We start from the raw sequence: 49,599 nt of genomic DNA, 5'->3' as shown, positions 1-49,599 counted from the left end.
TGGCACGCGTGGAACTGCAGGTCGCGCTGCCCAGCCTGCTGCGCAGGCTGCCGGGCCTGCGCCTGGCCGTACCGCTGGAAGAAGTCAAGTTCCGGCACGACATGTCCGCCTACGGCGTCCACGAACTACCGGTCGCCTGGTGACCAGCCGCTACCCGTAGGGAGTCAGAACCGATGGATGCACTGAACGGCAAGGCCGTCGTCGTCTCGGATGCCGGCACAGCCCTGGGGCGAGCCATCGCCATCCAGGCAGCGCAAGCAGGGGCCGGAGTCGTCGCGAACAGGCTCGCACCCGACGTCGCCGCCCAGATCGAAGAGGCAGGCGGGACCCTCATCTGCGCTGAGGAGGATGTCGCCACGACAGCCGGCGCGGAACGGCTCATTCAGGCGGCCGTGGATCGCCTGGGCGGCGTGGATCTCCTGGTGAACACGCCCCGCCCCCTTCACGATGCGCCCTTCGCCGGCATGTCGGAGGAGACCTGGGACGCCGTCGTCAACGGCCACCTTCGCGCGCTCTTCACCTGCACCAAGGCGGCGACCACGCGCATGTGCGACAAGAGGTCAGGCCGCATCGTCAACCTCGCCTCCGAGGAGGGCCTGCAGGGGGCCGTCGGCCAGGCCAATTTCGTGGCGGCGCAGGCCGGGATCGCCGGATTCACCCGCGTGGTCTGCCGAGACGTCGGCAGGTACGGGGTCACGGTCAACATGATCGTCACGCCGCGGCACCCGCAACCCGCGGACGAGGAAACGGCCGCGGCACTGGCCGTATACCTCGGTGGCGACACGGCGGCCACCGTCAACGGCCAGCACTTCCTGGTCCAGGGCCGGACCATCTCGATCCTGACCCACCCTGTCCCAGGGGATGCACTGTTCCATCCGGGGATGTGGCCGTTGCCGGAGTTGTCACCCCTGATGCCGACACTGGCGAGGGCGTAATGGGCGACCTACTCAACGGAAAAGTAGCCGCGATCACCGGCGCCGGACGTGGTATCGGCCGATCGATCGCGCTAGGGCTGGCCGGCCAAGGCGCGCGTGTCGTCGTGAACGACCTAGGCGTCGACCCCGAGGGTGCGGGCATGGACGCCGGCCCCGCCAGCCAGGTCGTCCAGGAAATCCTGGAGCGGGGCGGGTCCGCGGTCCCGGACACCGGCGACATCGCCACCATGGACGGCGGACAGGCCCTCATCACGACGGCCGTGGACACCTTCGGCCGCCTCGACATCCTCGTCAACGTCGCCGGCATCTTCCGCCACAACATGATTTTCGACATGCCTGAACAGGATTGGGACGCCGTCCTCGACGTGCACCTGAAGGGCCATTTCGGCTGCATCCAAGCAGCACTTCCCCATATGCGCGAGCAGGGATCCGGCAGGATCATCAATTTCTCATCCGGGGTGGCGACGCACGGGCGTGCCACAGCTGCCAACTACGGCACGGCCAAAGCCGCCGTCATCGGCCTCACCCGAGCACTCGCCCGGGAACTGGCGGGCGACGGCATCACGTCAAACGCCATTGCTCCTGCCGCCGAGACGCGGGTGACTCTCGGCTACGGTCGCCGCGTCAACGAAATGCGCGACAAATTCGGGGCCGAGCAGACCGGCGGCAAAGCCCACGCCCTACCCGACCCGGAACTCATCGTGCCGGCCATCATCTACCTGTGCACAGACGAAGCCGCGCAGATCAACGGTGAGGTGTTTCACCTGATGGGGGGCCTGGTGCAACGGGCCTTCCCGGAACGGCCCTACCGTTCCATCACCAAGGGCGGCGCATGGACCGTGGCCGATCTCGAAAGGGCGCTCCAGCCCGGCCTGCTCTCTGACATCCAGAACCCAGCACCAGCCACGTAGACACGGCCCGTCCAGCGCAGAATCTCGATGGAGGAAAGATGTCCCTTCTTGGTACGCCACGGGTCGCCGCCACCGTGGCGCTGGCGATGCAGGGGCTGGCCACGGTCGCCTCCGGCCTGTCCACCCGGCGCAAGGCAGTCATGTTCCCGGAGATCCCTGGAAACACCAGGAACATCACGATTCCGACGTCCATCGCGCCCGCGTGTGCGGTCGTCTACCGTCCGCCTGGCCAGGATCCGTGCCCGCCCGTCTACGTCAACTTCCACGGCGGCGGGTTCGTCATGCGTGGAGTGCAACTCGACGACGCGCTGTGCCGATACCTGGCCGCCGAGGCCGGTGTCGTCGTCGTGAACGTCGACTACGCCGTCGCGCCGCAGAACCGCTTTCCGGCACCGCCCCGCCAGGCCTTCGAGGCCGTCCGCTGGGTGGCCGCACACGGAACGGAGCATGGGTGGGACGGCACCCGACTGACGGTCGGCGGCCAGAGCGCCGGCGGCGCACTGGCCGCGGCGGTGGCCCGCCAGGCATTGGAGCAGGGCGGGCCGAAGATCGCCCTGCAGGTCCTGCACTATCCGCCGCTGGACCTGGTCACGCCAGGCAAGGACAAGCGCTCGGTCATCGCCAAGCCGATGCTGCGTCCGTGGATGGGTGAAGTCTTCGACAACGCCTACGCACCGGACCCGGACCTGCGTGCCCACCACCTGGCCTCGCCCGCCCACCCGGGCGACATCGCGGACCTGACCGGGATCGCCCCCGCGCTCGTCATCACCCCCGAATTCGACCTCCTCCACGCCGAAGGCGAGCGATACGCACAGCGGCTCCGCAAAGCCGGCGCGCTCGCCGAGCACTTCGACGTCCCACAAGCCGATCACGCATACGACATGAAAGACGCCGACAAGGCCCGCCAGAGCTACGCCCTGATCGTCCGTCACCTCAGGCAGGCCACACAATCCTGCGTTCCTGGGAAGGAGTAACCCAGCCCCGCAGACACGCTCTCCCTCGGTCTCATGTGGGTGTGTCCAGTTAACGGCTCTCGTAGCACTGATGAGACCGCAATCCGTGACGTACGACCGCGAAGGAGCGGAGCATGAGCAACAGTGGCCTGAAAGACAGCAGCGTCATCGTGACCGGCGCCGGATCGGGTATCGGGCGGGCCACCGCTCTGCGCTTCCGGGTGTGAGATCGCGCCGGCCAGCCGGGACAGCAGCCCTCGTTTGAGGGCGCCGATCAGGCCCGCGCAAGTGCGCTTTGTTGTCGTCGACGTCGCCGGAGTAGGTGCCGGCGCTCCAGGGTGCGCAGCAGGATCAGGCCCCAGACGGTCAACAGTTCCAGGTGGTTGGCCAAGAGGATGCAGGCGCCGGCACGCCGGGAGCCGTCACCCAGCGAGGGTGTCCCGGAGGAACTCGGCGATCTCCGCTCGGGCGGCCTTCGCCTGCGGCACCACGCCCGGCATGCTGAGGAACGCGTGCGTCGCTCCGGGATATTCGGTGAGCCGCGCGGGCGTCCCGGCCGCTCGCAGTCGTTCGGCGTAACAGCGGCCGTGATCGGCCACCGGGTCAATGGTGGGCACCACCACGAGCGCTGGGGCCAGTCCGCTCAGGTCGTCGGCGTACAGCGGCGACATGGCACGCGGATCCGTTCCAGGCGGCACGGCGAACCGGAGGAGCAGCCGCATCTGCGTCACGGTGAGGGTCGGGCTGTGGGCATGCTGGCTGATCGAGACGTGGTCGAACCCCGTCGAGGTCAGGTCGACAGCGGGGTTGACCAGCACCTGCGCCCGGAGGATGAGGCCGGAGCTTCTGGCCCGGATCGCGGCCAGGGCGGTGACCATCGAGCCGGTGCTCTCACCGAACACGGCGATACGCGCCGGGTCGATTCCCCACTGTGCGGCGTGCTGCACCACGTGCCGCAGTACGTCCCAGCCGTCGTCGACAGCTGCGGACAGCGGAGTCTTCGGGCCGAGGAGGCGGTGCTCGACCGAGACGACGACTGCGGGCAGCTGCGCGGCGAGGTGGCTGTTCACCCAGTCGCTCTGCACCGCCGTGCCCACGAATCCGCCTCCGTGTACGTGGAGCACGAGCGGCAGGTTGTCGTGTCCGGGTGACGGCCGGTACATCCGGACCTGGAGCGTGCGGTCGGGCAGCGCCACCTCCTGCCACCGGATTGCGGCGCCGCGGTCCGGAAACCCGGTGATCAGCCGCGCCAGACGGGATGCCCGCTTGCGGTTCTCTGCGTCTTGGAAGGCGATCAGTTCCTCCTCCGTCATCGCCGACCAGTCCGGCTCCTTTCCCAGGGCGCGCAGCAACCTGATGCCCAGCGGTGGCCGCTCCGTATTGGTGACCTCGCTCATGTGTCCTCCTCAGCCCAGCAGTTTCGCTACCCAAAGTATCGATACCAACAGTAGCGTAACGGGTTGTCGTGTGGGCATGACCGGGGTCTTGGGACTATCCGGCCGGAATTGAACGATAAGCCTCCGCCGCAGGTCAGGCAGGGTTGCGAAGGGGTGTGTGGATGGGGCGCCCACGGGTCTGTCCTATCTGTAGGTCGTCGGCTGGATACGACCGGTACGATCAGGAAAAGATCACAAGCTGGCGCACTGGTTGAGCGACAGCGTGGCCGCCGATGGTGAGGATGAGACCGGTGGGGCGGCTGCGCCGCCTCCGTTCGAGCCGGTGCGGGTGGTGCCGACTCGGCCGGATGGCTGGCCGGACTGGCTCGGCCGCAGGCCGATCAGTTCGGTCGACCAGGACAGGATCTTGAAGGATCTGAGTGCCGATCAGGAAGAGTTGGACGCTGTCAAGCGACGGGACGGCCTGCGCCTCGCACCGCTGTTCTCGTCGGTGACGATCGAAGGGTTCGGCGGGCAGGGTGATCCACGGAAAGTGGCCCGGCTGCGAGCCGCCATCAACGCGGCGTGCCGGGTCGCGGCGGGGGATCGGCGGACCAGTTGTCACGCGACCGGTGAGCGCATCACGATTGGGATCGCGGGGCCGGACGCGCGTGAGCGGATCGCGGTGCTGCGCCGGCAGCTTGCCAAGATCGGCGGTAGCCGCGGCTGGACGATCAACGAAGATCTGAACTGACCCAGTTCTCACGGTGAGTGAGGGTGGTGACTGTGTGTGGATCGCGGAAATGATCGTTATCGAGACGCGAGCAGTCGATCTTGCCGCTTCCGCGATGCCCCAGGTCGGTCCTCAAAAGCTACGCGTGTCCGAGGCCGGTGGTGCGGCCGTCGGCCGTCATCACCTTGATCAGATCGTAGGCGCGGACCTTGTTGGTAACCAACGATCCGGCGACCTGGAGCATTTGCGGCCACCGCTGCTTGATCAAAGCGATGTTGACCCGGCGCAGGTTCAGCTCGGTCAACCGTCCGTACCCGGCGGCCGCCGGGGTGGTGCGCTTGTCGGCCGCTCCGACGTCGGCGGGGTCGACCCACCACTGCTGAGCGTCGCCGATGTCGGCGATCCGGGGCGCGAACTGGTAGCCGCAGATCGCGAACAAACCGAACACAATGTCGGAATACGACGCCGTATCCGTCGTCAGGACCTCCGGCTGCTCCTTGGCGTCCAGCCGGTGCAGAGCGTCCAGGATGAACAGCGAGTGCACTTTCGCTGGCCGAATGCGCACAGGGCCGACAGGGGAAAGCAGAGATCCGGATCACCAAAAACACCAGCGTGAGGGCTCCCACCCGGGTCTGCGGCGATGGCGGTGCCCTGCCGGCGGGTAACGCTACGGTGCAGGCAAGCTGTGCCGTTTCATATATTTTGTCGGAATTCAGAGGGCGTCGAGGAAGCGGAGTGCCTCGTCCTCGGTCATGCCGGTTTCGCCGCGCACCAGGTGAACGGCCTGTTCGCTGCGTCCGGCCTCCTTGAGCTGCCGAACCCGGGCAGCCAGGTCGGCCTGGGGTGCAGCTGCAGGTGCGGTCGGCGGGCGGTGCAATGCCGGATGGTTGATGGGACGTCCCACGGCCAGGCCGTCCACCGCGTCTTTGGCCTCTTTGAGACCCATACCGGTGTGCTGGCGCAGCAGCTTGATCGCGTAAATGCGTTTGCCCTGGGCGACCAGGCTGCGTAGCTGGTGGTCCAGCTCATCCGGCGGCAGGAAGACAGGTGGCCGGCTGCCTCGGGCGCTCGCCCTGACGATCGCCACCACGATGACGGCGATGACGGTGAGGCCGATGAGCATCTCCGGGAAACCGATCACGACTCGATCCTAGACCGGCACGTCGTCCGCCGCAGCAGGTCAAGCCGCTTATCCCACCCCTCTCTGCGAGCCCACCGTCATCCAGCCGCGGGTGGGATTGGCGGCCGCGGACGCGGCGGCGACCGTGCTGGGCATCTCGCGGCGTCAGGTGTACGTGCTGTTGTGCCGGTGGCGCGCGAGCGAGGGCGTCTGAGCGTTTTGACCAACCTGGTCATCGCGTGGACGACCGTACGGCCGGCCGGGACGTTCCCGGCGAGTTGCCGGCCCACATCTCCCCGGCCCACAGCGAGAACATCAGCTTCTTCGGCGTGATCACCGTGGACGTCGAAGCCGACTCGCCAAGCTGGACGGCGGCGGCTGGCGGCCGCTGCGCCCGGCCGTCACGGACACGGCTGTGTTGTGATCGGGAGGGGTGTCCTCCCGATCACAACGGCTGGGCCTTACGCACGTGAATCTCGAGGTCAGCGGTCGTCTTCGTGGTCACGTACCTCGCCATCACGGGCATCCTTGTCGCAGCCTCGGTCCTTGTCCCCGGCCGACGGGGCCCGGCGGTCGAAGTCATCTTCAGCGGTGTCACTGCCCGGGTTCCTTGTCAGGAATGGCCCCACAAACTCGCCGGGCGCGGGGTGGCTTGCTGCTGACGCCAATTGGTAGTCAGTGAGATGATCTCAACCCGTCGACAAGAGATGCCCGTTGCCGTGAGGGGTGGGTGTCGCCCTTGGAACCGCTGAGGCAGGAGGGTTCGCGCCAGATGGCGGACGGACGGGTGGTGGCGGGCCGGTACCGGTTGACCGATCTGCTGGGCAGGGGCGGGATGGGAGCGGTCTGGCGCGCCCATGACGAGCAGCTCAAGCGCGAGGTGGCGGCCAAGGAACTGGATCTGCCCGAGCAGTTGGACGGCGCCCAGCGGCAGGAGTGGATCGCCCGGCTGGATCGCGAGGCACGCGCCGCCGCCCGGCTCAAGCACCCGGGCATCGTCACCGTGCACGACCGCGTCACCGGTGATGACGGACGCCCCTGGATCATCATGGAACTGGTGCGCGGGCGCTCCCTGCAGGACCTGCTGACGGCCCAGGGATCGCTGCCGCCCCGCCAGGTCGCGCAGATCGGGCTACAGGTGCTGGACGCCCTGAGCGCGGCTCATCAGGCGGGCGGCACTCCCGTCTACATGTCGCCCGAGCAGGTGCTCGGGCAGAAGGTCACGGCCGTCTCCGACCTGTGGTCGCTCGGTGCGACGCTGTACACCGCGGTGGAAGGACACCCCCCGTTCCAGGGGGCGAGCACCGGGGCGATCTTTGTCGCCATCGTCACCGGAGACCCCGCTCCACCCGCGCACGCCGGCCCCCTGGAACCGGTGCTCAAGGCGCTCCTGCACCGTGACCCGTCGCAACGCCCAACAGCCCAGCATCTGCACGCCCAGTTCGCCCGGCTCGTCCAGGACCGAACGCCCACGGGATCGAGCACCCTCTCGCTAACGTCCGCGCCGCCACCGGCAGAGCCGCTCATTGCGCAGCCGCCTGCGCCGCCCGCACAGCAGCCCGGTCCGTCCCGGCGCCCGGCCCGCTCACGCAAGAAAGTCGTCCGCCTCGTTCTCACCGCGGCGGCCGCCGCCCTGGCACTCATCCTCACGGCGACCGTGGCGGTGCCCGCGATCGAGGAAATGCAGGAGAACGCGCGCTATGAGGAGAACATGAACACGATTGCGGAGATGGGGAGGCTCCCGGGCGAGTCAACCGACATGTACAACGCGGGGAGCGGCAAAGTGAATGTGACGTCCGTCCTGTGCGAGAAAACCTTCACCTCCCTGGCCGACAGATGCGACCTGGACGGCCAGGTCACCGCGGCCGTCAATTGGTTCCAGGCGCAGCCCGGCGTACGGTCCGTGATCTTGAACGACTCCAGGGAGAAGTGCATCCTGACGGGCTTCGATGGTGGCTGCGAGCTCTCAGTCCTCACGCAGAGCCCACTGAGGATCACCAATGTCAAGATCCGTAACGAGGGCGGCAGCACCGAGAGCGTGAAGAGAGACCAGCTCACTCTCATGTTCACCGTCGGCTGACGGGGTCCAGGTACTCCCACCGATGACGGCGAAGGCCCCGGGCCAGCGGCTCAGGCCTGGCCCGCGGGTCGACCCCGCGGCCGGGTGGCGGCCGGCAGGCCTGGCGGCGCTCACGCTCGCGCTGCAGCCCGGGCATCGGACGGGTGGGGTCGTCGGCCCGGGCGGCCGCCGCACGCTGGCTTCGGGCGTGCTCGACGCGATCGCCGCGCAGGGTGGCGGCGTAGGCGGCAAGAGCACGCTGCAGCAACGGGATGGCGGCCAGGCGCGACAGGGGGGTGCGCGGCCTTCTTCGGATCGACCAGCCGCTCGCCGGTGCCCGGGTGGCAGCCGTCCAGCAGCGCCCGGGCGGCCTTGTGATGCTCGGTGGTCAACGGCAGGCCCGCCGCGATCCCTTCCTCCGCCAATCCCAGCTCGGCAAGGCCGTCCCCGATCCACGTCAGGCCGCGCCCCTTGTCCTGCTCGGCCATCGCCGGCGCGGCGTCGCCGTCGGCCAGCCGGTAGTTCACCCGATCGCAGCCCGCACCCTCGCTCAGCCGGTAGTCGATCTGCGTCTGGTCCGGATCGAGCACCGTCGTCCACGCCACCCAGACCGCCCCCGACCACTGTCCGTTCCGGCCGAACCCAGCCAGCGGGCAGCACGTCGAGCTGCGAGTTGAAGGGTAAGTCCGAACAACGGCTACCGATCTTGTTCATCCTTGCATGGCACTTTCGGGGCGGGTTCTCACTGCTGGGAGGTTTCCGACGGGGGAGGAGGAACCGGCTCGCCTGCCGGCGTGTAGCTCAGAGTACGGACCTGCTGAGCTTGGTCGAAGAGTCGCTTCAGATCCGCATGGAGAGCTGAAACATCACCGGAGCGGCTGCTGATGCGGGCCAGCTTCACCTCATAGATCAGGCCCCGCCAGGCGTTGCGGCGACGGGCTGCGTGCGCTCCTCGCCCAGCACAGTCCAGGAAGCGAGTCGCAGCAGCTAACGCGGCCGATGCGATGGCCAGGAACGCGGCAGGAACCCTGCCGTCTGCGGAGGTCAGGCCAACTGCACCGGAGACTGCGGCCAGAACCACGGCGGGCAGCCCGAGCACGAGGTCGGCGTAATACCAGACCTTCGCGTAGCGAGCCTGCTGTCTGAGTTGGCGTTCCGCGTGCGCCTGGAGCTCGTCAAGCTCGCTCCGCATAATGCGTAACTGGCCGCCCGTCTCTCCCGTGGTCTCTGACATGTTAGTCATGGTGGGGCATCTAGATCAGGCCGTACAGGGACCCCGCCACGGCTCACCACGCATCCACCAGATGCAGGGTTACTCCGAACGTTTCGCGAGCGGTGGCAAGGTGGGTCCGGACGATGCAAGGTTCACCCGGACCAGACAACCACGCCCCTTGACCTGCGGCTGTCTTGCTCCTCGTATGGCGTCAGCCATACCTGGGTTCTTTTGATCTTGACCTTGAGAAACATCGTGACACTGCTGGGTTATGGGTGGCTGCCGGTTGCAGGTGAAGCTGTCGGATTCCGCCTTCGATGCCGTCGGACGACACTCGCAGCCACTCGGCGCCGACTGTGCAATCGACTTCAGCGTGCTCGGTCCACCGTCTGATGTCAGGCTGAGTACGTTCGATTCGATCCTTTGTCCCTTGGAGGTTTTGATGCGTGCAGGCGTCGTGGTCACCGCAAGCCCCGGTGTTGAGGATCTCGCCGTACAGGCCGAGGAGTTGGGCCTGGATAGTTTCTGGGTCTACGACACCCCGATGGTCCACGGCGACCCCTTTGTCGCCCTGGGACTGTGTGCGAAGGTCACCAGCCGCATCAGGCTCGGCATCGGCGTGACCTCACCGGCGCTGCGCTCGGCCCCGGCCGCCGCCAGCGGGTTCGCCAGCCTCAACGCCCTGGCGCCGGGCCGGATCATCTGCGGGGTCGGCACCGGGAACACCGCCCGGCGCACGCTGGGCATGCGGCCGACCACGGCGGCCGCGTTGGAGAGCTTCACCGCCGCACTGCAGGACCTGTGCGCCGGACGCACCATCGAGTACCGCGAGGGTGACCGGGTCAGCGACGTCCGGTTCCTGCACACCGAGGGGCACGTGAACACGGCCAACCCGATCGAGTTCGTCGTGGCCGCGCTAGGATCGAAGGCCGCCGCTGTCGCCGGCCGCCGCGGCACCGGCCTGATCTCCTTCGGCCTGCTGGACCCCACCGCCTGGCAGGCACTGCACGACGCCCGCCGCCACGCCGCTCATGGCACACCGCGCGACCCCGACTCCCGCACGGACTCCTACCTGGTCACCGCGCTGCATATCCTCGACGAGGACGAGGATCCCCACGGCGACGCGGCCCGGGACGCGACCGGCCACCTCGTCCTGTCGCTGCTGGCCTTCGCCGCCGATACCGCCGCCGAGGCACGTGCCTTCGCCGAGCAACTCGGCCCCGAGGAACGCGAGGCGGTGCGGCGGCTTCTCGACCGGCGCGGCACCACCGCCACCGCACCCGACCGACACACCAAGCTCTACCCCAACTACCTCGGACGCATCGCGCCGGAGGATCGGGACCTGATCCTGCCCTCGCTGATGAACACCCTGGCCCTGGTCGGTACCCGCGACGACCTCCGCGCCCGCATCACCACCCTGGAACAGGCCGGTATCGACGAACTGCTCATCCAGCCGGTGATCGACCCACCCACCGAGATGGCCCAGTTCGCGAAACTCCTCACCTGAGCGGACCCGTCGGCCGGGCGCACGCGGTTCACCGGCAACAAGACCTGAACAACTTCAGCCGAAACCGTTCGGCTCAATATGACGGGCCGCAGGCCAGCACGTGTTCCTCCCGCCAACCTCATTCGGAAGGGGCAGCCGGTGTCTGGTCCGCGCGAACCTTGCCACGTTCGGACCTACTCGGTGGCCGTCGAGTTCGCTCGGTTCCTGGGCCTGCCGGTCACCCGTTCGGCCAACCTCACCGACGTGGTCAACGCGGTCTGCGTCACCGCCGTCCGCCTTCACGTTGAGCTGGTCCCGGTCGATGAAATCCACCACATCTCCCTGGCCACCCGCGCCGGCGCCGAGGTGTCCGACCAGCTGAAGTACTTCGCTGAGCGCCTGCCCGCCACGTTTGTCTACGCCGGCGTCGACGTCGAACGCACAGGCCTGTTCGCCGGACCCCGCGGCCGGGACGTTGACCGCACTGCCCGACTACCTGCACCGGCGCACCAGCGGCATGATCGGCAGCCTGTCACACCTCATCCGCGGCGCGGCGATCGACGCCATCCTCGACGGCAGCGAAAAGATGACCAGAGCCCATCTGGACGCCATCCGCCTCGACCACGCAGCCGAAGCCCGCCCCGCCGACGCGCACCGCGAAACGGGCACGCTAGAGGGAGGCCAGGGCATGAGGCCGCTCTTGCGGCGGGTTGAAGCTGTCGGCGTTCGCGTGTTGTTGTCGGTGTTCGGGTTGAGTTGTCGGATTCCGCCCTCGGCTCCGATCCTGGTGTTCCGCTGGCGCACATTTCGGCGACCACGCGGGCAGCCTGATGGGCGCGTGCTGTGATCAGGCGGCCGATGCAGGCAGTTCGGTCTTGGGCCAGGCCGCCAGCACTATCAGGGTGAAAGGTGATCGGGCGGCCCCAGCCGGGGACGTCTTCAGCTGAATGCCGCCGGCGGGGTGCTCGCCGTGCCTCCCGGCACGCGGGTGCCGGAGCTGGACCGGGCATCTGACGAAAAGTTCGCGTACGGTCTGTCGAATCCGCGTCGCCCGTCCGACGTAGAGGCGTACCGACCAGACACACAGCCAAGGAGTCCATCATGGCCCAGTACGCGATCCTCATCTTCGACAACGCCGAGGCCGGCGACTACACGCCAGAGCAGCAGGCGGCGAGCAAGCGGCACGCCGACGACCTCATCGAGTCCGGCGCCATGATCACGGCGTATGCGCTGCAGTCCGCCGACACCGCCACCTCGCTGCGCGGCGACGTGGTCACCGACGGCCCCTTCATCGACTCCAAGGAAGTCATCGCCGGCGTTTGCATCATCGAGGCCCCCGACCTGGACGCCGCCCTGGAACTGGCGCGTCGTAACCCCGCCGTCCAGTGGGGGCGCGGCGGTGTCGAGGTGCGGCCTGTCGCGGGCAGTGTCGCGCCCATCGCCCGATGACGGCTGCGACGGACGCAGGACAGGCGGTCGCTGATGCGCACCGGCGCGAGTGGGCCTTCGTGCTCGCGGCGACGGTGCGCGTCGCGCAGGACCTGGACCTGGCCGAGGAGTGCGTACAGGAGGCGTACGCCGCGGCGCTGTCGGCCTGGGAACGCGGCGGGATCCCGGGCAACCCCGCGGCGTGGCTCACCACCGCGGCCAAGCGTCGGGCGATGGACGCCATTCGCCGCGAGCGGACGTTCCGCGCGAAGCTGCCGCTGCTGGTGGAACCCGAAGAGGCCGTTGACGAGCGTGCCTTGGACGAGCTGGACAAACCGGATGAGGGGCAGGCCATGGACCCGGAGGATGTCATCCCCGATGAGTGGCTGCGGCTCATCTTCACCTGCTGCCATCCCGCGCTCGCGCAGGAGGCGCAACTCGCGCTGACGCTTCGGCTGGTGTGCGGGCTGCCGACACCGGACGTTGCCCGGGCGCTGCTGGTGTCGGAACAGACGATGGCCGCCCGCATCACCCGAGCGAAGAAAAAGATCTCCGCCGCCCGCATCCCCTACCGGGTGCCGCGCCCGGCGGAACTGCCGGATCGGCTCACGGCCGTGCTCGGCGTGCTCCACCTGCTGTTCGCCGCCGGGCACACGGCCCCATCCGGCCCCACGCTCATGCGCACCGACCTGGCCGACCGCGCGCTGCACCTGGCCCGCACGCTGCGGGACCTCATGCCCGACGAGCCCGAGGTCCGCGGGCTGCTGGCGCTGCTCCTGGTCACCGACGCCCGGCGCGCCACCCGGACCGGCGCCGGCGGTCGGCTGCTGCGGCTTGAGGAGCAGGACCGCTCGCTGTGGGACCGCGGCGCGCTGGCCGAGGCGCACGAGTTGATCATGGCCGGGCTGCGCGGTGGCCGCGCGGGGCGTTACCTGCTACAGGCGTCGATCGCCTCGCTGTATGCCGAGGCGCCGACGTATGAGGAGACGGACTGGCCGCAGATCGTGGCACTCTACGACAGGCTGCTGTCGCTCTGGCCCTCGCCGGTGGTCGCGCTGAACCGGACCGTGCCGGTGTCCATGGCCCAAGGACCGGCGGTCGCGCTGGCGCAGGTCGAGGCGCTGGAGCAGGACGGCCGGCTCTCCCGGTACCAGTACCTGCCGGCGATCAAGGCGGAGCTGCTGCAGCGACTCGGGCGTACGGACGAGGCAGCGGCCGCGTACCGACAGGCGCTGGAGCTGACCGGCAACGAGGCTGAGCGGGAATACCTGGCCGGGCGCCTCACCGGCCAGGAGGCCGGCCCTGCGTAAGGGATCATGTACTGCGCAGGCGCCCCGGCCCGGCCCCGCCCACTCTGCTGAGCACCGCCGAGTACGCCCGGCTGCCCGCCATCGAGCGCGACGCCTACGACGAAGCCCGGCTCGACCATCATGCGCGGCTGCTGGTGGTGGCCACCTCCGTCGTTCGCCACACGGTGACCTGCAAGCGACGCCTGGTGCTGCTCAACCGGCACGGGATCAGCGCCCGCCGCCACGGCCCGCCGCTTCACCGCAGCGATCGGCTGGCGGCTTGGCGACCCCTTCTACCAGCCGCGCGGTGAGCGCGACCCGATCGCCCACTGGATTGAGCAGGACTGCTGGAGGCCGCCCAGCCCGCCCCTGACCACGTTCGCCGACGCTCCAGGGCATCGCCGGCCTGGCCACCTGGACACGACTGTCACCCGGGCCAACCGCGAGCGCCACGTTTTGTGGTTCTTCCGCAAACGGCGTCCCGGTCAGGTGATCCTGCACCATCGCACGGTCCCCCCTGTCGTCGTTCGCGAGTGGAGCATCCGGATGGAACAGTTCGCCGGCGCTGTCTGGCAGAGCCAGCGCACGGCAAGACCGATTCAGAGCGGCGACCTGGTTTGCGACGGAATCGGGCGACTCTGAGCGTCCCTGCAGTGCGGGATGTACGTATGCGTGGTACCTACGGCCCGGCGGCTCGGGATCGCATCAAGGACGACGACGCCCATGCCGATGACTATTCTGATCACCGTCATTCAGGGCAAGAGGGCGGATGATCATGACATCGGCGCAGCCTGGTTACATGGTCGGCGGACGTTACCGGCTGATCGCCGTACTGGGATCCGGCGGGTTCGGGCGGGTCTGGCGCGCCCACGACCAGGTCCTGGACGTCGACGTGGCCATCAAGGAACTGCAGCTGCTGCCCGGCATGTCGCAGGCGGAGCAGGACAAGCGCCTGGAGCGCACCGCACGTGAAGCCCGCAACGCCGTCCAGTTGCGGGCACACGTGAACATCGTGGCCATCCACGACATCGTCACCGACGGCCTGCCCTGGATCGTGATGGAGCTGATCGACGGCCAATCACTGCACGAGCACCTCGACACGCAGGGACCGCTGCCGGTGGAGCGCGCCGTGCAGCTCGCCGCGGGGCTGCTGGCAGCGCTGGGGCGCGGCGCACCAGGCCGGCATCGTGCACCGCGACATCAAGCCGGCCAACGTCATGCTCTCCACGGATGGCAGGGTGCTGCTCACCGACTTCGGGATCGCGGTCCACACCACCGGCCCATTTGGCGAAGGAGGCGACGGCGGCGCGCTTGCGCTTGCGGGTGGCCGGCGACAGGTCGACGAGCTCGGCCAGGTAGGTGCGGATCGGCGCGGCGGTCAGCTCGGCGATCTCCCTCTCCGTGGTGGGCGGCGAAGGCGATCAGGTCGCCGCGGTAGGCGCGCCGGGTGTGGATGGAGGCGCCGGCGTTGGCCAGATCGGTGAGGAAGTCGTCGAGGTGCCGGGCGAGCGGGTGGCCGCGTCCGAGTTGCTCGGCGATGACCGGATCCACCGTGTCGACCTCCCTGATCCGCAAGGTTGCCAGATAACCGGGAAACGAAGCGTGCGTGCCGGGCGGCGGCCGTCCAGCTCCTGCCCGGTGCGTGATCGCTATCTTGCCAGATAACAACAGTTATCCCGCGACTCCTCAGAGGGAGGCGTACCTGACCAACGATCCCGCGCTTGAACTACTCGCGTTTGACTAGTCGAAGCTACTCGTGTTTGAGTAGCCGGGTGAGTGACGCACGCATGTTCGTGCTCGGCGCCCTGCTGCGCGGTCCGATGCACGGCCATCAGATCCGCCGGCAGGCGCAACTGGACCGCACCGAGCTGTGGACCGACATCAAGGTGGGCTCGCTGTACGGGGCCTTGCACCGGCTGGTCGCCGAGGGCGCGATCGAGGTGGTCCGCACCGAGCGGGCGGCGGGTCCGGCGCGGACGGTGTACGCGCTCACGTCGGCCGGGCGTGAGGAGTTCATCGCGCTGCGCGACCGGACGCTGCGCGAGGTCCGGCTGCGGCCTGACCCGGTGGATCTCGCGCTGCACTACGCCGACGATCTCGCCGAAGAGGACCTGCGGGCACTGATCGGCGACCGGCGCGATGCGCTGATCGCCCGGCTGACGGCCTGGCGGCACCAGCGCGAGCAGGCCGAGCCGTACCTGCGGGGGCTGGAGCCGATGACCTTCGATCACACCACGGCGCGCCTACGGGCCGAGATCGCCTGGCACGAGAGCCTGCTGGAGCAGCTACCAAAACTGCTTGCCGCGAGCGACCGCGGCCAAGCGCCGACAGCGGAAGGACGGCAAGAATGATTCTGGTGACCGGAGCGACCGGTCTGGTGGGGCGGCACCTCGTCACCACGCTGCGGAGGGACGGCGCGGAGGTGCGCACCCTCAGCCGCCGTCCCGAGACCGCGGACCTGCCGCATGGCGTGCAGGTGGTCGGCGGCGAGCTGGGCGAGCCGGCGTCGCTGGCGCCGGCGTTGACCGGCGTGGAAGCGGTGTACCTGTTCTCCGCCGGGCGGGCGGCCGGCGGGTTCGCCGCGTCCGCCGTACGCGCCGGGGTCAAGCGGGTCGTGGTGGTCTCCGGGCTCGACGACGACCCCGCCGACGTGGAGCGGCCGCTCACCGACACTGGGCTGGAATGGACCCATCTGCGGCCCAACGCGTACGCCTCCAACGCACTGCGGCACTGGGGCGACATGATCCGATACCAGGGCGCGGTCCGTGCCCCGTACCCGGACGCGGCGACCGCTCCCGTCCACGAGGCAGACCTCGCCGCCGTCGCCGCGATTGTGCTCAGGGGCGGACACGCGGGTCGGCGATATTCGCTCACCGGGCCGCAGTCGCTGACCTTCCGCGAGCAGGTCGACATCCTCGCCCGTGCGCTGGGTCGTGAACTCGCCTTCGTCGAGGAGACGCCGGACCAGGCCCGCGAGCGGATGGCCCGCAACGGCATGCCCGGCTCCATCATCGACGAACTCCTGGCCATGTGGGCTGCCACCGCCGGAGTGCCCGCCACCGTGTCGCCCACCGTCGAGCAGCTCACTGGGCTCCCCGCCCGGGGTTTCGCGCAGTGGGCCGACGAGCACGCCCACGACTTCCGCTGAGCACCGTCATGCTGCGCAACCGCATCTTCGCCTGGCACCGGGAGTTGCAGAACGTCCACCACCGCCTGGAAAAGGCGCTGGAGGACGCCCGCAGGGCCATCCGCTCCGGCGAACGCGCCCAGAGCCTCAAACCCGAACTCCGCGACTTCTGCTACACCTTCTGCTCCGCCCTGGGCAGCCATCACCGCAGCGAGGACAGCGACTTCTTCCCTGCCCTGCTGCAGCACATGCCCGAGCTCGAGCCCACGATCGCCCGCCTGGGGCGCGAGCACGAGGTCCTCGCGCGCCTCCTTGCCGACTTCCAGCTGAGCCTCGACGATCCGCAATCATCACCGCAGCAGCTCTTCCGGCAGATCAACGACATCAAGGCCGCGATGAAGGCTCACTTCGGCTTCGAGGAAGGCTCCCTGAACCAGGCACTTCATGCTCTTGATGTTCCAGAGAGCGACAGGAACCGTATGTTCGGCGACGTCTGACTGATGGCCTCTTTATGCCAGCCCAGGGCTCCGCGGCCGCTGTCTCATCACGGCGTGTTCGCCAGAGCATCTGGCCGAACTGCAGGCGCAGTACGGCCGGCAGGCCGACGGGCACGAGTTACCGTACCCGGGCGACCTGGCCATGGCCCCCTGCCACGGCCAGGTCAGGGGCATATTCGCTGGAAATTTCGCCATTGCTATCGCCGGAGCGGCGCGCTTTACGCCTCTGGTGGCGAAGGCGGCCCGCTCAGGTCTAGGCGGCGCTCGGGGCTCAGCTGCACCGTCCCGTACGGGGTCATGTTCGTGGTGAACAGCGGGGTCAGGCCGCGCCGGTCGACGTCGGTGAGCACGTCGGCCCATTCCGGCTCGGCAATGGTGTCTTGAATCATCAAGGTGTTGATGTACCCGAGGCAGCTCTGCAAGATCATTAAGCAGAGCATGGCCAGTTCCTGCTCCTCGCGCCTATTCGAGGCAAGCTCCCCGCGCTTGCCGAAGCGGATGTAGTCGTTGACCCCGTTGTAGTTCTCCACCACATTCAGCCCGGACTCGGTCTCGTGCTGCAGATCCCTGTCACGGAGCCAGCGAGATAGAAAGATCGTTCGTTGGGCGCAGCCAACCTTCAGCATGGCCGAGTAGGCCGGGTGGGTGGTCTCGCCCTGGAAGCGCCGCAGCAGCGCTTCGGTGGAGGCGGTGCCCTGCCGGATCGCGGTGGCATACTTGATCATCAGGTCGTAGTTGTTCTCGATGATCTCGGGTCGGATCGGCCGGGTCAGCGCCGGGCGCAGCAGCGGGTAGGCGTAGCGGTCGCCCTTGCCCGGCAGGTACAGCTTCATCACGTTGATCTGCTTGAAGCGGGCGACCAGGTCGAAGTTCAGCAAGCGGGTGATGCCGAACCCGATGAGGCTGGCTCCGTGGGAGTCCACATAGTTGGTCTCCACGTTCATGTTCGTCGCGTGGCGCATCGCGCCCTCGACCATGGCGTGCACCTCCGAAGCCGAGCAGGTCAGGTGCTGGCTGTAGATGGCCATCGCTCCCGCGGTCTCGACCGTCCAGTAGATCAGCACGCCCCGTTTGGCGCGCTTGTACCGCGAGTGGTACTCGGTGAAGATGTTCTGGTCGTAGGCGGAGAAGTGGGTGGAGTCGGAGGCCACCGCGGTGGTGCCCTCACCCCACAGGGCGCTTTGCCGGGCGGCGAAGGTGGCGTTGGCGATGGTCTTGGCCACCTGCCGTGCCCCGGGCACCGACAGGAACCAGCGGCGGCAGTAGCGCAGGTCCTCCTCGCTGTAGTGGTGTTCGCCGGCTGCTACGGACCGGATCCCGGCGCAGCCCACGGAGTTCCTTTGTGTACACAGTCGAACGTCGTTCGCGATCGTTTTACGCTAAGGCGGGGCGGTTACAGGCCTCTGGTGTGCTTGGCCATGAGGTCGGCCAGCCGGTCCTGCGGGGTGCGTTCCGGCTGGTCCGGGGTGTCGGCGGTGCGCGGTGCCGGTGGCGCGGGCCTGCTGCGCGACTGGGCGCGTGGGGCCGGGCGTGCCTGGTGGCTGGCTGCGGGAACCGTCGTCGTGCTTGGCGACGAGGGTGGTCAGCCGGTTGTGCAGGGGGGCGGACCACGGTGGCGGGCCGGCGGTCGGCCGGGGGCTGTGCGGCGTCGGCGGTGCGTGCCGCTGCGATGGCGCGGGCCTGCTTCGCGAGCTCTGCCCGGCGGGCGGCGTTGGCGGCGGCGAGCACCCCTACTCCGATGCGGTGGTCGAATTGCGCTCAAAGGGCCGCGAGGTGCCCGTTGAGCTGCTGTCGCACATCTCGCCCTGCCACAGCGACACGTCAACTTCTTCGGCGTCATCAACGTCGACGTCGAAGCCGAGCTGGCCAAGCTCGACACGGCGGCTGGCGGCCGTTGCGGCCCACTCAGTTGGCCGAGCTGGGACTGACGCCCTGAACTTCGCCGCGAGTGCCCCAAGCGTTGTCACGCTTGGGGCTGGTAGGGCAATTGTTCGCCAATAGCCTTATGGAACGCGTCAGAGCTGGAGCTGGTCCTGTTCGGCGGTAGCTGGTCTGCGTGGATGCGGGCTCGCTGGAGGCCGAATTCTCTGGAGGGCTAGGAGCAATGCCCCGGCGAGTACGGCGGCACCGGCGGTGAGCATGACGTCGCGCATGCCGGTGCCGTACAGGCCTCGAAAGGATGTTTCGTCTGCCTCGGTGAGGCGGTGGGAGAGAATCGTGCCGAGCACGGCTATCCCCAGAGCGCTGCCTGCTTGGCGTGCGGTGTTCACGGTGGCGGAGGCGACGCCGGATCTTTGGCGAGGGACCAGTTGCAGGGTGGCGGCGACGGCCGGCGTGATCGCCAACCCTTGGCCTACGCCGTTGAGCGCGAAGAGGACCGCCGTTAGCAGGTAAGGGTGACCGCCGCCGATAGTGGCCAGTGCCAGCAGGCTGCCTCCGGTGAGGGCGTAGCCGATGAGCATGGGCAGACGAGGGCCGTGGGTGGCGGTCAGTCGTCCGGCCAGGGCTGAGGCCGGCATGATGGCGACGGTCATGGGGACCAGCAGGAGCCCGGTGACCAGAGCGGTGTGCCCCTGCGCCTGCTGGAAGTACAGCGACAGCAGGATGAAGGCGCCGTTGGCGCCGAAGCCGAGCAGGACCGAGGCGGTGTTCACGGTCGCGAATCGGATGTCGGCGAAGAGCCTGACCGGCAGCATGGGTTTGGCCTGGCGCCACTCGACGACGGCGAAGGCGACGGCCGAGACTGCGGCCGACCCCAGCAACGTGATCGTTGTCAGCGATCCCCAGCCATTGGCGCGGGTCTCGATGATGGCGTAGATGAGGATCCCCAGGGTGAGGATGCCCAAGACCTGACCCGCCGGGTCGAGCGAGGCGTGCTCGGGGTCGGCGCTTTCTGCGATGGTCCGGCTGCCGAGCAGGATGACGGCCACTCCGATCGGCAGGTTGATCAAGAAGATCGCCGGCCATCCGAACCCGTCCACGAGCAGGCCACCGATGATCGGCCCGGCCAGGACGGCGGCGCTGGCGCACATGCCCCAGTAGCCGAGCAGGTGGGCTCGCCGGGCCGGGTCGGGTTCGGTCTGCCCGATGATCGACAGCGTGCCGGGCACGAGCAGGGCGGCGGCGACTCCTTGCAGGCCGCGCCCGGCGACCAGGACGGCCAGGGTTGGCGCCAGCGCGCAGGCGAGGGATCCGGCCAGAAAGAGTGCCATGCCGATGAGGAACCAGCGTTTCCTGCCGCAGCGGTCTCCCAGTGAGCCGCCGGACAGCATGCAGGCCGCCAGGCAGATGGAGAAGGCGTCGACGATCCATTGGCTGCCGGTGATGGTCGTGTCGAGGTCCGTCTGCATGGCCGGGAGGGCGACGGCGACGATGGTGAGGTCGAGCAGGGCGATGAAGGTGGCGGAGAATGTCGCGATGAGCGTTCCCCGGCGTCGGTTCTTGGTGGTCAAGGTCATCCCGTCTGTGAGGTGACGTTCGGACAGTGAGTGGGGGAGTGCCGCCTGGCCCAGAGGGCGGCGCAAGTGGTTCCGGCGAGCGAGAGGAGTACGGATGCGGCAATGAGTGGCGGGTATCCGGCGATGGCGGCGAGCGTGAGGCCGCCGGCGCTGGCCAGCATGCGCAGCACGCCGAGGACGGAGATCTGCATGGTGACATCGGTGGCTGCGGTCGCGGGCCGGGCCAGGTCCATCGCGATCGTGTAGATCCACGTGGCCATGGCCGAGTAGGCGATCGCGACCGCCATGACGGCTGCGCCGGCCAGCAGCGAAGGCCCTGCTCCGGTGGCGAGGGGTAGCAGGCCCGCCAGCGCGATGGCGGAGCAGCCGGCGATGACGATCAGGGGACGGCGGCGGCCCCATCGCGTGATCAGCGCGCCGGTCAGGAGGCCGGCGGCGGTTCCGGCGAGTGGGGCCAGCGTGTACTGGACGAGGGCGATCCGCGCCATCTCCCATCCGGCGGCCAGGAGCATCGCCGACTGCACCGCGGTGGCCAGGTACAGGCCAAGGGCCAGGAACGGGACAACCAGCAGGATCCACGCCGCCGTCCTGCGCGAGCGGAACGGCCCGGCCAGCGCCCGCCACGAAACGCCCTGGTCACGCGGTGGCGACGTCGGTTCGGCGAAACGGGCGAGCGCGGCGAGCGGGACGCCGAACACCGCCGCCAGCACGACCAGCGTCACTGCCCACCCCGCAGATGCATACAGCAGCAGGGCGCCGCCCGAGCCGATGAGGATGGACAGGCCGGCGGCGCCGACCTGGATCCCGTTGGCGAGGCCACGCTCTTCTGCCGGCAGCAGACGCACCGACAGGCCGTTGACGGCGGTGTCGTGGAATGCGGAGATCACCAGTACCACGGTGGTCGCGGTCAGGACGACGGGCAGATCCGCCACCGGGTCCAGCGTGGCCAGGGCGAGCAGGCAGGCGATCAGCGTGAGCTGAGTGCCGATCAGCCAGCCCCGGTAGTGGCCCCACTTGGCCACGCCGTACCGGTCCACCACGGGCCCGATGAGGAAGCGCCCGAAGTAGACCACGCCGAGCAGATTGATCAGTGCGACGTCCTGCAGGGAAGTCCCCTTGCCGAGCAGGATCGTGCCGAGTGCGGCGAAGAAGAAGGAGTAGCCGATGTCGGACACCAGGAACAGCGATCCGATCACCGTGAGCCGGTGCCGCTGGGTGATGCCCTCGACGGTCACGGTGCGTCCAATTGGCCGGCCGTCAGCTGGCGGTAGGCCGCCGATCCGGCGACCAGTTCGTCGTGGGTGCCGCCGGCCACGACGACGCCACCATCGAGCAGGACGACGCGGTCGGTTCGTCGGATGGTCGAGATCCGGTGGGCGATGATGAGCGTCGTGCGGGTTCCGCGGGTGGCCGCCAGGCCGTCGTGCACGGCGCGCTCGGTTTCGGTGTCGAGGCTGGAGACCGCCTCGTCGAGGACGAGAACGGGTGCGCTGGTCAGCAGCGCCCTCGCGATGGCGATGCGCTGGCGTTGCCCGCCGGACAGGGACGCTCCCCGCTCACCGCAGAGCGTCCGGTAGCCCTGCGGCAACGCGGTGATGAAGTCGTGTGCGCCGGCGAAGCGGGCGGCCCGCTCGACCTCGGGGTGCGTGGCGTCGGGGCGGCCCAGCTTGATGTTGCCCGCGATCGTGTCGTGGAAGAGGTGGACGTCTTGCGGGACGACGGTGACGGTGGTGCGCAGCTCGCTCGTGGACAGGTTGCGCACGTCGACGCCGCCGATGGTGACGGCTCCGGCGGAGACGTCCCAGAAGCGCAGCAGCAGGTTGGCGAGGGTCGTCTTGCCCGTGCCCGAGGCTCCGACGAGCGCCACGGTCTCGCCGGCCCGTATCTGGAACGACACGTCGCGGAGCACCTCGTGTGCGCTGCCCGGGTAGCCGAAGCGGACCTGGTCGAAGACCACGGCCGGGAGCGCGTCGCGTACCGGCTCGGGCGCTTCCGGCTCCCGCACGTGCGGCGGATAGCCGATGATGGCCAGGACGCGGCCCGCGGCGGCGCGGACGTCGCCGAGCGTGCGGGCGGTCGCGGAGACGGTCGCGATGGGCGCCAGCGCCGACACGCCCAGAACGATCAAGACAGGAATCCAGCGTGGCTCCACCGCCCCCGCGACCACCCTGAAGGTGAGCGCGAGCAGGCCGAGTCCCAGCAGCAGCTCCGAGACGACCAGTTCGAGGCCGGCGCGCCGGGCATAGGCGCGGCGGCGCACGCGCAGCTCGTGGGTACGTTCGATCACCCGGTCGGTGGCGTCGCGGCCACGTCGCGCGAGCGCCAGCTCCCGCAGCCCCTGGATGACATCGACGGTCTCACTGGCGACGTCCCCGGCCGCCTCCCGTACGGCACGCCCCTGTTCGCCCGCGCGCCGTGACGGCGCCACCGGCACCACGGCGACCAGCAGCATCATGACGGCGATCACGGCCGCACTGGGCACGTCGATCGACGCGACGACCGCGACCGAGGCCAGCGAGACCGCGACGGCGCCGACGTAGTCGCCGGCCGTGTGGGCGAAGAACATCTCCGTGGCCGACACGTCGTTCTTGGCGATGTCGGCCAGCTCCCCGGTCCTGCGGCCGAGCAGCCTGCCCGGGGTGGCCCTTTCCAGGCCGTCGAACAGCCGCAGCCGCAGCACTTTGAGCAGCCGGTAAGCCCAGTCGTGCCCGATGTGCATCTGCCACCATCCGGCCACCCCCGCGACCAGTACCGCAAGGGTGATCTGGGAGGTCAGGGGCTCTGCCCGGCCGGTGAGCAGCCCGCCGAGCTGGTAGGCGGTCAAGGCGGGCAGTAGCACCACCATGCCGTAGTTGACCAGCCCGGAGGCGATGACCAGGGAGAAGACGAGAGGACGTGAGGCCAGGTAAGGCAGCAGCCGCCACAGCGGCCGGTCGACGGACGTGGGAGGCGTTGTCATAGTGCGGCTCCTGCCTGGACGAGACGGTGATAGGTGCCGGTACGGCCGAGCAGCTGCTCGTGCGAACCCCGTTCCACGACGCGTCCGCGCTCCAGGACGACGATCTCGTCGGCGGCCCGCACGGTGGCCAGGCGATGGACCACGATCAGCACGGCCCGGTTCCTGCGCAGCCGCTCGACGGCGGCGTGTACCGCGCGCTCGGTCTGCCCGTCGAGGGCCGCGGTGGCCTCGTCGAGGATCAGGACCGGGGCGTCCTGCAGCAGGGCCCGCGCGATCGCCACGCGCTGCCGCTGGCCGCCGGACAGGCGGCTGCCGCGCTCGGACACCTGGGTGTCGTAGCCGTCGGGCATGGCGGCGATGTCGGCCGCCAGCCCGGCGGCCTCGGCGGCGGCGGCGATTTGTTCCCGCGTGGCGTCGGGGCGGGCCAGGGCGATGTTCTCACCGATGGTGCCGGGGAACAGGTGCGTGTCCTGGCTGACCACCGCGATGGTGCGCCACCACTGCTCCAGCGGCAGCTCTCGCAGGTCGTGCCCGTCGACGGTGACCCGGCCCGCGGCCGGGTCGACCAGCCTGGCCAGCAGCGAGACGACCGTGCTCTTGCCGGAGCCGGACGGCCCGACGAGTGCGACTGTACGCCCCGGTTCGAGGGTGAGGCCGACGCCGGAGATTGCGTCCTCGTCACGGCCGGGGTAGCGGAAGGAAACCTCCTCCAGTGCCACCACGGGGGTGGCGCCCAGGGAAACCGGCTGGCGGCTTTCGTCACGGACCGTCGGCTCCTCGGCGAGGAAGGCGTCCAGCTTGGCCACTGCCGCCTGAGCGCTGAAGGTCGCGTGCAGGTATTTGCCGGCCTCCTCGACAGGTACGAACGCGACCAGCACGACGAGCAGCACCGTCAGTGCCGCCGGCCCGGAGACTCGCCCGTCCGCGGCGAGGTATCCGGCACGCACCACCACCACCGCTCCCGCGCCGAGGCTGGCCCAGCGGCTGGCCAGAATCTGCGTGAACAGCACACCGAGGGTCCGCATGCTCGCGACGCGCACGGTCTCCGCCTGGACCGCCAGTCCCTGTCTCACTCTCGGCGCGGCGTCGAAGGATTTGGCCGTGGCCATTCCCTGGACCGCTTCGACGAAGCCGGCGTCCATGGCGTACAGGTCGGTGAACACCTGGTCGTGGCCCTTGCGGCCGATCGCGTTCCAGATCGGCCCCGCGACCTGCATGACCACCAGCGCCGCCGCGACCAGGACCCCGCCGAGCGGGTCTGTCACTCCTACGACGGCCGCGGCGAGAAGAGGGCCGATCCAGGACAGTAACCGGGCAGGGCGGGCCCTGGCCACCAGCGTCTCGATCGCGGCGGCGCTCTCCACGAGCGTCGCAGCGACATCGCCGGTCCGCCGTGTCGCCGTGTACGCGGGGCCGAGTGTCAGCACGTGATCGAGCAGTCGGCGACGCACCGTCATGGTGACCCGGTGCCCGATGGACTCGGCGTTCGACTCGCTCGCCCACAGCAGCAGCGAGCGGAGCACCACCATGCCCGCCGCGACGCCCAGGCCCCACAGCCCCGCCTCCCAGCGCCGGCCAGCCAGCGGCGCCGCGACCAGGACCGCGACTCCGTAAGCCTGGATCAATCGGGTGATCACGACGCCGCCGCCCAGGGCGACGCTGCCCGCCAGCGGCCCCCGTACGGTCGATATGACCTCCTTGAGCACGCTCATGCTCCCTCCACATGCAAGTGACTGACGGTCAGTCAGAATGTAGTGGAAACGATTATCGGTCGCAAGGGAGTGTGGTCGTCCATCCACTAAGGTCGTCATCGGCAAAGGCTCAGAAGGAGGCGCAGTGGCCCGGACGAAATCCAGCGAGCAGCGACGCGGCGACCTGCTCGACGCCGCCGAGAGGCTCGTCCTGGCCGATGGCGTCGACACCCTCAAGATCGATGACGTGGTCGTCGGCGCCGGAGTCGCCAAAGGCACCTTCTACCTGCACTTCGCCAGCAAGGACGAGCTGATCGCGGCGCTTCGCGACCGCTACGTCGAACGGTTCGTCGCCCACCAGCGCCACGCCGCCGATGCCAAGACCGGTCTTGCCCGGGTGGAAGCCTGGCTCCTGGCCGGCATCACCGAATATCTGTCCGACACCCGGCTGCACGACGTCCTTTTCCGGCACGAGCCGCAAACCTCGCAGGAGCCGGGCCCCAACGTGGCCGTCGACGCGTTGCGGCAACTTCTGGAGGAGGAGACGACCGTCCGCGACCCAGGGGCGACCGCGATCGTGCTCTACCACGCCATGCACGGAAGCGCCGACCACGCCCTGCACGTGCCGGAAGATCGCCAGCGTCTGCTGGACGAGGTCGCCCGGCTCTGCCGCGTGCTGGTTGGCGCGTGACTGCGGCGGCCGTCTCACCTCGAGCCATGCCGGTTTGCGTGACCGGCGTCTTCGACCGGTGCTTGCCGGCCCTCAGCGGCGCAGGGGCAGCTCTCTCCGCGAGGGCCGCACCATGCCGCAGGGCACATGGCCGACCAGCTCGCCGGCGTAACCATCGATAACCGCCTGGCCAGGAGTGACCTCGAGATCGGCATCGATGCTCTGCCCAGCGGCAAGCTGTCGATCGCCTGCGCCGTTATCGCGCTCAGCTGACCTGCGAAAATATCGAGGTACCGAGCTCCGTGGTGGGCCTCGCGCCAGCCGTACTTCCGAGATTGCGCAGCTCGATCCGAGTAGGAAAGCGCGGCCCCGGCTGGTTGACCAGAATGGGAACCCTCTGCCGTTCCTTGCTCTGAGGGCGCCTATAACCGGTTGCACGTCGGCCTGGGTATGCCGCCAGAATTGGCGCGTGAGCGCGCTCGCCGATCTTGAGTTCCTGGCCCGGTTGCTGGCAGCGTGGGGTTTCCCCTCAGGCACGACGATCATCCGGGCCGAGCAGGGGACCAACAACCAGACGTTCCTGCTTCGCCAGGGGGGCCTGCGATTTGTGCTCCGGGTCAGCCAGACCCTGTCCGCCGCGCAGGTGGGCGCCGAGCACCGGCTCTTGCGGTGGCTACGGCAGGCCGGACTTCCCTTCCAGGTGCCTGAGCCAGTCGCCGCGCTCAGCGGGGACACGGTGATCGAGACTGCGGCCGGGCCCGCGACCGTCTGCCGGTGGATCCCCGGTGTGCGGCCCGACCTCACGGGCCAGACGGCACTGGAGCGCTTCGGCCGGGCGGCCGGGTTGCTCGGCGAGGCGATGCTGGGCGTGCCGCCAGTAGAGGGGCTGGGGGAGTGGCGCGTTAATCTTCTGGCGCACCCTGCCGTGCCGCACGTTGGCGGCCTTTGCCGTGAGCTGCGCGCCGCTGGGATCAGCGCGGAGCGGGTCGCCCGTCTCGAGGCCGTGGCGCGCCGCGTCGGGCAGGAGTGGCTTGCGGGCGGCGGCGCGCTGCCGACCCAGGTCATCCACGGTGACCTGGCGGTCTCGAACGTGCTGGTCGACGAGGACACCGGGGAGGTGAGTGGGCTGCTTGACTTCGAGTTTGCCGGGGTCGGTTTCCTGGTCCAGGACGTGACGGCGGCGCTGTTCTACAGCGGGGCCTTGGAGACGCGCGACTGGCAGCTCCGCACGGCGGCCTTTCTCCGGGGGTACGCCTCGGTCCGCCCGCTGGACGCCGCCGAGGCCGACGCGCTGCCCCGGTTGCTCCTCGCCCGGGCCGTCGGTAGCGCCCTGTCGCGAGGGGGTCGCTGGTTGAACGGGAAGGCCCAGCTCGGCGAGGTCGCCGACCGGATCCGCAAGCTGGAGGACACGACCCACTGGCTCGACGCCAACGGCGGAAAGCTCCGGTCACTCGCCGCCGCCGGCGGGCACGGGTGACCCGGAAGCACGGCTGGCGCGAGCCCCACGACGGAGCTCGGTACCTCGATATTTTCGGCGGTCAGAGAGTTCAAGATCCGCTCATGGCCGGAACTCCTGTTCTCCCGGCTGACCCCGATCTTCTGCGCATCAGCTTCGATGAGTCGAGACAGTCGTTGTCGACGTAGGACTTCCCGGTAGCACCTGAACCCACCCGTACGCGATCATGTGACCCATGCCGACCCCCCCAAGACACGCCCGCACCCGCATCACCGGAAAAGTCCGGACACTCCCGGATAGCCCGCCGGATCGGCTGGCTGGCCTTGCCGTTGGTGCCGTTCGCGCTGCTCGGGCTGATCGTCATGGCGCCCGCCTGGATCAGCGACCATCGGCTGGCGGGCATGGCAGACCGCATCCAGCAGTATCCGCTGCCGCCCGGGACGGACTTCGGGCTCTTCGACCCGCAAGTCGAGGTGAGCGGCGACTCCGGCGACTGCTGGTACACCATCCGCTTCGAGCTCTCCACCAACAGACCCGTCCAAGAGGTGCTGAACTACTACCGCAAGGCGAAGATCGAGGATCCCGACGGAGACCTCGGCGACTACGAGATCGTGGCTTGGACACCGTTCGACGAGCCCGGCACCCCAACAGAGGAGACCTCCGCCACAGACTCGCTGATCATCGACCTGGACGGCACCATGGACGACCACTCCTGGCTGGACATGCGGTGCTGGTGAAGCATCAGGCCGCACCCGAGAACACGGCCAGCATCCCAATGCGCTCGGCGCCTGCCAGCGATGGCCGCGGCGAGCGCCTCGGTGAGGTTGCGGTGTACGCGCAGGTACCGCTCGGTGCCGGTGAGGCGAGGCACGGCGATGTCACCTGGCCCGCGTCCGGTGAGATCACCTACACAACAACCGCACCTTCCTGCTCGCGTTTCCCCGGCAAGGCACCTGCTCGGGGAAGGAGGATGGCCGACGGGTGCGCGGCATGGTGGTAGACATACTGGTCTGCGGCGCGCAGTGTGGTGGCGGTGGCGCGCGGCTCGCCCGTGCCGGGGTTGCGGTCGTAGCGCGGAAACGCGCCGCTGGAGACCTGGATGCGAATGCGGTGTCCCTTCTTGAAGCGGTACGCGGTTGGCCAGAGCCGTACGGTCGCGCGCGTGATCTCGTCGGCGCCGGTGAGACTCACCAAGCCGTCACAGACGTTGAAGGACCGGCCTCGAGTCGTTGTTCTGCCACACCAGCAGGCCGGTGACAGTACCACCAGCCATCACCGTGGAAATGGCGCCCGCGGAGCCAGCGGACGGGGGCCCGCCACCGTCGTCTTGTTCTGACTCGGCCTGTCGTCTCAGGCTGGGTAAACCCCTCGTGGAGCCCTGAAGTCGTGGTAGCCGTCGTAGCCGTACGTTCCTGCGCCGACCTCAATGTTGACCGCGCTAGTCGTGTCGATCGGGCACTTGACCCATTTGCCGTAACCGGCGCCGTTGCGGCATACAACCCTGGAGGTGCTGCCGGGGATATGTACCACCATTTCACCCACCGCGGACCGACTGTCCGGCGCACCGTCGCCGACGTAGACGGCAGTCCTCGTGGCGCAGGCTCGGGCGGCACGATTCGTCAGATCCCATGTGCAGCTCCGCACGTCGTTGAAGTTGGGCGTTCTCGCAACGTACGTCCCCCACTCCCAGGGGATCCAGGGCTCATAGGCAGCCCTGGCAGGCGTGGCCATGCTGACGGTGCCCGCGGCAACAAGCGCAGCCGCGGCAGCCAACCGTAGTACCGATCTCATGGTTGCCTTTCCCAAATGTCCCGTATTGCGGGCGTTGTCGCGGACCCAGGCTGGCAGGCCGACGTCATAACCCCGTCATAACGCGCGAGCTCGGCCCACCACCCTCGCCGGCACCGCCCGCAGCCACCAGTCCGCCGCAGCCGACTACCGCCACGCCGCCCGCATGGCCGGCAGCAGCGCTACGACATCGGCATTCAGCACGAGCAATACGTCGTGAGCGAACTCAGCAGACGCGGCTGGGAGGTGACCCCCGCGGGGAAGGGCACCTTTCCCGCGGCCCTCTGCCAGGCACTGAGCCGAACGAACTCGGCTTTGCGCTATTTCCCCGACATGCTCGCCACCCGCGCCGGCGACGTAGTGGCTATCGATGCCAAGACCCGCGTGCCCGCCAGTCACATGACGTTCGTGAGTGATCGGCATGATCGCAGGCCTCGCCGCGCCGGCCGCCTGACAAGCGTCTTCGACTGCGCCGCGTCGCCTCTCTGAAACACCTCGCGCGGAAGGCGGTTCCTCGGCAGGAGCGCGGCAAGCGCCTGTCGCGGCCGTCACGCGCCGGGCCCGAGGCGGTAGAAGTGAAACTGCATTCTGGTGCCATCGGGGAACGGCCACTCGCTTGCGATGGTCCGCAGGTGGTGGGCGTCGGCGAACGCGACGTTGAGGGAATCGTGGAGGATGTGGTCGATGGTCTTGATCGCGATCAGGCACGGTTGGTGACCACGCGCTCGCAGAATGTCGGCCAGGATCTCCGGTACGGGCGGCGAGGTGCCGAGCAGGTCGAGTCCGGCGGGAGTGATGGCCGGCCCCCATGGGGGTTCGACGATATAGGTGTCGCGTGGCCCGCGGGCGGGGAGCTGGGAGAGGAGGTCGCGATAGTCGATCAGCCGCAGCCGGGTCGGCGCTCCCATCCGGCTGAGATTGTGGCGGGTGGCGTGGTGGACGAGTGGGTCCAGTTCGGCCGCATGTACGGGCAGGTTGAGCACGCGGCCGAGGTGCAGACTCAGGTTGCCTGAGCCACAGAACAGCTCCGCGACAAGCGGGCCGTCTCTTCCGTCCGGCGGGCCGTGCAGATCGGCGATCGTGTGCGCGACGGCCCGTGCCATCGTGTCGACGCAGCACTCGGCGGCGGTCCGGCCCAGGATCCGCAGCCCTGCGGCCGCCATGGCGGGGGCGGCGACACCGTACAGGGAGAAGCGTTCTGGCGCGCCATGGACGATTTCGCCGACCTCACAGAGCTGGGCCCCCGTCAGTTCGGTGGTACGCCAAGGGCCGAGCAGCCGCAGGCACAGGTCGTAGTAGGCGTCGTGCGTGCTCGTCGTCATGTGGCCTCCTTGACCAAGGATGGTGGACATGGCTCCAGTAGCCAGGCCTCCTGGACGCGGCCGCTGCCGGGCACAGCCCACGCCGGGTGGCCCGAACGCCCACCGCAACACTTCTCTTATACCTCTCCGTTGTCATATCATTACTATGTGTAATGAATTCAGGGAAAACGGCCCGCCCGGAGAGGAGCGCCAAGCATGAGCGAGGCGGAACGCTGGCTGCGGCAGTGGGAGCGCCGGCTCGGACCGGACGGAACGGTGGAATCGGCCGTTGCCGCCAACGTGGGCATGTTCCGGCCCCGGCGGGTGCTGGGCACACTTCGCCCCGGCGACGTGGAGCAGGTCAAGCGCATCGTGGGTTCGGCTGTCGCAGGCGTGACGCTCTACCCCCTGAGCACCGGGCACAACTGGGGGCTGGGCTCGCGTGAGCCCGTCCATGACGACGCTGTGCTGCTCGACCTGCGGCGGCTCGACCGGATACGACTGATGGACCTGAACGTCGGGGCCGCCGTGGTGGAACCGGGCGTGACCCAGGGCAGGCTGGCGGAACTCCTGGCCGGCGGGCCGTACATGCTGAACGTCACCGCCTCCTCGGCGCACACCAGCATCGTGGGCAACGCGCTGGAGCGGGGAGTGGGGCTGCGCCGTCAGCGGTGCGAGGACGTGGCGGGGCTGGAGGTGGTGCTGGCCGACGGGCGGCTGGTGCGGCTGGGGAGCTGGCCTGATGAGGAGGGCCGGGTGGTGCCGTACCGGCACGAGGTAGGTCCGGCGTTGATGCCGCTGTTCGTCCAGTCGAACCTTGGCGTGGTGACGGCGGCGGTGATCCGGCTGCTGCCCCGCCCTCGCGCCGTGCACCTGGTCCGGCTCACCTTCGGTGCCACCCGGCTGGCCGCGGCGGTGGACGAGCTGCGTGACTGTCGTGGGCAGCGGCTGATCGGCGGCGTGCTGAAGATCTACCAGCCACCCGACACCGAGGAGTGTGTTGCGTACTCCTGTGTGGACGGCGATCCTGAGCTGGCCGAGCTGGCGTGCGGGCTGCTGATACGTCGCGCCGAACGTAGCGGCTTGTTCGACGACGTACGCGCCCACCAGGGCAGCGAGCAACTGCCCGATCAGCTGCGCCGCTGCCTGGGCGGCGATCCGGGCGGGAACGAGGCCGTGCTGCGAGATTGGTTCGGCGCGGCTTCCAGCGGTGTCGACGCCAATTCCGGCACCGGTTACCTGTTCTTCCTGCCGCTGTTGCCCTTCCAGGGGGAGGCGGTCGCACAGGCACGAGCGCTGGTGCGTGAGGTGGCCGCCGACACGGGCACGCGCTGGCAGGCCACGGTGAACGCCATCACCGGCGACGTCATCGACCTCGCGGTGTCGTGCCTGTTCCCCAAGGCTGTGGCGGCCCCCGCGCACCAGGCGCTGGACCTGCTGCATCGCCGCTTCGCCGAGCACGGCTGGCGGCCGTACCGGCTGGATGTCGACCACATGTCCGCGGGCGGACCACCGGACGTGCTCCGACGGTTGAAGGACGTGTTCGACCCGCGGGGCGTGCTGGCGCGCGGCCGCTACGAGCCACAGGACGCCCCGCTCTCGCAGTGACGCCCCCGCTCTGGGCCTCAGGGGCGATGCAGACGCAGGAAGTCCTCGCGAATGTGCGGATCTCGTTCGAAGACCCCCTTCAAATGCAGTGTCGTCATCTTGGCCCCGGACGCCTTGACGCCGCGCAGGGTCATGCAGAAGTGCTCGGCGGCCACGTGACAGGCGGCACCCTGGCAGTCGACCCGACTGGCCAGGCTTTCGACGATCTGCTCGCCCAAGCGCTCCTGAACCTGGGGACGCGCGGCGAACCCCTGCGCCATGCGGGCCAGCTTGGAGAGCCCGACGATCGGCGCGCCCGGCGAGGGGAGATAGGCGACGGTCATGCTTCCGGTGAAGGGCAGGAGATGGTGCTCACAGAGCGAGATGAACGGCATGTTGGTGACGGCGATGATGCCGGGATTGGGCGCTTCCGCCGGGAAGGTGACCTCCAGGTGCCGGCCAGGGTCCTCCCATATACCGGTGGTCAGCTCGCGCAGCGCAGCGACCAGGCGGGTGGGGGTGCCAGCGAGCCCCGGCGTGTCCAGCGGCAGGCCCAGCGCCTCCATCATCCGCCGCGCGTGCTCAGGTGCTTGGCTCCCGTTCACCGCCGGTGCCGCCGCCTCGGGCAGCTTTTCCACGGTCACGGCGCCGCCCCCGGGACGAGCGAGGCCCGGCTCAGCACCTGGCTCCCGGTCAGCGGGTCACCCCGTGGCCTGAACTCGGCCGCGTTGACGTGTGTCTCGGTCACCGCGACCTGGCTGACCGTGGCATCCGCGGCGTGCGGTAGCTCGTTCAGGATCGCCTGGGCGGCCCTGGCCAGCAGCACCGCGACCGCCTCGACCGTCGGGTGGGGCAGGTCGTGGGCATAGGGCGGCTCACCGAAGAGGTAGACCTTGCTGCCGTGCGAGGCCAGGAGCGGCGCAAGCGGATCGCTCGAGCCCAGCATCGCGCCGTGATCGAGGTACTCGTCGATGAACGCGCGCAGTCCCTTCTTGAACGCGCCGAACTCGACGACTGTGTGGTCCTCGCTCAGCCGTCTCGCCTGCACGGTGACCTCGGCCCACCACGAGTGGCCGTGCAGGTTCAGGCATTTGCCACTCAGATGGGGAAGCCGGTGAGCGGTTTCGAAGTTATGCCGGATGCGGATCTGATGAGTCATCAAAAGCCTCGCTGTCGTAGATGGTCGGGTCGGGGGTCGCGCTCTCGGCAAACGCGCTCTTGCGGGTCAGGCACGCCAGGCAGGTGCCGCAGTGGACGAGGCCGTCGAGGTAGCAGGTCCACGTCTTGTCAAGGGGCGCGTCCAGCCGCCGGCCGTAGGAGACGATGTCCTCCTTCTGCATGCCGATGAACGGAACCTCCACGCGCGGCGTGTGGAATCCGCGGGAGGCCAGCCGCACCATCTCCTGGTAGGCCGCGAAGAAGTCGGGTCGGCCGTCCGGCATCGGATAGCCCTCACGGGTGTGGTGTATACCGAGCGCCACCACTTCGGCATGGCGCGCCATTGCGATGGACACGGCCATGTCGGTGATGAAGGCGTTACGGTTGGGGATGGTGATCGAGCGCAGGGCGGCGCCGGAGGGGTCCATCGTCGGCACGGTCTCACGGTGGTCGGTCAGCGAGCACCCGGTCAGCAACGGGCCTAGACCCGTCACCGTCACCGTGTGATGCTCGGCTGCCAGGTGCGCGGCCACCTCCATACCGGCTGCCAGCTCGCGCGTGGCGTGCCGCTGACCGTAGTCGAATGAGATCAGCAGCAACCGGTGCGTCCTGCGGTAGTGGGCGGCCAGCACTGTGGAGTCGAGCCCTCCAGAGAAGAGCACGACCGCCAGGGGGACGTCGGTGCCTGCAAGGTTGGCGGATGGGGAGTTCAGCGGGGGCCTCCGCAATGTTGGCGGAACCGGGACACCATGGCCTCCTCATAGGAACGGCGGTCATTGACCTTGGGGAACGGCTCGTCCGGCGTCTCGAGGCCGAGGAACGCGCACAACGGTCCCCAACCTTCGGTGACCCGGTAAACGAGGAGGCGGTCGGCGGGGATTGTGGCCTGGACCTCGGCGTTGTGAGCGCGGAAGGCGGCCATCATTCCCTCGGCGTCGTCGGGCCGGCATTTGAAGTCCGTAGCAGCGCGCAGCCGAGCGGCTTCCATGATCGGCGATTGCTCGGGGCTGATGTAGGAGGTGGCTGGGGAGAAGAACGTGGCCATGACGCTCTCGTACCAGGAACGAGGGTCACGTACGGTCAGCACGACGCTCGCACGTGGATAGCACGCGGTCAGTTCCCGCCAGTGAGAACAGCCGGGAAAGTCGGTTGTGGACCGATACTCCTGGCACACCTCGCGCCAGTCGACCTGCTCGCCGCGGGCGGCCGCCAGCCAGGGATGGGCCTTCTCCGGCGCGGCCATCAGATCGTACATGTGGCAGCACGGCCCGAACCCGAGCCGTTCCAGCGCGAATTTCAGCGAGTGCGTTCCCGTGCGCCCCAGGCCGACGCCGATCACATCCATACTGCGCTGCAAGGAGTCGCCACGAACAAGGTGAAAGTATTGTGCGGCATACCGGGGAACCTCGGTTCGGTGATGAGAGTGGGAGACACTCTCTCCATACCCACACGGTAGCGACTCAGTAACTCACAGTTAAACTATAGGGATGTCGCGCCGCCATACGTTGGCGTGCGCCGCGCGCCTTGGCCTGGCGGGCCTCGGCGCGGTGGAGCGCCACGACCGAGCCGTCCTCGACGCCGATGCACTCGTGGCCATGACGCCCGACGACCACCGGTGCGCCTTGCCACTTCGATGGCCATCCTGGTCACTGAATTCAACGCCTACCTCGACCGCGAGGATGCCGACCCGGTGGCGGACCTCATCGGCTACCGGCAGCACGCCGTCTGGCTCACCCGCGGCAGGAAGGCGGCCGTTAACCTCGAAAGACGTCGCCGCGACGCCGCCGGGTCCTTCTTTAGCCATACGCCGCGCGACACGCGCCACCACGTACCGCGCCTTTGTGATCACCAAATGTAAGTTCGGCGTATGCATCACGCGCCGGACCTGCCATGCGCTGCCACCGATGCCTTCGCCCAGGCTTTGCATCACACATGCCCACCATGCTGGCGGCGGCTCGCGCCGAGGAACGTCAGCACGAGCAAGCCCTCGCCGCGGCCCGGGGCCCGGACCGCCGAACTCGAGGCCATGACGCAGACGATGCGCCGGTACGTCGGACAGGCCACCTCTTCCCACCCAGTCCAGCCGACACAGTCGCGGTCGGCCAGGCACTGCCGCGTGAGCAGAGCAGTAAGGCCGACGCGGGACCGGTAGGCAAGGGCCGCCCAGGTCGCGGCGAGCTGATCAGGAACCTGTTCCTGGCCGATCCGGAGCGCTGGTGGAAAGCCCGCGAGGTCGCCGACGCGCTGGGAGAAAACGGGATCAACAACGTCCGCATGTCGCTGAATCACATGGTGGCCAAGAACCGTGTGATCAAGAACGACGATGCCTGCTACCGCTTGGCACCCGGCCAGATCTCCGATTCGCCCGTCCTCCGTGATGGCTCACCCTCGCCCATCGACGGGGCCGGCCAAGCCGGCCCACCCATCGCGGCAGACGGTTCGGGCACGCGGCCGGCGCCGGAGCGCATCCTGCACCTGATCCGGCAAGGTCCGACGCGCATGTGGCGGCCTCGACAGGTCGCCGAGGCGATGGGGTTGCCGGACGTTGATGGTGTGCGGGCGGTGCTGCAGAAAATGACCGCGCGCCAACTGCTAATCAAGAATGCCTCTTGCCGTTTCGGCCTGCCCGCCGGGTACACGGAGGGCCGAGCCATGCCCTGACCGCACAGCGACGTGAACTCCACCACGGTGATGCCGCGGTCGCGCAGCTCGTTGACCGTGGTCAGCACGTGCCCCGCCGAGCGGACTCACCGGTCGGACTTTCAGAACTTCAGCGTGTCGCCCGCCTTGGGCAGCGCCAAGAGCGCCTGCCATGCCGGTCGCGCGACCCCGCGCTTGCCCGACTCCTTTCCATGACCAGCTTGTCGTAACCGCTGGCCGCCAATGCGTCGAGCCGGAGCTGTGGGTTCTGGTCACGCGTCGCTGTAGCGAGCTTGGGAGAGGCCGTCCAGAAACATCTATCCAGAAAGTCGGTGCGAGGACCATCGCGAGCCGCGCCCTTCTCGTGCGGCGAGCAGGTCCAGGCTCGCGATCGAGGCGATCGGTGGCCGGCCCCAGCACGGAGTCGAGCAGGCCGGGAAACAATGCGTCGAGGTCGTCTCGGCGCATTCGTACCAGCCGGGTACGGCCCTGCACAGTCGTCCACGTCACGCCGGCCTCGCGCAGCACCCGGTAGTGGTGCGACAGCGTTGTCTGGTGCACGTCGATCTCAAAAAAGAATCTCGCCACGACGGGGCATCCTTTCCTTTTTTATTGCGATATCGCCTTTGACGTATATGTCGATTACCCGGTGTTTAGTCCCATCTGGCGGGATTATGACTAGTTTTGAAACAGGGCCGGTCATGCCACGCCCAAGGCCGGAACCCGAGACTGAACGGGCAGGTGAGGGCAGAGACGACTGTTGCCGCGGTACGCGCTAGACCGGGCGCCGATTCGGTGGGGCCGGAGGTGTTCCTATGAAGGCTGTCGCCGTCCACTACGGGCTACGGGATCATGCCATGACGGCCGGGAAAATCCTCGCCGTCGCGATCGCCTATTTCGTGGCCGCCAAACTGGGGCTGCAACAACAGCTGGTCCGAGGGCAGGTGACGCCGCTGTGGCCCTCGACGGGAATCGGGCTGGCCGCCCTGCTCCTCCTCGGCCTTCGGATCTGGCCGGGCATCACCCTCGGCGCCTTCCTGGTCAACGTGTCGATCGGGCCGACGATGGCCGCCGTCCTGGTCATCTCCGCGGGGAACACGCTCGCGCCGGTCTGCGCGTACCTCCTGCTCGAGCGCGTGGGCTTCCGCATCGAACTGGACCGGCTGCGTGACGCGCTCGCCCTGGTGTTCCTCGGCGCCTTCGCCGGGATGCTGGTCAGCGCGACCGTGGGTGCCGGCTCGCTGGTGCTCGCCGGCGGGCTGCGGCCCAGCGAGTTCTGGACCGCTTGGTCGGTGTGGTGGACGGGCGACGCGATGGGCGTGCTCGTGGTCACGCCGCTCCTGCTCGTGAGCCGCACGACCCGGATGCCGTGGGACGCCCGCCCGCTCCGCTGGGTCGAAGGGGCGGCGCTGCTGGTGGGCACCTTCCTCGTCACGCTGGTGGCGACCGTGGGCCCGATCAACCTGCTCTTCCTCGTCTATCCCTTCCTGATCTGGTCCGCGCTGCGGTTCCAACTCCTCGGGGCCGCGGCGTGCGCGCTGATCACGACGACGGTGGCGATCGTCTCCGCCGCGCACCACTCCGGCCCGTTCGCCCAGCACAACCTCTTCCTCAACATGGTCGCCCTCCAGGCCTACAACGCCTCCGCGGCGCTGACCGCGCTGCTGCTCGCCGCGATCATCGCTGAGCGCAACAAGGCCCACCAGAACATCAAGGACGTCTGCGCCCGGCTCAACGAGGTGGCGGACCGGCTTGCGCGTGACAAGAAGCTGGAGATCCGGCTGCGGCCCCCACGCGCTGGAGAGCGGAGCAGGGATCGGTCGCAGTAGCCGGATGGTCCCTCTCACGCTCTCGGCGGCGCCGCCGGCTGCAGGTCCTCACCGCACGGGGTTGTCGGCGCGCATGACCACGACGCGCAGGTCCCGTCCGATGGCCGCCGGTGCGCGGCCGTCCGTGGCGGACGGCACGGCGGGTCTGGCCCGCTTGCCCAGCCGAACCAGGTCGCGGTGTCCTCCTGCTCGCCGCGCTACCCATCATGATCAGCTGCGCTGAGCACGGATGCCGCCTGGAGAGCGTCCAGTCTGGTCCGCGTGGCCCACCGGTACGGCGAGCCGATGACCTCTCACCCGGGTCCCTGACGTCGTCGCTGCGTCGGACCGGCTCACCGTCGGAGGCATCGCCACCGGGGTCGTCGCACTGCCTTTGCGGACTGTGCACGTCGGGTGTGGTTTCGACTGCTGCGTACGCTGCTGGACGAGGTAAGCATGGCGGCTGAGCCTGTCGCGTCAGGAAGCGATGCGGCGGTGGGAACCGCCGGGATTCATCGTGTCAGCCTCCTCCGTACGCCGACTTGGCCGCCTCGACGCTCTTGCGCAATGCGGTCGCGATGGGCTCGATGGGCGCGGACAGCTGCTGGATCCGGTCCCGGCGCAGACGCGTCTCCCGCCAGGCGGGAACCACCGTCTTGAGCTGGGCCGCCGTGGCCAGCGCCGCCAGGACGCGGACGTCCTCATCCAGGTGCCCGACCGGCTGGCCGCCGCGGATGGCCCGGCCGACGCGCTCGGCCAGCCTGCGCGACAGGTACGCCTTGCGCGGCGTGATCCGCTCGACCGGGAACAGCAGGATCCGGTGCCGCTCCACGCTGATCATCCGGGCGGCCGCCAGCTCGTCGCGCACCACGCGGACCGCCTTGCCGCTGTCCTTCTGCACCCACCGCCGCCACGAGCGGGGCGGCGAGTTCGAGATCTGCTCCCAGACCACGGCCCGCAGGGAACCCGGCTCGGCGGCCGGGGCGGTGAGAGCTCGCGCCTTGCCCGACTCGTCCGCCAGGTTGCCCGCCAGCAGCAGCTCGGCGAGGGTGGCCGCGCGCAGCAGGTAGCCCAGCTCGCCCCGCTGGGTCAGCTTCTCCTTCCGCAGGTCGAAGGCCAGCAGGAAGGCCGATCGGGTCAGTGACTCACCCTGCTTCACTCGCGTCTCCATCCGCCCGCTCCTCTTCTTCTTCCTGACCTGTGTCGTCCTCTGGTGCCTTCCTCGGCCGTCCGCGTGGGCGCATCCGCCCCACCCCGTTGGGCAGGCGTCCGGCCTCGGAAAGAGCCCTGCGCAGCAGGAACTCGATCTGGGAGTTCGTGCTGCGCAGCTCGTCGGACGCCCACCTGGCCAGCGCGTCGTGAACCACCGGGTCAAGCCGCAGCAGGATCTTCTTCCGCTCCATGGTGATTACTGGTAGAGCGTGCCCGTGTTGACCACGGGCTGGGTGTCGCGGTCACCGACCAGCACCACGAGCAGGTTGCTCACCATGGCCGCCTTGCGCTCCTCGTCCAGCTCGACCACGTCGCGCTCGGCGAGCCTGGCCAGGGCCATCTCCACCATGCCGACCGCCCCCTCGACGATCCGCTGCCGGGCCGCCACCACTGCGCCCGCCTGCTGGCGGCGCAGCATGGCGTGGGCGATCTCGGGCGCGTACGCCAGGCGGATGATGCGGGACTCGATGACCTTCACCCCGGCGGACGACACCCTGGCCGCGATCTCCGTGGACAGCCGCTCGTTGATCTCGTCGGCGTTGTCCCGCAGGGACAGCCTGGGCTCGCCGTGCGCGTCGTACGGATAGCTGCCCGCGATGTGCCGCACGGCCGTCTCCGCCTGGATGGCCACGAACTCCACGAAGTCGTCCACCTCGAAGACCGCCTGCGCGGTGTCCTGCACCTGCCAGACCACCACGGTCGCGATCTGGATCGGGTTGCCCTCCGCGTCGTTGACCTTCGTCACGTCCGTCTCGTGGTTGCGGATCCTCGTGGACACCCGCCGGCGCACCGTGATCGGGTTGACCCACTGGAAGCCGGGGGTGCGCAGGGTGCCGACGTACCGGCCGAGCAGCTGCACCACCCTGGCCTCGCCCGGCGCCACCGCGGTGAGGCCGAAGTACATGAAGAACCCGAGCAGGATCATCAGAATGCTCCCGATGACCACCCACATGCCGCCCTGCCCGGCCCCCGAGGCGAGCATGACGATTCCCGCGACGAGCAGCGCGATCCCGGCCAGGTCCAGCGCCGTCGCCACCCCCAGCATCACGAACCCGTTGGCCGCCCGCACCGGGTGCTCGCTCGTGCGCGGTGCGGGCATGTCCACGACGGCGGCCTCAAGTGCGGCCCCGCCCGATGTGTTCGCCATCGTCCGTCCCTTCTAGGTGACTTCACCTTGCTAGCAAAGTGATATCACTTTTTCGGTGACTGTGGAAGGCTGATTCTCAGGGCCCCTGGCGGAGCTTCCTGACCACGATGCCGCGCTCTCAAACGACGAAAGGAGATCACGGAAGGGCAGCTCCGAAAGCCACCCCTCATCGGAACCGACCGGGCCCGGCCAGGCCTTGACCAGGCCCTGGCGGCGTCCGGTCCGGCGACACCGCGGCGGGCGTTGGAGCCGGCCTGGCGCTCGGCGTTCGCGGGGATGGCACGCAGTGCGCCGACGGGGTCAGCGGCTCGGCGCGGCGTCCCGGCTCCTTCCACCGCGCGTGCAGCCGATCACGGGCAGTGTCAGCAGGACGAGTCCGGCGCCGACGGCCAGCGTGCTGCCGGTGGACAGGGTGTCGACGGCGAGACCGCCGACGAGGGCGCCGAGGGCGATGGACAGGTTGAACATCGAGACGTACAGCGACGAGGCGGCCTCGGCGGCGTCCGGGGCGGCGTCGAGGATCCAGCTCTGGAAGGTCACGGGCACGGCGCCGTAACCCAGACCCCACAGGACGAGGGGCGCGGCGGGCGGGACGGCGCCGTCGCCGGACGACGCGAGCAGCACCATGGCAGCGGCCAGTACGAGGGCGATGGCGACGACGGCCCGGCGCAGCCGCCCGGTGATCAGGGCACCGGCGATGAAGTTGCCGCACAGGCCGGCGACGCCGAAGACCAGCAGGAGCGTGCTGATCATGGCGTCGTCCACGCCGTCCCCCTGCAGGATGGGCCTGACGAAGGTGTAGGCGGTGAAGTGGCCGGTGATGACCAGGAACGTCATCGCGATGCCCACCCGCACCCCGGCGTGGGAGCGCAGAGCCGCCGGCAGGGCGGCGAAGGTGATCGTCTGCTGCGGCTCCACCCTCGGCATCAGCACCGCCATGCCGGCCAGCGAGACCAGGCCGAGCAGGCCGACGGCGGCGAACGCGACGCGCCAGCCGAGCAGGTCGCCGGTGAGCGTGCCGAGGGGCACGCCGAGGACGGACGCGGCCTCGACGCCGCCGAAGATGACGGCGGTGGCGCGGGCCACGTGCCGCTCGGGCACCAGCCGGAGCGCGATGCCGCCGGCGATGGACCAGAACCCGCCGACGCTGACTCCTATCAGGATCCGGGCGAGGAGCACGACGGCGAACCCGGTTGCGAACGCCGAGGCCAGGTTGGCCGCGCCCACCAGGCCGACCAGGACGGCCAGCACCAGACGCCGGTCGAACCGTCCGGTGGCCACGGTCACCAGGGGCGCGGAGACGGCGGCGACCAGCCCGGGCACGGTGACCATCAGGCCGGCCGTGCCCTCGGAGACATTCAGGGCCGAGCCGATCGGGTTGAGCAGGCCGACGGGCAGCAGTTCGGAGGTCATCAGGGCGAAGATGCCCAGGGCCACGGCGCATACGGCGAGCCATCCTCGGAGGGGACGGCGAGCGGTGTTAGGCGGTGAGTCGGCGAGTGTCACAACGCTTTCCTTGAAGGTGTTGCCAGGTCGTGGACATGGCATGGGCGGCGGCTCGTGGCCGCCGCCCGTGACGTGGGGGAGCTGTGGAACTAGGGGGTGCCGGGCGTCTTGCGCGTGGTCACGTTCATGCGGTTCCAGACGTTGACCGTGAAGATCAGCGCGATGAGCTGGGCCAGCTCCTCGTCGTCGAAGTGTTCGCGGGCCTGGTCGTAGACCTCGTCGGAGACGCCGTCGGGCAGCAGGGTGACGGCCTCGGTCAGGGCGAGGGCGGCCCGCTCCTCGGCCGTGTACAGGCTGGACTCGTGCCAGGCGCTGAGCTGGTAGAGGCGTTCCTCGCTCTCGCCGCCCTTGCGGGCGTCGCGGGTGTGGTAGTCGAGGCAGTAGGCGCAGGTGTTGATCTGCGAGGCGCGTATCTGCACCAACTCGAGGAGCGCCGGGTCGAGGCCCTCGCGGGCGGCGGCGTCCAGGGCGAGGACGGCCTTGAAGACGCGCGGAGCCACGGCGGCGAAGTTCATGCGTTCGGGGACCTGAACGGTTGTCATGGCCACCACGCTAGGAGCCCAAAGCACCCACGATATGGTTCATTTCCGTGGCGGAATCATGGGCCAATTCCGAACCCCGGAACGGCAGCGAGCTTTACCTGGACCTCGGCGGCACGGGCAGCGTGCGGGCGCGGCTGATGGGAGCGCTGCGCGAGGCGATCCGGTCCGGGCGGCTGGCCCCCGGGACCCGGCTGCCGCCCTATCGCGCCCTCGCGCTCGACCTGGGGATCGCCCGCAACACCGTCGCCCAGGCGTACGCGGAGCTCGCCGAGGAGGGCTGGCTGACGGCCCGCCAGGGCTCGGGCACCCGCGTCGCCCGGCGCGCGGCTCCGCTGGAGACCGGCCCCGCCCACGGCCCGGTTCACCCGGCGCCCCGCCGTGTTCTGTACGACCTCGCGCCCAGCTCACCGGACGCGGCCGCCTTCCCCCGCGATGCCTGGCTGACCTCGGCGCGCAGGGCGCTGGCCGCCGCGCCCACCGAGGCCTTCGGCGTCGGTGACCCGCGCGGCCGCATCGAACTCCGCCAGGCCCTGGCGGACTATCTGGCGCGGGCGCGCGGCGTACGCGCGGAGCCGGGCCGGATCGTGGTCTGCGCCGGCTTCGCCTCCGGCCTGCGGCTGCTGCGTCAGGTGCTGGCGGGCCCGATCGCGGTGGAGTCGTACGGCCTGGACTTCCACCGCTCGATCCTCTCCGAGGCGGGACCGGCGACCGTCCCGCTGACGGTGGACGCGGACGGGGCCCGCGTCGACGAACTGTCCGCCACCGGTGCCCGCGCGGTGCTGCTGACACCCGCGCACCAGTACCCGACCGGCGGGCCGCTGCACCCCGAGAGGCGGGCGGCGGTCGTCGACTGGGCCCGCGCGAGTGGCGCCATCGTGCTGGAGGACGACTACGACGGCGAGTTCCGCTACGACCGCGACCCGGTCGGCGCCGTGCAGGGCCTCGACCCCGACCGCGTCGTCTACCTCGGCTCGGCGAGCAAGAGCCTGTCGCCCGGGCTGCGGCTGGGCTGGATGGTGCTGCCCGGCCGGCTCGTGGAGCGCGTGGTCGCGGCAAAAGGACCGCGGGAGACGTGGTCGGGCGTGGGGGACCAGCTCACCCTCGCCGACTTCCTGTCCAGCGGCTCGTACGAGCGCCACCTGCGGCGCATGCGCAAGGTCTACCGGCGGCGCCGGGACCAGCTCACCACCACGCTCGCCCGGCGGGCCCCGCACATCCGCGTCAGCGGCATCGCCGCCGGCCTGCACGCCGTGCTCGACCTCCCGCCGGGGACCGAGGATGCCGCCCTTCGCGCCGCCCGCCGCCTGGGCCTGGCCCTCGACGGCCTCGGAGCCTACCGCCACCCCGCCGGTGCCATGCCCCCACGTGACGGCCTCGTCATCGGGTACGGCACCCCGCCCGAGCACCTGTTCACGGCGGCTCTCGACGCGCTGTGCCTGGCCCTGCCCGCCCCGCCGCAGACCGTCGAGGGCCGGTAGGAGTCCGCTGTCCCTCTGCCGGCAACGTAGCCCGGCGATCGACGTCGCTTGACGCATGCACCGACGGCACTCAAAGGTCGGGGTGATGGGCTACCTGACGGGCGGCGGGCTCCGCACCGTCCAGCGCCGGATGCGCCCCACCGCCCGCGACCATAGCCCCGGTCTCGTCCCGCCGGCTCGGCCGGGCCGCAGGACAGCCCGAGCGGCCGATGCGGAGCACTGGCGGGACCGGCCTGTCAGCCGGGGCGGCGGAGGGTGCGGCGCACGGCCAGGCCGCCGAGGGCCGCCGACGCGAGCGCCAGGATCCCTGCCTCGGTCCACTGGAAGCGCCAGAACCGGGACGCCGGATGGTGGTACACCGCGTACCGGTAGCCCTTGCCGAACAGGCACGCCTGCCACGCCTCGGTGTTCTTGCTGCTCTGCCCCACGTCCACCCGACGCGGGCAGCCGCTGTTCGACGGCTCGGCGACCTCCCTCCCGGACGGCTCCACCCAGGCGGCGCTCACCAGCCGGGCGTCGGGATCGTCCAGCAGCACGGTGCCGGACAGCTCGGTACGCGCCGGCTCGGCGTAGTGATCGCTCAGCTGGAACAGCGTGAACATCGTCACCGCCACACCGGCCACGACCAGCGCCATCGCGGGCAGCGTACGCCGGAACAGGGTGCCGGCCGCGGTGCCGAGCGCGAACGCGTACAGCCACCACGCGGCCGGCTCCACCCCGACCATGTTGAACACGCCGATGTTGCCGAACGTGGAGTCGACCCCGGTCCTGAACACCGGCCGCCACAGGCTGACCATGAGCGACAGCAGCAGCCCCCCTGCCACGACCGCCGCGCCCAGGAGCGTCAGCTTGACTGCCAGCCACCGCCACACGGGCACGGACTGGGTCCAGGCCAGGCGGTGGGTGCCGCGTTCGTACTCGCGGCCGAGCAGCGGCGCGCCCCAGAACGCTCCGACCAGCGCGGGCGCCACCAGCGGCATCCAGCCGAAGATCGAGTAGACCGCGTCGTAGCGCTGCCCCAGGGCCACCGCCAGGTCGCCGCACGCCACGGCAGGTCCGGGACAGCCGGGCGGGGCGTGCTCGGCCACGTACCGGCTCGCTTCCACCGCCGAACCTAGCAGCAGCACTCCCAGCAGCGCCAGGAAGGCCGTCGTCGCGAGGATCTGCGCCCGGTGCTGGCGCCACGTCACCCAGATCACGCGCCCACCCCCGTCAGCCCCGGCAGCGCCGCCGACTCGGGGCTGCGCAGGTAGCCCATGACGAGCTCCTCCAACCCGGGGCGGCGCGCCTGCCAGCGCGGATCGAGCGGGGGAGCGCCCCTGACCAGCATGCTCACCTGCCTGCCGGTACGGCTCGCGCCCACCACCTGCGTGCCCGCCGCCGATGCCTCGTCCGGCCCAGTGAGCACGAGATGCCCGTCGAGCAGCTCCTCGATGTCACCACTGACCTGCAGCCGGCCCCCGTTCAGCACGACCAGCCAGTCGCAGGTCTCCTCCAGGTCGGAGACGACGTGCGAGGACAGCAGCACGGTCAGCTCCCGCCCGGCCACCTCCGCCATGATCGAGCGCATCACGTCGTGGCGGGCGAGGGGGTCGAGGTTGGCCAGCGGTTCGTCCAGCACGAGCAGGTCGGGGCGGCAGGCCAGCGCCAGCGTGACCGCCACCTGCGCCTGCTGCCCGCCGGACAGCCCGCTCACCTTCCGCTCCAGCGGGATGCCCAGCCCGGCGAGCCGGTCGGCAGCGGCGGCGTCGTCCCAGCGGGTGTTCATGCGGTGGCCGAAGGCGAGCATCTCGGCGACGGTGAAGCTCTCGTACAGCGGCTTGTCCTGCGCCACGAACGCCGCCTCGCCGGCCACGCGGACGCTTCCCATCGCGGGCCGCAGCAGGCCGACGGCCGCGTGCATGAGCGTGGTCTTGCCCGCGCCGTTGGGCCCGACGAGCGCCGCCACGCGCCCGGTGGGCACGGACAGCGAGCAGTCGCGCAACGCCCACGTACGGCGATAGCGGACCCCCAGCCCGGTCGCCTCCAGCGCGGGACTCATGCCACGCCCTCCTTCGCGGCGTCGGCCAGGACCACGGTGAACAGCGCCCGCAGGTCCTCCTGATCGAGCCCGGCCGCGCGGGCGTCGCGCACCCACGCCTCCAGAGCGCGCCGCAGCCGCGTGTGCTCGGCGAGCGTCGCACCCGCGATGCCCTGCCGGACGAACGTCCCCATCCCCGGCCGCCCCTCGACCAGTCCTTCGCGCTCCAGCTCCCGGTACGCCTTGAGCACGGTGTTGGGGTTGATGGCCAGCCTCTCGACCACCTCGCGGGCGGTCGGCAACTGGTCGCCGGGCCGCAGCGTACCGAGGCGGAGCGCCTGTTTGACCTGGTGAACGAGTTGCAGGTACGTCGAAACCCCCGAGCCGCGGTCCAGGTTGAACTCGATCAACAAAACACCCTTTCACTATTCGAATAGTGAAAGGGTGTTGGATTCGGCCGCCTCTTGTCAACCCATGATCGTCCGCCGAACTTCGTCTCCGGGCGCTCTCCGTTCGCCGGTGGGCTCCTGTGTTCGCGGCACCCGCCTTGTTCGCCCACCTGCGGCTCATCCAGCCAAAGCCAGCCGCTCCGGCCGAGGCGGCGGCGGGCCCGGCTCTGGACTGTCGTCGGCCTGGACAATCTTGCGGGCCTCCAGCGCGACCGCATCGGCGGTCAGCGCGCCCGCCTGCAACGCGGCCGCCATCCCGGGCACCACGTGCCGATGCTCAATACGCCGGTGTCCGCGCCCATGTCGTGGTCGCCGATGAGGCCGCTTTCGACGTCGACGCCATGCCGCGGTTCTGCCGTCAGCGGCTCGCGGCGTACAAGGTCCCCTCCGCGTTCGAGATCGAGAGCGAGTTGCCCAGGAACGCGACGCGCAAGGTCCGGCTCGTCGCCACGGTGGGACAGTCCGCACACAGGTGCTCAGCTGGTGGCGCCCCAGGTGAGAGAGAGGCCGGTGGCGGCGCGTTCGGTGCGGATCTCCATCATGCTGCCGAGGATGGTGGCATGGTCGGACACCACGGGCGTGGCGTCGAGCGTGTAGGTGATCCGGGTGCTGATGAGCACCGGGCTGCCCTGCGGTTCGTGGAGGTGGCGGGCGGCGGCGGGGTCGAGCAGACCGGGCCGGACCACCTCGGACGCCCGGGCGACCGTCACTCCCGCGTCGGCGAGGGCCGTGTAGAGGGAGATGGTGGTGAAGTCGCGGTCGCGGATCTGGTCGGCCACCGGCCGGCGGATCCAGGACACCTGGTGTACGGCGGGACGTCCCGCGAACTCGCGGACCCGCTCCAGCCGCAGGGCGGTGTCGCCGGGACGCAGCCGCAGCTCCGCGGCGATCTGGGCGGGGGCCCGGCGCACCGCCCGCCCGGCCACCGCGGTGCGCACGTCGTGACCCTGTTTACGCAGGTCGTCGACCAGGCTGCGGAGCGAGTCGAGCTGGTACGCCAGGTGGGGCGGGGCGACGAACGTGCCCCTGCCGGGCTGCTGCACGATCAGTCTCTCGTCGCTGAGCTCCCGCAACGCCTGGCGCAGCGTCATGAGGGTCACCCCGTAGGAGACGCTCAGCTCCCGTTGCGGCGGCAGGGCCTGACCGGGGGCGTAGTGTCCTGACCGGATCTTCGCGGCGAGGTCGGCGGCGATGGCGCGGTATCTCGCCTCGTGCCCGGCGTCGGAGGTCATCGTGGTCGGTCACACTCCTGGTCGAGGGCTTGCCTCAGGGTCGCGAGGAAGGCCCGCAGGTCATCCGGCCCAGCCCCGTCGAGCACCCGTCGCACGACCGCGGCGCCGACCACCACGCCGTCGGCGTGCCGGCGGGCTTCGCGTGCCTGGTCCGGGGTGGAAATGCCAAATCCTAGCAAGACCGGCCGGTCGGTGACGCACCTGATCCGCTCGGTGAGCTCCGCCGCCGAAGCTGCGAGCGCGGCCCGCTCACCGGTGGTGCCCATCAGCGACACCGCGTAGACGAATCCGCGGCTGCGGCACGAGATCTCCGCCAGCCGCGGCTGCGGGGTCACCGGCGACGCCAGCAGGACCAGCTCGATCCCGGCGGCGACGGCCACGTCCGTCAGCTCGTCCGCCTCGTGCACCGGCAGGTCGGGCACGATCAGGCCGCCGACGCCGGCCCGGCGCAGCGCGGCGCAGAACGCCTCGGGGCCGTCGTGCAGCACCAGGTTGTAGTAGGTGCTGGCGACCAGCGGCACGCCCAGGTCCGGCATGCCGGACAGGTCGGCGAGGATCCGGCGGGTGCTCGCCCCTCGGGCCAGTGCCGTGTCGCTGGCCTGCTGGATGGTGACGCCGTCCAGCGTGGGGTCGGAGAAGGGCAGGCCGACCTCGATCGCGTCCGCCCCGGCGGCGGCGAACGCCCGCAGGTAGTCCGTCCAGCCGGGCGTGATCCCCCCGGTGACGTACGGCATGAGCAGGCCGCGGCCGGTGTCCCGGCGGGCACGCAGGTGGCGTTCGACCGCGCCCGCGGCCAGGGTGGGGTTCGTCACAGCAGCTCCTTCAGGGTTGAGACGTCCTTGTCGCCCCGGCCGGACAACGTCATCAGCACCGTCGATCCTGCGGGCAGGTCGCCGCCGCTCGCCGCGCGGATCACCCAGGCGAGGGCGTGCGCCGATTCGAGCGCCGGGACGATGCCTTCGGTACGCGCCAGCCGTACCGCCGCGCCGACCGCCTCGTCGTCGGTCACCGTGACGTAGCGGGCCCGGCCCAGGTCGCGCAGGTGGGCGTGCTCCGGGCCGACTCCCGGGTAGTCGAGCCCGGCGGCGATGGAGTGCGCCTGGGTGATCTGCCCGTCGTCGTCCTGCAGGAACAGCGAGCGGCAGCCGTGCATGACGCCGAGCCGGCCGCGGGCCGCCCCGGCGCCGCCCTCTGCCTCGACACCGACCAGGCGCGCCGGGGTGTCGGCGAATCCGGCGAACGTGCCGGCCGCGTTGGAGCCGCCGCCGACGCACGCGACCACGTAGTCCGGGACACCGGTCCGCAGCTCGGCGGCGCACTGCCCGCGGGCCTCGTCGCCGATGATCCGCTGGAACTCCCTGACCATCCATGGGTACGGATCCGGTCCGACGACCGAGCCGATGCAGTAGTGGGAGTCGCCGGTCGCGCCCACCCAGTGCCGCATGGCCTCGCTGGTCGCGTCCTTGAGGGTACGGCTGCCCGCGGTCACCGGGACCACCTCGGCGCCCAGCATGCGCATCCGGAAGACGTTCAGCGCCTGCCGCTCGATGTCACGCTCGCCCATGAACACCGTGGCCTCCAGCCCGAGCAGCGCGGCGGCGGTCGCGGTGGCCACCCCGTGCTGGCCCGCTCCCGTCTCGGCGATCAGCCTGCGCCGTCCCATCCGGGTGGCCAGCAGGGCCTGGCCCAGCACGTTGTTGATCTTGTGGGATCCGGTGTGGGTGAGATCCTCGCGCTTGAGGTACAGCTGCACGCCCAGCGCCTCCGACAGCCGGCGGGCCGGTGTGAGCGGGGTCGGCCGCCCGGCGTGCACGGCGAGCAGCCGCGCCAGGGCACCGCGGAACCCCGGATCCGCCCAGGCCTCCCGGAACGCCTCGTCCACCTCGCGGCACGCCTCCACCAGGGACTCCGGCGCGTACCGTCCGCCGTACTCGCCGAACCGGCCCCGCGCTCGGGGCTCGCCCATCGTCCCGTCCAGGGGGACTGGCTCACGCCACGGCAACACGTCTCGCATGCCATGCTCCTATCGTTCTATAACTCTTTAATGAGTTCTATAACAGTGAGTATGGCACTGGCGGCACGGACGCGCCACCCTCGGCGCTCGGCCCGGCGGCTCGGTGGCCGTGCCGGAGTCCGCCCGCTTGATCGGCCGCGTGGCCCTCAGCGGTGCCGAGCCGGAGACCGGTGGCGCCGAGCTCGACATCTCCATCGGTGAGAAGGACTGCGGGGCAAGGGCTGAGGATTGTCGCGCCCGGGACACTTTGCGCAGAAACGGCCGGTGGCATGACACGGTCCTGATGAGCCTGCTGGAGAGCGAACTCAAGGACTGAGTGTGCCGCGCGGCCCGGCCGCCCCCCGCCAGCGGGACCG

The 49,599-nt window shown here is 69.6% G+C and carries 53 protein-coding genes and 2 pseudogenes; 26 read left to right on the top strand and 29 right to left on the bottom strand.

The window, feature by feature from the left end:
• Positions 1-173: 173 nt before the first annotated feature.
• The 3 genes from ABN273_RS53005 to ABN273_RS52995 are packed head-to-tail and all read left to right on the top strand — an operon-like array spanning position 174 to position 2,820.
• Complete coding sequence (locus ABN273_RS53005; RefSeq protein ID WP_349457353.1) at positions 174-935, top strand: SDR family NAD(P)-dependent oxidoreductase; 762 nt, start codon at positions 174-176, stop codon at positions 933-935.
• Positions 935-1,846 (top strand): SDR family NAD(P)-dependent oxidoreductase, encoded by a 912-nt coding sequence (locus tag ABN273_RS53000; RefSeq protein ID WP_349457352.1) that lies wholly within the window; start codon positions 935-937, stop codon positions 1,844-1,846. The genes ABN273_RS53005 and ABN273_RS53000 overlap by 1 nt, the downstream gene beginning before the upstream one ends.
• 38 nt (positions 1,847-1,884) lie before the next feature.
• Entirely contained in the window at positions 1,885-2,820 is a 936-nt protein-coding gene (locus ABN273_RS52995; RefSeq protein ID WP_349457351.1) for an alpha/beta hydrolase, read from the top strand.
• A 401-nt stretch (positions 2,821-3,221) separates the two neighbouring features.
• Here ABN273_RS52995 and ABN273_RS52990 read toward each other — a convergent pair whose 3' ends face one another.
• Positions 3,222-4,196: an alpha/beta hydrolase gene (locus ABN273_RS52990; protein WP_349457350.1), complete on the bottom strand. Its 975-nt coding sequence runs from the start codon at positions 4,194-4,196 to the stop codon at positions 3,222-3,224.
• 250 nt (positions 4,197-4,446) lie between these two features.
• Between ABN273_RS52990 and ABN273_RS52985 the strand changes: the two genes are divergently transcribed.
• A complete protein-coding gene (locus tag ABN273_RS52985) occupies positions 4,447-4,929 on the top strand; it encodes a hypothetical protein (protein ID WP_349457349.1) in 483 nt (160 codons plus the stop codon).
• Between the two features lie 118 nt (positions 4,930-5,047).
• Here the strand turns inward: ABN273_RS52985 and ABN273_RS52980 are convergent, their stop codons facing one another.
• Both ABN273_RS52980 and ABN273_RS52975 read right to left on the bottom strand, forming a co-directional pair.
• Positions 5,048-5,473 (bottom strand): Tn3 family transposase, encoded by a 426-nt coding sequence (locus tag ABN273_RS52980; RefSeq protein ID WP_349457348.1) that lies wholly within the window; start codon positions 5,471-5,473, stop codon positions 5,048-5,050.
• Positions 5,474-5,620: 147 nt separating this feature from the next.
• Positions 5,621-6,049 (bottom strand): ribosomal protein L7/L12, encoded by a 429-nt coding sequence (locus ABN273_RS52975; RefSeq protein WP_349457347.1) that lies wholly within the window; start codon positions 6,047-6,049, stop codon positions 5,621-5,623.
• A gap of 91 nt (positions 6,050-6,140) precedes the next feature.
• Here ABN273_RS52975 and ABN273_RS52970 point away from each other — a divergent pair, with 91 nt between their 5' ends.
• Entirely contained in the window at positions 6,141-6,242 is a 102-nt protein-coding gene (locus tag ABN273_RS52970) for a helix-turn-helix domain-containing protein (protein ID WP_349457356.1), read from the top strand.
• A gap of 558 nt (positions 6,243-6,800) precedes the next feature.
• Positions 6,801-8,108: a serine/threonine-protein kinase gene (locus ABN273_RS52965; protein ID WP_349457346.1), complete on the top strand. Its 1,308-nt coding sequence runs from the start codon at positions 6,801-6,803 to the stop codon at positions 8,106-8,108.
• Between the two features lie 110 nt (positions 8,109-8,218).
• Here the strand turns inward: ABN273_RS52965 and ABN273_RS52960 are convergent, their stop codons facing one another.
• Entirely contained in the window at positions 8,219-8,692 is a 474-nt protein-coding gene (locus ABN273_RS52960) for a hypothetical protein (protein ID WP_349457345.1), read from the bottom strand.
• 137 nt (positions 8,693-8,829) lie between these two features.
• Complete coding sequence (locus tag ABN273_RS52955; protein WP_349457344.1) at positions 8,830-9,321, bottom strand: hypothetical protein; 492 nt, start codon at positions 9,319-9,321, stop codon at positions 8,830-8,832.
• A 421-nt stretch (positions 9,322-9,742) separates the two neighbouring features.
• On the opposite strand from ABN273_RS52955, the gene ABN273_RS52950 reads away from it, so the two are divergent.
• From ABN273_RS52950 to ABN273_RS60025, 5 genes and pseudogenes are all read left to right on the top strand, one after another.
• Positions 9,743-10,807 (top strand): LLM class flavin-dependent oxidoreductase, encoded by a 1,065-nt coding sequence (locus tag ABN273_RS52950; protein ID WP_349457343.1) that lies wholly within the window; start codon positions 9,743-9,745, stop codon positions 10,805-10,807.
• 454 nt (positions 10,808-11,261) lie between these two features.
• Complete coding sequence (locus ABN273_RS52945) at positions 11,262-11,633, top strand: hypothetical protein (RefSeq protein WP_349457342.1); 372 nt, start codon at positions 11,262-11,264, stop codon at positions 11,631-11,633.
• A gap of 254 nt (positions 11,634-11,887) precedes the next feature.
• Positions 11,888-12,235 (top strand): YciI family protein, encoded by a 348-nt coding sequence (locus ABN273_RS52940; RefSeq protein WP_349457341.1) that lies wholly within the window; start codon positions 11,888-11,890, stop codon positions 12,233-12,235.
• Positions 12,232-13,524 carry an RNA polymerase sigma factor gene (locus tag ABN273_RS52935; protein ID WP_349457340.1) on the top strand — a complete coding sequence of 431 codons (1,293 nt, stop codon included), beginning with the start codon at positions 12,232-12,234 and terminating at the stop codon, positions 13,522-13,524. The genes ABN273_RS52940 and ABN273_RS52935 overlap by 4 nt, the downstream gene beginning before the upstream one ends.
• 748 nt (positions 13,525-14,272) lie before the next feature.
• A pseudogene (locus tag ABN273_RS60025) lies at positions 14,273-14,605 on the top strand (protein kinase); the annotation flags it as partial.
• Here ABN273_RS60025 and ABN273_RS52925 read toward each other — a convergent pair.
• Positions 14,582-14,731: a hypothetical protein gene (locus ABN273_RS52925; protein ID WP_349457355.1), complete on the bottom strand. Its 150-nt coding sequence runs from the start codon at positions 14,729-14,731 to the stop codon at positions 14,582-14,584. The pseudogene ABN273_RS60025 and the gene ABN273_RS52925 sit on opposite strands and share 24 nt — an antisense overlap.
• Here ABN273_RS52925 and ABN273_RS52920 point away from each other — a divergent pair.
• From ABN273_RS52920 to ABN273_RS52905, 4 genes are all read left to right on the top strand, one after another.
• Positions 14,721-14,987, top strand: a complete 267-nt coding sequence (locus tag ABN273_RS52920; RefSeq protein ID WP_349457354.1) for a hypothetical protein — start codon at positions 14,721-14,723, stop codon at positions 14,985-14,987. The two genes, ABN273_RS52925 and ABN273_RS52920, sit on opposite strands and share 11 nt — an antisense overlap.
• 288 nt (positions 14,988-15,275) lie before the next feature.
• Positions 15,276-15,854, top strand: coding sequence for a PadR family transcriptional regulator (locus ABN273_RS52915; RefSeq protein WP_349457338.1), 579 nt, complete (start codon positions 15,276-15,278; stop codon positions 15,852-15,854).
• On the top strand, positions 15,851-16,651 hold the full coding sequence (locus tag ABN273_RS52910; protein ID WP_349457337.1) for an NAD(P)H-binding protein: 801 nt from the start codon (positions 15,851-15,853) through the stop codon (positions 16,649-16,651). The genes ABN273_RS52915 and ABN273_RS52910 overlap by 4 nt, the downstream gene beginning before the upstream one ends.
• A gap of 8 nt (positions 16,652-16,659) precedes the next feature.
• Positions 16,660-17,127, top strand: coding sequence for a hemerythrin domain-containing protein (locus ABN273_RS52905; protein WP_349457336.1), 468 nt, complete (start codon positions 16,660-16,662; stop codon positions 17,125-17,127).
• 218 nt (positions 17,128-17,345) lie between these two features.
• Here the strand turns inward: ABN273_RS52905 and ABN273_RS52900 are convergent.
• The 5 genes and pseudogenes from ABN273_RS52900 to ABN273_RS52880 all read right to left on the bottom strand — a co-directional run.
• Positions 17,346-18,446: pseudogene (locus ABN273_RS52900) on the bottom strand (Tn3 family transposase); the annotation flags it as partial.
• A 696-nt stretch (positions 18,447-19,142) separates the two neighbouring features.
• Complete coding sequence (locus tag ABN273_RS52895) at positions 19,143-20,585, bottom strand: MFS transporter (protein ID WP_349457334.1); 1,443 nt, start codon at positions 20,583-20,585, stop codon at positions 19,143-19,145.
• Positions 20,582-21,820, bottom strand: a complete 1,239-nt coding sequence (locus ABN273_RS52890; protein WP_349457333.1) for an MFS transporter — start codon at positions 21,818-21,820, stop codon at positions 20,582-20,584. The genes ABN273_RS52895 and ABN273_RS52890 overlap by 4 nt, the downstream gene beginning before the upstream one ends.
• Complete coding sequence (locus ABN273_RS52885; protein ID WP_349457332.1) at positions 21,817-23,544, bottom strand: ABC transporter ATP-binding protein; 1,728 nt, start codon at positions 23,542-23,544, stop codon at positions 21,817-21,819. The genes ABN273_RS52890 and ABN273_RS52885 overlap by 4 nt, the downstream gene beginning before the upstream one ends.
• Positions 23,541-25,256, bottom strand: a complete 1,716-nt coding sequence (locus tag ABN273_RS52880; protein ID WP_349457331.1) for an ABC transporter ATP-binding protein — start codon at positions 25,254-25,256, stop codon at positions 23,541-23,543. The genes ABN273_RS52885 and ABN273_RS52880 overlap by 4 nt, the downstream gene beginning before the upstream one ends.
• Before the next feature lie 124 nt (positions 25,257-25,380).
• Here ABN273_RS52880 and ABN273_RS52875 point away from each other — a divergent pair, with 124 nt between their 5' ends.
• From ABN273_RS52875 to ABN273_RS52860, 4 genes are all read left to right on the top strand, one after another.
• The gene (locus ABN273_RS52875; RefSeq protein WP_349457330.1) at positions 25,381-25,926 is read left to right on the top strand and encodes a TetR/AcrR family transcriptional regulator; all 546 of its coding nucleotides are present in this window, start codon (positions 25,381-25,383) and stop codon (positions 25,924-25,926) included.
• A 126-nt stretch (positions 25,927-26,052) separates the two neighbouring features.
• Complete coding sequence (locus ABN273_RS52870) at positions 26,053-26,178, top strand: hypothetical protein (protein ID WP_349457329.1); 126 nt, start codon at positions 26,053-26,055, stop codon at positions 26,176-26,178.
• A gap of 196 nt (positions 26,179-26,374) precedes the next feature.
• Positions 26,375-27,382, top strand: a complete 1,008-nt coding sequence (locus ABN273_RS52865) for a phosphotransferase enzyme family protein (RefSeq protein WP_349457328.1) — start codon at positions 26,375-26,377, stop codon at positions 27,380-27,382.
• 302 nt (positions 27,383-27,684) lie between these two features.
• Positions 27,685-28,098, top strand: coding sequence for a hypothetical protein (locus ABN273_RS52860; RefSeq protein ID WP_349457327.1), 414 nt, complete (start codon positions 27,685-27,687; stop codon positions 28,096-28,098).
• Positions 28,099-28,267: 169 nt separating this feature from the next.
• On the opposite strand, the gene ABN273_RS52855 is transcribed toward ABN273_RS52860, so the two are convergent.
• Positions 28,268-28,552 (bottom strand): CocE/NonD family hydrolase C-terminal non-catalytic domain-containing protein, encoded by a 285-nt coding sequence (locus ABN273_RS52855; RefSeq protein WP_349457326.1) that lies wholly within the window; start codon positions 28,550-28,552, stop codon positions 28,268-28,270.
• Positions 28,553-29,365: 813 nt separating this feature from the next.
• Here ABN273_RS52855 and ABN273_RS52850 point away from each other — a divergent pair.
• On the top strand, positions 29,366-29,638 hold the full coding sequence (locus ABN273_RS52850) for a hypothetical protein (RefSeq protein ID WP_349457324.1): 273 nt from the start codon (positions 29,366-29,368) through the stop codon (positions 29,636-29,638).
• 59 nt (positions 29,639-29,697) lie between these two features.
• Here ABN273_RS52850 and ABN273_RS52845 read toward each other — a convergent pair whose 3' ends face one another.
• On the bottom strand, positions 29,698-30,471 hold the full coding sequence (locus tag ABN273_RS52845) for a class I SAM-dependent methyltransferase (RefSeq protein WP_349457323.1): 774 nt from the start codon (positions 30,469-30,471) through the stop codon (positions 29,698-29,700).
• 195 nt (positions 30,472-30,666) lie between these two features.
• Between ABN273_RS52845 and ABN273_RS52840 the strand changes: the two genes are divergently transcribed.
• A complete protein-coding gene (locus tag ABN273_RS52840; RefSeq protein ID WP_349457322.1) occupies positions 30,667-32,058 on the top strand; it encodes an FAD-binding oxidoreductase in 1,392 nt (463 codons plus the stop codon).
• A gap of 17 nt (positions 32,059-32,075) precedes the next feature.
• Here ABN273_RS52840 and folE read toward each other — a convergent pair whose 3' ends face one another.
• From folE to ABN273_RS52820, 4 genes are read right to left on the bottom strand one after another with little or no spacing between them, the layout of a single operon-like run.
• Positions 32,076-32,681 (bottom strand): GTP cyclohydrolase I, encoded by a 606-nt coding sequence (gene folE / locus ABN273_RS52835; protein WP_349457321.1) that lies wholly within the window; start codon positions 32,679-32,681, stop codon positions 32,076-32,078.
• Positions 32,678-33,196, bottom strand: coding sequence for a 6-carboxytetrahydropterin synthase (locus tag ABN273_RS52830; RefSeq protein ID WP_349457320.1), 519 nt, complete (start codon positions 33,194-33,196; stop codon positions 32,678-32,680). The genes folE and ABN273_RS52830 overlap by 4 nt, the downstream gene beginning before the upstream one ends.
• Positions 33,168-33,923 (bottom strand): 7-cyano-7-deazaguanine synthase, encoded by a 756-nt coding sequence (locus ABN273_RS52825; RefSeq protein WP_349457319.1) that lies wholly within the window; start codon positions 33,921-33,923, stop codon positions 33,168-33,170. Before ABN273_RS52825 ends, ABN273_RS52830 begins: the two co-directional genes overlap by 29 nt.
• Complete coding sequence (locus ABN273_RS52820) at positions 33,905-34,540, bottom strand: sulfotransferase family protein (protein ID WP_349457318.1); 636 nt, start codon at positions 34,538-34,540, stop codon at positions 33,905-33,907. Before ABN273_RS52820 ends, ABN273_RS52825 begins: the two co-directional genes overlap by 19 nt.
• Before the next feature lie 288 nt (positions 34,541-34,828).
• On the opposite strand from ABN273_RS52820, the gene ABN273_RS52815 reads away from it, so the two are divergent.
• The 3 genes from ABN273_RS52815 to ABN273_RS52805 all read left to right on the top strand — a co-directional run bounded on the left by ABN273_RS52815 (position 34,829) and on the right by ABN273_RS52805 (position 37,664).
• The gene (locus ABN273_RS52815; RefSeq protein WP_349457317.1) at positions 34,829-35,053 is read left to right on the top strand and encodes a hypothetical protein; all 225 of its coding nucleotides are present in this window, start codon (positions 34,829-34,831) and stop codon (positions 35,051-35,053) included.
• 74 nt (positions 35,054-35,127) lie between these two features.
• Positions 35,128-35,856 carry a hypothetical protein gene (locus ABN273_RS52810; protein WP_349457316.1) on the top strand — a complete coding sequence of 243 codons (729 nt, stop codon included), beginning with the start codon at positions 35,128-35,130 and terminating at the stop codon, positions 35,854-35,856.
• 794 nt (positions 35,857-36,650) lie between these two features.
• Entirely contained in the window at positions 36,651-37,664 is a 1,014-nt protein-coding gene (locus ABN273_RS52805; RefSeq protein ID WP_349457315.1) for an MASE1 domain-containing protein, read from the top strand.
• Between the two features lie 499 nt (positions 37,665-38,163).
• On the opposite strand, the gene ABN273_RS52800 is transcribed toward ABN273_RS52805, so the two are convergent.
• From ABN273_RS52800 to ABN273_RS52780, 5 genes are all read right to left on the bottom strand, one after another.
• A complete protein-coding gene (locus tag ABN273_RS52800) occupies positions 38,164-38,814 on the bottom strand; it encodes a GPP34 family phosphoprotein (RefSeq protein WP_349457314.1) in 651 nt (216 codons plus the stop codon).
• Positions 38,789-39,046, bottom strand: a complete 258-nt coding sequence (locus tag ABN273_RS52795; protein ID WP_349457313.1) for a type II toxin-antitoxin system antitoxin — start codon at positions 39,044-39,046, stop codon at positions 38,789-38,791. Before ABN273_RS52795 ends, ABN273_RS52800 begins: the two co-directional genes overlap by 26 nt.
• A 5-nt stretch (positions 39,047-39,051) precedes the next feature.
• Positions 39,052-40,002: an SPFH domain-containing protein gene (locus ABN273_RS52790; protein WP_349457311.1), complete on the bottom strand. Its 951-nt coding sequence runs from the start codon at positions 40,000-40,002 to the stop codon at positions 39,052-39,054.
• A gap of 300 nt (positions 40,003-40,302) precedes the next feature.
• On the bottom strand, positions 40,303-41,550 hold the full coding sequence (locus ABN273_RS52785; protein WP_349457310.1) for an MFS transporter: 1,248 nt from the start codon (positions 41,548-41,550) through the stop codon (positions 40,303-40,305).
• 47 nt (positions 41,551-41,597) lie between these two features.
• Complete coding sequence (locus tag ABN273_RS52780) at positions 41,598-42,050, bottom strand: carboxymuconolactone decarboxylase family protein (RefSeq protein WP_349457309.1); 453 nt, start codon at positions 42,048-42,050, stop codon at positions 41,598-41,600.
• A 47-nt stretch (positions 42,051-42,097) separates the two neighbouring features.
• On the opposite strand from ABN273_RS52780, the gene pdxR reads away from it, so the two are divergent.
• Entirely contained in the window at positions 42,098-43,528 is a 1,431-nt protein-coding gene (gene pdxR, locus ABN273_RS52775) for a MocR-like pyridoxine biosynthesis transcription factor PdxR (protein ID WP_349457308.1), read from the top strand.
• Between the two features lie 236 nt (positions 43,529-43,764).
• On the opposite strand, the gene ABN273_RS52770 is transcribed toward pdxR, so the two are convergent.
• From ABN273_RS52770 to trpB, 7 genes are all read right to left on the bottom strand, one after another.
• Positions 43,765-44,727, bottom strand: a complete 963-nt coding sequence (locus tag ABN273_RS52770; RefSeq protein ID WP_349457307.1) for an ABC transporter permease — start codon at positions 44,725-44,727, stop codon at positions 43,765-43,767.
• Positions 44,724-45,569: an ABC transporter ATP-binding protein gene (locus tag ABN273_RS52765; RefSeq protein ID WP_349457306.1), complete on the bottom strand. Its 846-nt coding sequence runs from the start codon at positions 45,567-45,569 to the stop codon at positions 44,724-44,726. The genes ABN273_RS52770 and ABN273_RS52765 overlap by 4 nt, the downstream gene beginning before the upstream one ends.
• Positions 45,566-45,958, bottom strand: a complete 393-nt coding sequence (locus ABN273_RS52760; RefSeq protein WP_349457304.1) for a GntR family transcriptional regulator — start codon at positions 45,956-45,958, stop codon at positions 45,566-45,568. The genes ABN273_RS52765 and ABN273_RS52760 overlap by 4 nt, the downstream gene beginning before the upstream one ends.
• 156 nt (positions 45,959-46,114) lie before the next feature.
• Positions 46,115-46,252: a hypothetical protein gene (locus ABN273_RS52755; protein ID WP_349457303.1), complete on the bottom strand. Its 138-nt coding sequence runs from the start codon at positions 46,250-46,252 to the stop codon at positions 46,115-46,117.
• 221 nt (positions 46,253-46,473) lie between these two features.
• A complete protein-coding gene (locus tag ABN273_RS52750) occupies positions 46,474-47,229 on the bottom strand; it encodes a GntR family transcriptional regulator (RefSeq protein WP_349457302.1) in 756 nt (251 codons plus the stop codon).
• Entirely contained in the window at positions 47,226-48,041 is an 816-nt protein-coding gene (gene trpA / locus ABN273_RS52745) for a tryptophan synthase subunit alpha (protein WP_349457301.1), read from the bottom strand. Before trpA ends, ABN273_RS52750 begins: the two co-directional genes overlap by 4 nt.
• Complete coding sequence (gene trpB, locus ABN273_RS52740) at positions 48,038-49,243, bottom strand: tryptophan synthase subunit beta (protein WP_349457300.1); 1,206 nt, start codon at positions 49,241-49,243, stop codon at positions 48,038-48,040. The genes trpA and trpB overlap by 4 nt, the downstream gene beginning before the upstream one ends.
• A 103-nt stretch (positions 49,244-49,346) precedes the next feature.
• On the opposite strand from trpB, the gene ABN273_RS52735 reads away from it, so the two are divergent.
• Positions 49,347-49,559 carry a hypothetical protein gene (locus tag ABN273_RS52735; RefSeq protein WP_349457299.1) on the top strand — a complete coding sequence of 71 codons (213 nt, stop codon included), beginning with the start codon at positions 49,347-49,349 and terminating at the stop codon, positions 49,557-49,559.
• The last annotated feature ends 40 nt before the right edge of the window (positions 49,560-49,599 follow it).

It is taken from the genome of Nonomuraea sp. B19D2 (genome assembly GCF_040137845.1).
GTDB lineage: Bacteria > Actinomycetota > Actinomycetes > Streptosporangiales > Streptosporangiaceae > Nonomuraea.
Note: the sequence above shows the minus strand (reverse complement) of the source record. Positions and strands in the feature narration are given on the sequence as shown.

Excerpts from the sequence above, each read along its gene's own strand:
- ABN273_RS53005 (WP_349457353.1), top strand. The coding sequence starts at position 174 with ATGGATGCACTGAACGGCAAGGCCGTCGTCGTCTCGGATGCCGGCACA.
- ABN273_RS53000 (WP_349457352.1), top strand. The coding sequence starts at position 935 with ATGGGCGACCTACTCAACGGAAAAGTAGCCGCGATCACCGGCGCCGGA.
- ABN273_RS52995 (WP_349457351.1), top strand. The coding sequence starts at position 1,885 with ATGTCCCTTCTTGGTACGCCACGGGTCGCCGCCACCGTGGCGCTGGCG.
- ABN273_RS52990 (WP_349457350.1), bottom strand. The coding sequence starts at position 4,196 with ATGAGCGAGGTCACCAATACGGAGCGGCCACCGCTGGGCATCAGGTTG.
- ABN273_RS52965 (WP_349457346.1), top strand. The coding sequence starts at position 6,801 with ATGGCGGACGGACGGGTGGTGGCGGGCCGGTACCGGTTGACCGATCTG.
- ABN273_RS52955 (WP_349457344.1), bottom strand. The coding sequence starts at position 9,321 with ATGTCAGAGACCACGGGAGAGACGGGCGGCCAGTTACGCATTATGCGG.
- ABN273_RS52950 (WP_349457343.1), top strand. The coding sequence starts at position 9,743 with ATGCGTGCAGGCGTCGTGGTCACCGCAAGCCCCGGTGTTGAGGATCTC.
- ABN273_RS52940 (WP_349457341.1), top strand. The coding sequence starts at position 11,888 with ATGGCCCAGTACGCGATCCTCATCTTCGACAACGCCGAGGCCGGCGAC.
- ABN273_RS52935 (WP_349457340.1), top strand. The coding sequence starts at position 12,232 with ATGACGGCTGCGACGGACGCAGGACAGGCGGTCGCTGATGCGCACCGG.
- ABN273_RS52920 (WP_349457354.1), top strand. The coding sequence starts at position 14,721 with ATGCTCTCCACGGATGGCAGGGTGCTGCTCACCGACTTCGGGATCGCG.
- ABN273_RS52910 (WP_349457337.1), top strand. The coding sequence starts at position 15,851 with ATGATTCTGGTGACCGGAGCGACCGGTCTGGTGGGGCGGCACCTCGTC.
- ABN273_RS52905 (WP_349457336.1), top strand. The coding sequence starts at position 16,660 with ATGCTGCGCAACCGCATCTTCGCCTGGCACCGGGAGTTGCAGAACGTC.
- ABN273_RS52895 (WP_349457334.1), bottom strand. The coding sequence starts at position 20,585 with ATGACCTTGACCACCAAGAACCGACGCCGGGGAACGCTCATCGCGACA.
- ABN273_RS52885 (WP_349457332.1), bottom strand. The coding sequence starts at position 23,544 with ATGACAACGCCTCCCACGTCCGTCGACCGGCCGCTGTGGCGGCTGCTG.
- ABN273_RS52880 (WP_349457331.1), bottom strand. The coding sequence starts at position 25,256 with ATGAGCGTGCTCAAGGAGGTCATATCGACCGTACGGGGGCCGCTGGCG.
- ABN273_RS52870 (WP_349457329.1), top strand. The coding sequence starts at position 26,053 with ATGGCCGACCAGCTCGCCGGCGTAACCATCGATAACCGCCTGGCCAGG.
- ABN273_RS52845 (WP_349457323.1), bottom strand. The coding sequence starts at position 30,471 with ATGACGACGAGCACGCACGACGCCTACTACGACCTGTGCCTGCGGCTG.
- ABN273_RS52840 (WP_349457322.1), top strand. The coding sequence starts at position 30,667 with ATGAGCGAGGCGGAACGCTGGCTGCGGCAGTGGGAGCGCCGGCTCGGA.
- ABN273_RS52830 (WP_349457320.1), bottom strand. The coding sequence starts at position 33,196 with ATGACTCATCAGATCCGCATCCGGCATAACTTCGAAACCGCTCACCGG.
- ABN273_RS52820 (WP_349457318.1), bottom strand. The coding sequence starts at position 34,540 with ATGGATGTGATCGGCGTCGGCCTGGGGCGCACGGGAACGCACTCGCTG.
- ABN273_RS52815 (WP_349457317.1), top strand. The coding sequence starts at position 34,829 with ATGGCCATCCTGGTCACTGAATTCAACGCCTACCTCGACCGCGAGGAT.
- ABN273_RS52810 (WP_349457316.1), top strand. The coding sequence starts at position 35,128 with ATGCCCACCATGCTGGCGGCGGCTCGCGCCGAGGAACGTCAGCACGAG.
- ABN273_RS52805 (WP_349457315.1), top strand. The coding sequence starts at position 36,651 with ATGAAGGCTGTCGCCGTCCACTACGGGCTACGGGATCATGCCATGACG.
- ABN273_RS52800 (WP_349457314.1), bottom strand. The coding sequence starts at position 38,814 with ATGGAGACGCGAGTGAAGCAGGGTGAGTCACTGACCCGATCGGCCTTC.
- ABN273_RS52795 (WP_349457313.1), bottom strand. The coding sequence starts at position 39,046 with ATGGAGCGGAAGAAGATCCTGCTGCGGCTTGACCCGGTGGTTCACGAC.
- ABN273_RS52790 (WP_349457311.1), bottom strand. The coding sequence starts at position 40,002 with ATGGCGAACACATCGGGCGGGGCCGCACTTGAGGCCGCCGTCGTGGAC.
- ABN273_RS52785 (WP_349457310.1), bottom strand. The coding sequence starts at position 41,550 with ATGCCATGTCCACGACCTGGCAACACCTTCAAGGAAAGCGTTGTGACA.
- ABN273_RS52780 (WP_349457309.1), bottom strand. The coding sequence starts at position 42,050 with ATGACAACCGTTCAGGTCCCCGAACGCATGAACTTCGCCGCCGTGGCT.
- ABN273_RS52765 (WP_349457306.1), bottom strand. The coding sequence starts at position 45,569 with ATGAGTCCCGCGCTGGAGGCGACCGGGCTGGGGGTCCGCTATCGCCGT.
- ABN273_RS52755 (WP_349457303.1), bottom strand. The coding sequence starts at position 46,252 with ATGGCGGCCGCGTTGCAGGCGGGCGCGCTGACCGCCGATGCGGTCGCG.
- ABN273_RS52750 (WP_349457302.1), bottom strand. The coding sequence starts at position 47,229 with ATGACCTCCGACGCCGGGCACGAGGCGAGATACCGCGCCATCGCCGCC.
- trpB (WP_349457300.1), bottom strand. The coding sequence starts at position 49,243 with ATGCGAGACGTGTTGCCGTGGCGTGAGCCAGTCCCCCTGGACGGGACG.